The sequence below is a fragment of the Pseudomonas sp. P867 genome (assembly GCF_019891455.1).
GTDB lineage: Bacteria > Pseudomonadota > Gammaproteobacteria > Pseudomonadales > Pseudomonadaceae > Aquipseudomonas > Aquipseudomonas synxantha_A.
The window spans coordinates 685,437-741,370 of sequence record NZ_JAFLXB010000001.1; the positions used below are offsets into that span (position 1 = coordinate 685,437).

Annotated in this window: 54 protein-coding genes (2 of these 54 cut by a window edge); 19 read left to right on the forward strand and 35 right to left on the reverse strand. The window is 60.6% G+C overall.

Annotated elements, in window-relative coordinates; genetic code table 11:
• The 4 genes from surE to rpoS all read left to right on the forward strand — a co-directional run.
• On the forward strand, positions 1-589 hold the 3' portion of the coding sequence (gene surE, locus J1G33_RS03125; protein ID WP_005785760.1) for a 5'/3'-nucleotidase SurE. 161 nt of this gene lie to the left of the window's left edge; only the last 589 of its 750 coding nucleotides appear in the window; its start codon lies beyond the left edge, outside the window; the stop codon is at positions 587-589.
• A gap of 41 nt (positions 590-630) precedes the next feature.
• Positions 631-1,266 carry a protein-L-isoaspartate(D-aspartate) O-methyltransferase gene (locus J1G33_RS03130; RefSeq protein WP_010176736.1) on the forward strand — a complete coding sequence of 212 codons (636 nt, stop codon included), beginning with the start codon at positions 631-633 and terminating at the stop codon, positions 1,264-1,266.
• A 209-nt stretch (positions 1,267-1,475) separates the two neighbouring features.
• Positions 1,476-2,312 (forward strand): peptidoglycan DD-metalloendopeptidase family protein, encoded by an 837-nt coding sequence (locus J1G33_RS03135; protein WP_032877360.1) that lies wholly within the window; start codon positions 1,476-1,478, stop codon positions 2,310-2,312.
• 106 nt (positions 2,313-2,418) lie between these two features.
• The gene (gene rpoS, locus J1G33_RS03140; RefSeq protein ID WP_032877359.1) at positions 2,419-3,426 is read left to right on the forward strand and encodes an RNA polymerase sigma factor RpoS; all 1,008 of its coding nucleotides are present in this window, start codon (positions 2,419-2,421) and stop codon (positions 3,424-3,426) included.
• 148 nt (positions 3,427-3,574) lie between these two features.
• On the opposite strand, the gene J1G33_RS03145 is transcribed toward rpoS, so the two are convergent.
• The gene (locus tag J1G33_RS03145; RefSeq protein ID WP_002554837.1) at positions 3,575-3,784 is read right to left on the reverse strand and encodes a cold-shock protein; all 210 of its coding nucleotides are present in this window, start codon (positions 3,782-3,784) and stop codon (positions 3,575-3,577) included.
• A gap of 387 nt (positions 3,785-4,171) precedes the next feature.
• On the opposite strand from J1G33_RS03145, the gene dcd reads away from it, so the two are divergent.
• Positions 4,172-4,738, forward strand: coding sequence for a dCTP deaminase (gene dcd, locus J1G33_RS03150; protein WP_003189215.1), 567 nt, complete (start codon positions 4,172-4,174; stop codon positions 4,736-4,738).
• A gap of 108 nt (positions 4,739-4,846) precedes the next feature.
• The gene (locus J1G33_RS03155) at positions 4,847-5,044 is read left to right on the forward strand and encodes a hypothetical protein (RefSeq protein WP_005785769.1); all 198 of its coding nucleotides are present in this window, start codon (positions 4,847-4,849) and stop codon (positions 5,042-5,044) included.
• A gap of 19 nt (positions 5,045-5,063) precedes the next feature.
• Here J1G33_RS03155 and pdeM read toward each other — a convergent pair whose 3' ends face one another.
• The 14 genes from pdeM to J1G33_RS03225 all read right to left on the reverse strand — a co-directional run bounded on the left by pdeM (position 5,064) and on the right by J1G33_RS03225 (position 19,791).
• Positions 5,064-5,717 carry a ligase-associated DNA damage response endonuclease PdeM gene (gene pdeM / locus J1G33_RS03160; protein WP_223017674.1) on the reverse strand — a complete coding sequence of 218 codons (654 nt, stop codon included), beginning with the start codon at positions 5,715-5,717 and terminating at the stop codon, positions 5,064-5,066.
• A complete protein-coding gene (locus tag J1G33_RS03165) occupies positions 5,717-8,197 on the reverse strand; it encodes a ligase-associated DNA damage response DEXH box helicase (RefSeq protein WP_103733458.1) in 2,481 nt (826 codons plus the stop codon). The genes pdeM and J1G33_RS03165 overlap by 1 nt, the downstream gene beginning before the upstream one ends.
• Before the next feature lie 57 nt (positions 8,198-8,254).
• Entirely contained in the window at positions 8,255-9,019 is a 765-nt protein-coding gene (locus tag J1G33_RS03170) for an ATP-binding cassette domain-containing protein (RefSeq protein WP_005785775.1), read from the reverse strand.
• A gap of 13 nt (positions 9,020-9,032) precedes the next feature.
• On the reverse strand, positions 9,033-10,151 hold the full coding sequence (locus J1G33_RS03175) for a succinylglutamate desuccinylase/aspartoacylase family protein (RefSeq protein ID WP_032877355.1): 1,119 nt from the start codon (positions 10,149-10,151) through the stop codon (positions 9,033-9,035).
• A gap of 9 nt (positions 10,152-10,160) precedes the next feature.
• Positions 10,161-10,871 (reverse strand): ABC transporter permease, encoded by a 711-nt coding sequence (locus J1G33_RS03180; RefSeq protein ID WP_005785779.1) that lies wholly within the window; start codon positions 10,869-10,871, stop codon positions 10,161-10,163.
• Positions 10,868-11,596, reverse strand: a complete 729-nt coding sequence (locus J1G33_RS03185) for an ABC transporter permease (RefSeq protein ID WP_005785781.1) — start codon at positions 11,594-11,596, stop codon at positions 10,868-10,870. Before J1G33_RS03185 ends, J1G33_RS03180 begins: the two co-directional genes overlap by 4 nt.
• A 56-nt stretch (positions 11,597-11,652) precedes the next feature.
• Positions 11,653-12,432 (reverse strand): transporter substrate-binding domain-containing protein, encoded by a 780-nt coding sequence (locus J1G33_RS03190; protein ID WP_005785784.1) that lies wholly within the window; start codon positions 12,430-12,432, stop codon positions 11,653-11,655.
• 246 nt (positions 12,433-12,678) lie between these two features.
• The gene (locus J1G33_RS03195; protein ID WP_223017675.1) at positions 12,679-14,313 is read right to left on the reverse strand and encodes an ATP-dependent DNA ligase; all 1,635 of its coding nucleotides are present in this window, start codon (positions 14,311-14,313) and stop codon (positions 12,679-12,681) included.
• A complete protein-coding gene (locus J1G33_RS03200; protein ID WP_032877352.1) occupies positions 14,310-15,314 on the reverse strand; it encodes a ligase-associated DNA damage response exonuclease in 1,005 nt (334 codons plus the stop codon). Before J1G33_RS03200 ends, J1G33_RS03195 begins: the two co-directional genes overlap by 4 nt.
• Positions 15,315-15,513: 199 nt before the next feature.
• The gene (locus J1G33_RS03205; protein ID WP_223017676.1) at positions 15,514-17,955 is read right to left on the reverse strand and encodes a penicillin acylase family protein; all 2,442 of its coding nucleotides are present in this window, start codon (positions 17,953-17,955) and stop codon (positions 15,514-15,516) included.
• Between the two features lie 162 nt (positions 17,956-18,117).
• Positions 18,118-18,318: an SEC-C metal-binding domain-containing protein gene (locus J1G33_RS03210; protein ID WP_003189235.1), complete on the reverse strand. Its 201-nt coding sequence runs from the start codon at positions 18,316-18,318 to the stop codon at positions 18,118-18,120.
• Positions 18,315-18,797: an LEA type 2 family protein gene (locus J1G33_RS03215; RefSeq protein WP_005785795.1), complete on the reverse strand. Its 483-nt coding sequence runs from the start codon at positions 18,795-18,797 to the stop codon at positions 18,315-18,317. The genes J1G33_RS03210 and J1G33_RS03215 overlap by 4 nt, the downstream gene beginning before the upstream one ends.
• Positions 18,798-18,818: 21 nt before the next feature.
• Entirely contained in the window at positions 18,819-19,289 is a 471-nt protein-coding gene (locus tag J1G33_RS03220) for a YchJ family protein (protein ID WP_032877350.1), read from the reverse strand.
• A gap of 4 nt (positions 19,290-19,293) precedes the next feature.
• Positions 19,294-19,791, reverse strand: a complete 498-nt coding sequence (locus J1G33_RS03225; protein WP_032877349.1) for a DUF6231 family protein — start codon at positions 19,789-19,791, stop codon at positions 19,294-19,296.
• 188 nt (positions 19,792-19,979) lie between these two features.
• Between J1G33_RS03225 and J1G33_RS03230 the strand changes: the two genes are divergently transcribed.
• Positions 19,980-20,738, forward strand: a complete 759-nt coding sequence (locus J1G33_RS03230; protein ID WP_032877348.1) for a collagen-like protein — start codon at positions 19,980-19,982, stop codon at positions 20,736-20,738.
• 467 nt (positions 20,739-21,205) lie between these two features.
• Here the strand turns inward: J1G33_RS03230 and J1G33_RS03235 are convergent, their stop codons facing one another.
• Positions 21,206-21,670, reverse strand: a complete 465-nt coding sequence (locus J1G33_RS03235; RefSeq protein ID WP_032877347.1) for a CopD family protein — start codon at positions 21,668-21,670, stop codon at positions 21,206-21,208.
• Positions 21,671-21,769: 99 nt separating this feature from the next.
• On the opposite strand from J1G33_RS03235, the gene dinG reads away from it, so the two are divergent.
• The 6 genes from dinG (at position 21,770) to J1G33_RS03265 (ending at position 30,221) form a co-directional block, all read left to right on the forward strand.
• Positions 21,770-23,914 carry an ATP-dependent DNA helicase DinG gene (dinG, locus tag J1G33_RS03240; protein WP_005785803.1) on the forward strand — a complete coding sequence of 715 codons (2,145 nt, stop codon included), beginning with the start codon at positions 21,770-21,772 and terminating at the stop codon, positions 23,912-23,914.
• A gap of 88 nt (positions 23,915-24,002) precedes the next feature.
• Positions 24,003-26,300 (forward strand): beta-galactosidase, encoded by a 2,298-nt coding sequence (locus tag J1G33_RS03245; RefSeq protein ID WP_223017677.1) that lies wholly within the window; start codon positions 24,003-24,005, stop codon positions 26,298-26,300.
• 83 nt (positions 26,301-26,383) lie between these two features.
• The gene (locus J1G33_RS03250) at positions 26,384-27,529 is read left to right on the forward strand and encodes an EstA family serine hydrolase (RefSeq protein ID WP_032881067.1); all 1,146 of its coding nucleotides are present in this window, start codon (positions 26,384-26,386) and stop codon (positions 27,527-27,529) included.
• Positions 27,530-27,671: 142 nt separating this feature from the next.
• Positions 27,672-28,817 carry an OmpA family protein gene (locus J1G33_RS03255; RefSeq protein WP_005785808.1) on the forward strand — a complete coding sequence of 382 codons (1,146 nt, stop codon included), beginning with the start codon at positions 27,672-27,674 and terminating at the stop codon, positions 28,815-28,817.
• A gap of 27 nt (positions 28,818-28,844) precedes the next feature.
• Positions 28,845-29,492 (forward strand): pyridoxamine 5'-phosphate oxidase, encoded by a 648-nt coding sequence (gene pdxH / locus J1G33_RS03260; protein WP_032877344.1) that lies wholly within the window; start codon positions 28,845-28,847, stop codon positions 29,490-29,492.
• Positions 29,493-29,756: 264 nt separating this feature from the next.
• Positions 29,757-30,221, forward strand: coding sequence for a glycine zipper 2TM domain-containing protein (locus J1G33_RS03265; protein WP_003189251.1), 465 nt, complete (start codon positions 29,757-29,759; stop codon positions 30,219-30,221).
• A 75-nt stretch (positions 30,222-30,296) separates the two neighbouring features.
• Here J1G33_RS03265 and nhaA read toward each other — a convergent pair whose 3' ends face one another.
• Positions 30,297-31,472: a Na+/H+ antiporter NhaA gene (gene nhaA / locus J1G33_RS03270; protein WP_005785813.1), complete on the reverse strand. Its 1,176-nt coding sequence runs from the start codon at positions 31,470-31,472 to the stop codon at positions 30,297-30,299.
• A 215-nt stretch (positions 31,473-31,687) separates the two neighbouring features.
• Between nhaA and J1G33_RS03275 the strand changes: the two genes are divergently transcribed.
• On the forward strand, positions 31,688-32,782 hold the full coding sequence (locus J1G33_RS03275) for a PLP-dependent cysteine synthase family protein (protein ID WP_223017678.1): 1,095 nt from the start codon (positions 31,688-31,690) through the stop codon (positions 32,780-32,782).
• Positions 32,783-32,844: 62 nt separating this feature from the next.
• Here J1G33_RS03275 and J1G33_RS03280 read toward each other — a convergent pair whose 3' ends face one another.
• Both J1G33_RS03280 and J1G33_RS03285 read right to left on the reverse strand, forming a co-directional pair.
• Entirely contained in the window at positions 32,845-34,458 is a 1,614-nt protein-coding gene (locus J1G33_RS03280) for an NAD(P)/FAD-dependent oxidoreductase (RefSeq protein WP_223017679.1), read from the reverse strand.
• Positions 34,459-34,564: 106 nt separating this feature from the next.
• The gene (locus tag J1G33_RS03285; RefSeq protein ID WP_005785817.1) at positions 34,565-35,236 is read right to left on the reverse strand and encodes a hypothetical protein; all 672 of its coding nucleotides are present in this window, start codon (positions 35,234-35,236) and stop codon (positions 34,565-34,567) included.
• Between the two features lie 136 nt (positions 35,237-35,372).
• Between J1G33_RS03285 and J1G33_RS03290 the strand changes: the two genes are divergently transcribed.
• Positions 35,373-35,762 carry a hypothetical protein gene (locus J1G33_RS03290; protein WP_223017680.1) on the forward strand — a complete coding sequence of 130 codons (390 nt, stop codon included), beginning with the start codon at positions 35,373-35,375 and terminating at the stop codon, positions 35,760-35,762.
• 33 nt (positions 35,763-35,795) lie between these two features.
• On the opposite strand, the gene J1G33_RS03295 is transcribed toward J1G33_RS03290, so the two are convergent.
• Positions 35,796-36,395, reverse strand: coding sequence for a short chain dehydrogenase (locus J1G33_RS03295; protein WP_078820490.1), 600 nt, complete (start codon positions 36,393-36,395; stop codon positions 35,796-35,798).
• A 105-nt stretch (positions 36,396-36,500) separates the two neighbouring features.
• Here J1G33_RS03295 and J1G33_RS03300 point away from each other — a divergent pair, with 105 nt between their 5' ends.
• Entirely contained in the window at positions 36,501-37,409 is a 909-nt protein-coding gene (locus J1G33_RS03300; RefSeq protein ID WP_005785822.1) for a LysR family transcriptional regulator, read from the forward strand.
• On the opposite strand, the gene J1G33_RS03305 is transcribed toward J1G33_RS03300, so the two are convergent.
• The 9 genes from J1G33_RS03305 to J1G33_RS03345 all read right to left on the reverse strand — a co-directional run bounded on the left by J1G33_RS03305 (position 37,406) and on the right by J1G33_RS03345 (position 45,094).
• Positions 37,406-37,891, reverse strand: coding sequence for a DoxX family protein (locus J1G33_RS03305; protein ID WP_103733465.1), 486 nt, complete (start codon positions 37,889-37,891; stop codon positions 37,406-37,408). The two genes, J1G33_RS03300 and J1G33_RS03305, sit on opposite strands and share 4 nt — an antisense overlap.
• Positions 37,888-38,664, reverse strand: coding sequence for a DNA-binding domain-containing protein (locus J1G33_RS03310; RefSeq protein ID WP_223017681.1), 777 nt, complete (start codon positions 38,662-38,664; stop codon positions 37,888-37,890). The genes J1G33_RS03305 and J1G33_RS03310 overlap by 4 nt, the downstream gene beginning before the upstream one ends.
• The gene (locus J1G33_RS03315) at positions 38,661-39,539 is read right to left on the reverse strand and encodes a DUF692 domain-containing protein (protein ID WP_223017682.1); all 879 of its coding nucleotides are present in this window, start codon (positions 39,537-39,539) and stop codon (positions 38,661-38,663) included. The genes J1G33_RS03310 and J1G33_RS03315 overlap by 4 nt, the downstream gene beginning before the upstream one ends.
• A gap of 23 nt (positions 39,540-39,562) precedes the next feature.
• On the reverse strand, positions 39,563-39,859 hold the full coding sequence (locus J1G33_RS03320; RefSeq protein WP_032877335.1) for a DUF2282 domain-containing protein: 297 nt from the start codon (positions 39,857-39,859) through the stop codon (positions 39,563-39,565).
• A gap of 239 nt (positions 39,860-40,098) precedes the next feature.
• Positions 40,099-40,800 (reverse strand): ABC transporter ATP-binding protein, encoded by a 702-nt coding sequence (locus tag J1G33_RS03325; protein WP_005785830.1) that lies wholly within the window; start codon positions 40,798-40,800, stop codon positions 40,099-40,101.
• Position 40,801: 1 nt separating this feature from the next.
• The gene (gene livG, locus J1G33_RS03330) at positions 40,802-41,569 is read right to left on the reverse strand and encodes a high-affinity branched-chain amino acid ABC transporter ATP-binding protein LivG (protein ID WP_005785832.1); all 768 of its coding nucleotides are present in this window, start codon (positions 41,567-41,569) and stop codon (positions 40,802-40,804) included.
• Positions 41,566-42,819: a high-affinity branched-chain amino acid ABC transporter permease LivM gene (locus tag J1G33_RS03335; RefSeq protein ID WP_032877334.1), complete on the reverse strand. Its 1,254-nt coding sequence runs from the start codon at positions 42,817-42,819 to the stop codon at positions 41,566-41,568. The genes livG and J1G33_RS03335 overlap by 4 nt, the downstream gene beginning before the upstream one ends.
• A complete protein-coding gene (gene livH, locus J1G33_RS03340; protein WP_003193535.1) occupies positions 42,816-43,739 on the reverse strand; it encodes a high-affinity branched-chain amino acid ABC transporter permease LivH in 924 nt (307 codons plus the stop codon). Before livH ends, J1G33_RS03335 begins: the two co-directional genes overlap by 4 nt.
• 227 nt (positions 43,740-43,966) lie before the next feature.
• Positions 43,967-45,094, reverse strand: a complete 1,128-nt coding sequence (locus J1G33_RS03345; RefSeq protein ID WP_032877333.1) for a branched-chain amino acid ABC transporter substrate-binding protein — start codon at positions 45,092-45,094, stop codon at positions 43,967-43,969.
• A gap of 341 nt (positions 45,095-45,435) precedes the next feature.
• Here J1G33_RS03345 and J1G33_RS03350 point away from each other — a divergent pair, with 341 nt between their 5' ends.
• A complete protein-coding gene (locus J1G33_RS03350) occupies positions 45,436-45,738 on the forward strand; it encodes a DUF2288 domain-containing protein (protein WP_017735930.1) in 303 nt (100 codons plus the stop codon).
• 228 nt (positions 45,739-45,966) lie between these two features.
• On the opposite strand, the gene J1G33_RS03355 is transcribed toward J1G33_RS03350, so the two are convergent.
• On the reverse strand, positions 45,967-48,231 hold the full coding sequence (locus J1G33_RS03355; protein ID WP_223017699.1) for a bifunctional diguanylate cyclase/phosphodiesterase: 2,265 nt from the start codon (positions 48,229-48,231) through the stop codon (positions 45,967-45,969).
• A 138-nt stretch (positions 48,232-48,369) separates the two neighbouring features.
• Positions 48,370-48,738 (reverse strand): YkgJ family cysteine cluster protein, encoded by a 369-nt coding sequence (locus J1G33_RS03360; RefSeq protein WP_032803342.1) that lies wholly within the window; start codon positions 48,736-48,738, stop codon positions 48,370-48,372.
• Between the two features lie 252 nt (positions 48,739-48,990).
• Here J1G33_RS03360 and J1G33_RS03365 point away from each other — a divergent pair, with 252 nt between their 5' ends.
• Entirely contained in the window at positions 48,991-50,337 is a 1,347-nt protein-coding gene (locus tag J1G33_RS03365; RefSeq protein WP_223017683.1) for an MFS transporter, read from the forward strand.
• A 158-nt stretch (positions 50,338-50,495) separates the two neighbouring features.
• Here the strand turns inward: J1G33_RS03365 and rapA are convergent, their stop codons facing one another.
• Positions 50,496-53,342, reverse strand: a complete 2,847-nt coding sequence (gene rapA / locus J1G33_RS03370) for an RNA polymerase-associated protein RapA (RefSeq protein ID WP_032877330.1) — start codon at positions 53,340-53,342, stop codon at positions 50,496-50,498.
• Positions 53,343-53,561: 219 nt separating this feature from the next.
• Here rapA and J1G33_RS03375 point away from each other — a divergent pair, with 219 nt between their 5' ends.
• Positions 53,562-53,903, forward strand: coding sequence for a hypothetical protein (locus J1G33_RS03375; RefSeq protein ID WP_032877329.1), 342 nt, complete (start codon positions 53,562-53,564; stop codon positions 53,901-53,903).
• On the opposite strand, the gene J1G33_RS03380 is transcribed toward J1G33_RS03375, so the two are convergent.
• The 3 genes from J1G33_RS03380 to J1G33_RS03390 form a co-directional block, all read right to left on the reverse strand.
• Complete coding sequence (locus J1G33_RS03380) at positions 53,900-55,081, reverse strand: aminotransferase class V-fold PLP-dependent enzyme (RefSeq protein ID WP_223017684.1); 1,182 nt, start codon at positions 55,079-55,081, stop codon at positions 53,900-53,902. The two genes, J1G33_RS03375 and J1G33_RS03380, sit on opposite strands and share 4 nt — an antisense overlap.
• Complete coding sequence (locus tag J1G33_RS03385; RefSeq protein WP_216090850.1) at positions 55,078-55,548, reverse strand: RidA family protein; 471 nt, start codon at positions 55,546-55,548, stop codon at positions 55,078-55,080. Before J1G33_RS03385 ends, J1G33_RS03380 begins: the two co-directional genes overlap by 4 nt.
• Before the next feature lie 91 nt (positions 55,549-55,639).
• On the reverse strand, positions 55,640-55,934 hold the 3' portion of the coding sequence (locus tag J1G33_RS03390; RefSeq protein ID WP_223017685.1) for a LysR substrate-binding domain-containing protein. It continues 578 nt past the right edge of the window; 295 of the gene's 873 nt are visible here — the last part of the coding sequence; its start codon lies off the right edge, out of view — the gene reads right to left on this strand; the stop codon is at positions 55,640-55,642.

Sequence of the window (55,934 nt, forward strand, 5' to 3'; positions counted from 1 at the left end):
GGTTCTGGCCAATGGCTTTATCAGCGTAAACGGCACCCCCACCGACTGCGTGCACCTGGCAATCAACAGTTTGCTGGAGCATGAGCCGGACCTGGTGGTGTCGGGAATCAACCTGGGCGCCAACCTGGGTGATGACGTGCTGTATTCCGGCACCGTGGCGGCGGCCCTTGAAGGGCGCTTCCTGGGGCGCACCGCGTTCGCCTTTTCCTTTGCTTCGCGGCAACTGGATAACCTGGCGACCGCGGCGTATTTCGCGCGCAAGCTGGTGCAGGCCCATGAGTCTCTGGACCTGCCGCCGCGTACGGTACTCAACGTGAATATTCCCAATCTGCCCCTCGACCGTATCCGCGGTATCCAGCTGACGCGCCTGGGCCATCGCGCGCGCGCGGCGGCGCCCCTGAAGGTGGTCGACCCGCGTGGCAAGGAAGGCTATTGGATCGCCGCGGCCGGTGATGCCGAGGATGGCGGGGAAGGCACGGATTTTCATGCGGTGATGCAAGGCTATGTGTCAATTACCCCGTTGCAATTGGATCGCACCTTCAGTGATGCCTTCAGTGGCCTCGATGGCTGGCTGGAGGGACTGCGTTGATGGCTCGTGAACAAGACGACTTGTTGCGCCGTGGCATCGGGATGACTTCCCAGCGCACCCGGGAGCGGTTGATCCAGCGTCTGTACGAAGAAGGCTTGTCCAACGCCCAGGTGCTGGAAGTGATTCGGCGTACGCCGCGGCACCTGTTTGTCGATGAGGCCCTGGCGCACCGCGCCTATGAAGACACGGCGTTGCCTATCGGCCACAACCAGACCATCTCCCAGCCCTACATGGTTGCGCGCATGAGCGAGCTGTTGCTGGCGGCCGGGCCCCTGGACAAGGTGCTGGAGATCGGCACCGGCTCCGGTTACCAGACAGCTGTGCTGTCACAGTTGGTAGAGCGAGTGTTTTCGGTAGAGCGCATCAAGGTGCTGCAGGACCGTGCCAAGGAGCGCCTGGTAGAACTGAACCTGCGCAACGTGGTGTTTCGCTGGGGCGATGGCTGGGAAGGCTGGCCGGCGCTGGCGCCGTACAACGGCATTATTGTCACCGCCGTGGCCACCGATGTGCCTCAAGCTCTGTTGGATCAGTTGGCGCCGGGCGGGCGGCTGGTCATCCCGGTGGGCTCCGGCGAAGTGCAACAGTTGATGCTTATTATCCGCGAGGAAGAAGGTTTTTCCCGGCACGTGCTGGGCGCGGTGCGCTTCGTGCCGCTGTTGAATGGCCCCTTGGCCTGAGCATTTATTCCCTGGCAGTGAATTCTGCTGGCGAGGATGTGTCTTACGCCGGGGTCTATTGAATCAACAGGCTTGGCAGCCGCAATTGAACAAGATGAATTTTTCGTTTCAGTCGGGTGCCAGTAAAAAGCCAATGCCCAGTTATACTTGCGTCATATTTCAAGCCTGATCCAGGCGTTAACGTTCAGCCACCACAAAGGGAGCGGCGGGTGAGTCTCACAGGTCCTGCGCAGCGAATGAGTAAAACAAGCTTTCAGCGACTGGTGCTTGGCCTTGTCTTGAGTTCCTTATTGGCCGCCTGCTCGAGCACGCCATCGGGCGGTGCGCGTGTCGTTGACCGCACCAACGCAGCACCGCAGCGGCCCACGGTGACCACGGGCCAGTATGTGGTGCGCAAAGGCGACACACTGTTCTCCATTGCCTTCCGTTATGGCTGGGACTACAAGGCGCTGGCCGCTCGTAACAACATTCCCGTGCCCTACACCATTCATCCAGGGCAGACCATTCGTTTCGATGGCCGCACAGGTTCGGCTGCTACGGCAGTTGTGACAAAGTCGGGATCTTCGCCATCGTCTTCGAGCAAAACCACCGTCATCACCCGGCCTGCAGGCAGTGCTTCGCCTAGCGTTGCAAGCAAGCCCGCACCCGCGCCGTTGCCACCTGCAGGGCCGGCGCCGACCGGCTGGGGATGGCCTTCAAATGGCGTACTGATTGGAAAATTCTCTTCAAACGGTAGTTTGAATAAAGGCATTGATATCGCCGGGGATTTGGGACAGCCTGTTTTAGCTGCGTCTGATGGGACAGTGGTGTACGCCGGGAGTGGTCTACGGGGCTACGGCGAGCTGGTCATCATCAAACACAGCGATACCTACGTCAGTGCCTACGGTCATAACCGCAGGCTGTTGGTTCGGGAGGGGCAGCAGGTCAAAGTCGGACAGACAATTGCCGAAATGGGTTCAACGGGCACAGACCGGGTGAAACTGCACTTTGAGATTCGCCGCCAAGGGAAGCCTGTAGATCCGCTGCAATTCCTGCCCCGTCGTTGATGTGTTGCACAGCCTGTTCCCTCACGTAGAAGGAACAGGCTCCAGCGTTGCCAAGGATAAAGGCGTCGCTTGAGCTTGAGGTCGAACTCACCAAAGGACTATAACAATGGCTCTCAGTAAAGAAGCGCCGGAGTTTGACATCGACGATGAGGTTCTCCTTATGGAGGCCGGCATCGATACGGATCCGATGTCAGATAATGAAGGAGCGGCACCACCTTCAGTTCGTACCAAATCCAGGAACGCCTCCGCGTTAAAGCAACACAAGTACATTGACTACACTCGGGCGCTCGATGCGACTCAGTTGTACCTCAATGAAATCGGCTTTTCCCCTCTGCTCACTCCCGAAGAAGAAGTCCATTTTGCGCGCTTGTCGCAGAAGGGCGATCCGGCTGGGCGCAAACGCATGATTGAAAGCAACCTGCGCCTGGTGGTGAAAATCGCCCGACGCTACGTCAATCGTGGGCTGTCGCTGCTGGACTTGATCGAAGAGGGCAACCTGGGCTTGATTCGGGCGGTGGAGAAGTTCGACCCCGAGCGGGGCTTCCGCTTCTCGACGTATGCCACCTGGTGGATTCGCCAGACCATCGAACGGGCGATCATGAATCAGACCCGCACGATCCGGCTGCCGATCCATGTGGTCAAGGAGCTCAACGTCTACCTGCGGGCGGCGCGTGAGCTGACGCAAAAACTCGATCATGAACCTTCGCCTGAAGAGATCGCCAACCTGCTGGAAAAACCGGTAGGGGAGGTCAAGCGCATGCTGGGCCTTAACGAGCGTGTATCGTCGGTCGATGTCTCGCTGGGGCCGGATTCGGATAAAACCCTGCTGGACACCCTGACGGATGATCGCCCGACCGATCCCTGCGAGCTGTTGCAGGACGATGATCTTTCCCAAAGTATTGACCAGTGGCTGTCAGAGCTTACGGACAAGCAGCGTGAGGTGGTGATTCGCCGCTTCGGCCTGCGTGGTCACGAGAGCAGCACCCTGGAAGATGTAGGCCTGGAGATTGGCCTGACCCGTGAGCGGGTGCGGCAGATCCAGGTGGAGGGCCTCAAGCGCTTGCGTGAGATCCTTGAGAAGAATGGCTTGTCGAGTGAGTCGTTGTTCCAGTAAGCGACGCCGCTTGAAAGCTTGGATGTGGGAGGGGGTACGCCCCCTCCCACATTTTTTATGCCCGGCTTTTGTTCAGGCCTCTCTCAAAATCCAGGCATAAAAAAACCCCGCTTTTAAGGGCGGGGTTTTTCGACTGAGTCAGTACAAGTTAGATAACTTGAACTTCTTCAGCTTGCATGCCTTTCTGACCGCGGGTAGCGATGAAAGAAACCTGTTGGCCTTCTTTCAGGCTTTTGAAGCCGTCGGATTGGATAGCTTTGAAGTGAACGAACAGGTCGTCACCGGATTGTGGAGTGATGAAGCCGAAGCCTTTTTCATCGTTGAACCACTTAACGGTACCAGTTTGGCGATTAGACATGGTGTAACTCCTTGGACAAAGTTAACTGCGACTCAGGAAAAGCCCTGGCCGAGACTGAGTGCAAAGAGCAGGAAAAATTCTTGGAGATGGTTGGATCGAAATTCAACATATCGTGTAGAGATTCTCAGTGACACAAGCAGCACAGTGGCGCCACCTTAACCCTTTTTCCGGAACGTGCCAATGGTATTTCCGAAGGTTTCTCTATTTTCGTGACTGGCGGTGGTATTTACAGCCATCCCTGACGGCAATCCCGGCCCCGGCCGCGTTGGCTGAGGCTTATAGCGGGCAGGGCTTTGATCAAGAAAACCCTTGCGGCCTTTGAACCCCAAGGCTGGCCCCGGTAAGATGGCCCACAGATTTTTCCACCTCGCTATTCAGGACACCGCCATGAGCATCAAATCGGACAAGTGGATTCGCCGCATGGCGCAGGAACACGGCATGATCGAGCCGTTCGTCGAGCGCCAGATTCGTGGCGAAGGTGATGAGCGGGTGATTTCGTACGGGGTCTCCAGCTATGGCTATGACGTGCGTTGCGCCGATGAATTCAAGGTGTTCACCAACATCAATTCGGCGATTGTCGATCCGAAGAACTTCGATGAAAAAAGCTTCGTCGACGTCAAGAGCGACGTGTGCATCATCCCGCCCAACTCCTTCGCCCTGGCGCGTACCGTGGAATTCTTCCGCATTCCCCGCGACGTATTGACCATCTGCCTGGGTAAAAGCACTTACGCTCGTTGCGGCATTATCGTCAACGTCACCCCGCTTGAGCCGGAGTGGGAAGGTCATGTGACCCTGGAGTTCTCCAACACCACCACCTTGCCGGCAAAGATCTATGCCAATGAGGGCGTGGCACAGATGCTGTTCCTGCAGTCCGACGAGGCTTGTGAAGTGTCCTACAAAGACCGCGCCGGCAAGTACCAGGGCCAACGTGGCGTCACTCTCCCACGCGCTTGATCGAAAGCTCCTACGGTTAAAGGGAATTAGTCTGCACAAAGTGACTCTATTCAGGTGTACTGCCTCGGCGCGTGCAAAACGCGTCGGGCCACGCTTGAGGAGTACCTTATGAAGATCGACCCGCGAATCAGCGCAGAACTCGCCCGGCTTGAACCCAACCAGATTGGTGTTCTGGCCTGGTCCCTGATGGCTAACCCTGCCCATGCGGGCGGCATTCCAGGCCAGCCCGAGCCCGATTACCCCCAGCCTACCGAGCCCGGTGAGCCGACCCTGCCAGACGAGCCACCACCCGCGCCTGTCGCCTGATACCTGGACGGCCAATCAGTCACTTACTGATGGGCCAAATCTTGTGTTCGCCGATGACAAAGATTCGGTGCTCATCACCCTGCTGCACGGCATAGCCCCCGGTAAAGGCGCCAAACGCCGGCAGCAGGCTGACCCGTTCGCCGATCTGGAAGCACGGCAAGCGCAAGCGCTCGCGGCCCTTGCCGCGCAAGTGGTACACCGGATGCACATGCCCCGCCAATACGTGGTGGCTGGCATGGGCGTCAGGCTCATGTTGCAGGGCGAAAGGGCCCATCAGCAGTGGCTCTGGCACCACCTCGATCCTCAGGTCAGCAGGCGGGTCGCCTGCCCGTTTATCGTGATTGCCGCGAATCAGGGTTATCGCTAGGGCACCGTTACGTTCACGCCAGGCCCGGATCGCGCCGAGGGTGCCGCTGGCGTGAGAGCCTGGGCCATGGAGGAAGTCACCGAGAAAGATGACCTGCGTGCAAGGCACGGCCGAGAGCAACTTGTCCAGGCGATCCAGGTTGGCCGATGTGGTGCCCTGCGGCACCGGTTGCCCGAGGCTGCGATAGGCTGACGCCTTGCCGAAATGCGCATCGGCAATAAGCAGGCACTGACGAGCGGGCCAGTACACGGCCTTGTCCGCCAATAACCACAGTTCTTCGCCTGCAAGCGTCAGTGCACAATGCATCAAGCTTTTCCTTTGTCGGCGACTTTTTCCAGGTCCTTGACCATCCGGGCGATGCGCTCCGACAACTTCTCCGAACTCATGCTTTCGCGCATTCGTTCCACCAACAGCGGGAAGGCCAGGGGCGTGGGCCGCTGAATCGTATGCACGTCCAGTTTCAGTGCCGATAGATGACTTAATGTCTCTTCCAGCCGACGAATATCCAACTCATCGCGCAAGACTTCTTCCCCTGCCTGGGCCAGCAGCAGGTTCTGCGGGTCATATTGCTTGAACACTTCAAAGAATAATCCGCTGGAAGCCTGCACCTGCCGCGTGCTTTTCGGCGCACCGGGATACCCGGCGAACACCAGCCCGGCGATCCGCGCGATTTCGCGAAAGCGGCGCAGGGCCAGTTCTCCTGCGTTAAGGCTGGCGGCCACATCCTCCAGCAAGCGCTGTGGGCTCAGCAACGCCGTATTCAACAACAACGACCAGTTCACTGGCGTGGCGCTCAACAGTTCCAGGCCATAATCATTCACGGCTATGGAGAAGGTCACCGGCTGCTGCTGACTGACCCGCCACGCCAATAAGCTCGCCAAGCCCAGGTGTACCTGACGGCCGGCGAAGGGGTACAGAAACAGGTGCCAGCCTTCTCGTGATTGCAGGGTTTCGGCGAGCAGGTTGTCGCGCGTCGGCAGGCCAGACCAGCGCAGTTGGGTGTGCAACAACGGTTGTACCGCCTGCATCTCCGGGCCGTCGAAGTGCCCATGCGCCGCCGCATCAAAACGTTCGACCACCGCCTGGGCCAGTTCATTGGAAAGCGGCATACGCCCGCCATTCCAGCGTGGCACCGCGGCTTTTTTCGCGCTGCTGCGGCGCACGTAGGCGGTCATGTTTTCCACGCGCACCAATTCCAGCAAACGCCCGGCGAACAGAAACCCATCCCCCGGCTTGAGCCGCGCAATAAAGCCCTCTTCGACACTGCCCAGGTTCTTGCCGCCGCCACCCTTGCTCCAGAATTTCAACTGGATACTGGCATCACTGACGATGGTACCGACGCTCATGCGGTGACGGCGTGCCAGGCGGGCATCCGGGACACGCCAGATGCCATGCTCATCGGGCTCCACACGGCGGTAATCCGGATAGGCGGTAAGTGACAGGCCACCATGGCGTACAAACCCCAGGGCCCAGGCCCAATCCGCTTCGGTGAGATCGCGATAGGCCCAGGCGCCGCGCACTTCCGCCAGCAGCGCATCCGGGGTAAACCCACCCCCCAGGGCCATGCTGACCAAGTGTTGCACGAGCACATCCAGCGGCTTGTGTGGCGATTCCCGCGCTTCGATGCGCCGCTGCGCAATTGCATCCTGGGCGGCAGCCGCCTCCACCAGCTCCAGGCTATGGGTCGGCACCAGCGTCACCCGTGACGGCCGACCCGGTGCATGGCCGGAGCGCCCGGCGCGTTGCATCAGCCGCGCCACACCTTTCGCGGAGCCGATCTGCAACACTCGCTCCACCGGCAGGAAGTCCACACCCAAGTCGAGGCTGGAGGTGCACACCACCGCCTTGAGCTGCCCATCTTTCAATGCTCGCTCCACCCAATCCCGGGTCTCCCGCGATAACGAGCCGTGGTGCAGGGCAATCAATCCGGCCCAGTCCGGGCGGGCATCGAGAATCGCCTGATACCAGATCTCCGATTGCGCCCGGGTGTTGGTAAAGACCAGGCAACTGCTGCTGGCCTCTACCTCTGCGACCACTTGCGGCAACATCTTCAAGCCGATATGCCCGGCCCAGGGAAAGCGCTCGGTGACGGGCGGCAGCAAGGTGTCGACCTGCAGTGCCTTGGCCGTCTGCCCCTGTACATTGATCCCACCGCCCTGTGGGACCAGAACCTCCAAAGCGTGGGCCTGATTACCCAGCGTCGCGGAAATGCCCCACACCATCAACTCAGGATGCCAGCGCCGCAAGCGCGCCAGCGCCAGTTGCAACTGCACGCCACGCTTATTGCCGATCAACTCGTGCCATTCATCCACGATCACCATGCGCAGGTGCGCCAGGCTCGTCTCACTGTCGGCCCGTGCGAGCATCAGCGTCAGGCTTTCCGGGGTGGTGACCAGAGCGGTGGGTTGGCGGCGGGTCTGGCGTGCGCGCTCGCTGCTGCTGGTGTCGCCGGTACGCAGGCCCACGCTCCAGGGAATTTGCAGGGCGTCCAAGGGTGCCTGCAGGGCACGTGCGGAATCGGCAGCCAAGGCACGCATCGGCGTGATCCACAGCACCGTCAATGGTTCAGCGGGTGGCTTGCGCTTGCCGGTAGCGGGCGGGCGGGTGATGGCGAAACGGTTGAGGGCGGCGAACCACAAGGCATAGGTTTTACCTGCACCGGTACTGGCATGCAGCAGCCCTGACTGGCCAGCCTTGACCGCTGCCCATACATGTTTCTGAAAGGCGAACGGTTTCCAACCTTTGGCGGCAAACCATTGTTTGGCGAAATCGGGGTTTTTTGCCATGCGGCAGCGGACGCTCTGGAGGCTCTATTGCAGAGACCCTCCAGGCGTCACAAAGGTTTACTTCAAATTGCCACTTAGAAACTGCTGCAGGCGCTCGCTTTTCGGATTGCCCAGCACATCCTCGGGGGTGCCTTGCTCTTCCACCAGGCCCTTGTGCAGGAACAGCACCTGGCTTGAGACCTTGCGCGCAAAGCTCATCTCGTGAGTCACCATGATCATGGTGCGGCCTTCCTCGGCCAGGCCCTGGATCACCTTCAACACTTCACCCACCAGTTCCGGGTCGAGGGCCGAGGTGGGTTCATCGAACAGCATCACCTCAGGCTCCATCGCCAGGGCGCGGGCGATGGCTACCCGCTGTTGCTGGCCGCCAGACAGGAACGCCGGGTACTGATCGGCTACACGTGCCGGCAGCCCGACCTTGTCCAGATAGCGGCGGGCGCGGTCTTCGGCGTCTTTCTTGCTGCACCCCAGCACGCGGCGCGGGGCCATGGTGATGTTTTCCAGCACGCTCATATGGCTCCACAGGTTGAAGTGCTGGAACACCATCGCCAGCCGTGTGCGCAAGCGTTGCAGCTCGGCGTCGTCGGCCACGCGCATACCGTGGCGGTCGCTGACCATGCGGATCGCCTGGCCGTCCAGGGTCATGGCGCCATCGTTGGGGGTTTCCAGGAAGTTGATACAGCGCAGGAACGTGCTCTTGCCGGAGCCGCTGGCGCCGATCAGGCTGATCACGTCACCGGTCCTGGCCTTGAGCGAAACACCTTTGAGCACTTCATTGTCGCCATAGCTTTTATGCAGGCCTTCAACGGTCAGTTTGTACATGGGGCGTGCATCCTCAAGGCGAAAGTAGATAGCCGCTGCGGTAGGCCTGCGTGCCGGCGATATGGCCGATGACCATCCCGGCAGTGGCCATGCGTCGCAGCGAACGGGCGTACAGCAGGCCGGCGTGCTCGCAGCGCACCGGCGTTACGCGGTCGGTAATGGGATCGATGATTTCGGCGAGCAGTTGCCCGGCCTCCAGGTATTGACCCGGCAAGGCACTGAACACCAGCAAGCCGCCGACCGGGCTGGTGACGGGCTCCACACCCGCCAATGGCGTGGCCGGGTAAGCCAAGGCGGGCAGGGGCGTCACATCGCCGGTAATGGCGCCGAAGTGGATCAGGTAATCGATGATGGCCTGGCAGTCCAGCGCGGCAAGGCCATGGTTTACATCGCCCTGGCCGCGCAGTTCGACGGTCACCGAAAAACTGCCCATGGGAATCGGGAAGCGCTCGCCGAAACGTTGCTGCAACTGCCACCACACCAGGGTGAAACACTCATCAAAGGACTGCCCGCCGGAGTCGGTGGCCAGCAGGTTGGCCTCGGAGCCGAGGTACCGCGCCAATGGCTCTACCTGTGGCCAGGCTTCAGGTGTGGTGTACAGGTGCGCCACGGCTTCGAAGTCGCAATGCAGGTCGAGCACCATGTCGGCATCACAGGCCAGGCGTTGCAGTACCAGGCGTTGGGATTGCAGTTGGGTCTGGGCGGTGTGCGCGGCCAGGGCGCTGGACAATGCGCTGCGGATCAAGCGGGCATTGTGCTGGGGATCATCGCCTAGCAGCTCTTCGACCTGGTTGCCGACCTCTTCGCCAAGGTCGACGAACAGGCGATTGAAGTTCTGCCCGCTTTCCAGTTCATAGCGGCCCAAGGGGATGTCCATCAACACTTGTTCGAGGCCCACCGGGTTGGCGACCGGCACCAGCACGATTTCGCTACGCAAGCGCCCGGCCGCGGCCAACTCGGCCAGGCGTACTTTCAAATGCCAGGCCACCAACATGCCCGGCAATTCATCGGCGTGCAGCGACGACTGGATGTAGACCTTGCCTGCGGCCTGCTGCGGGCCGAAGTGAAAACTGTGGATCTGCCGCGCCGTGCCGGGCACCGGCGCGATCAGGTCATGTCGCTGATGGCGCATGAAGGCTCCTTAGTGGCTCGGCCCGAGAAAGGCCAGCCAGCGGCGCTCCGCCAGGCGGAACAGGCCGACCAGGGCAAAGGTCACCGCCAGGTAGATCAACGCGGCGATGCCAAATGATTGAAAGGTCATGAAGGTGGCGGAGTTGGCGTCCCGTGCCACTTTGAGGATGTCCGGGATCGTTGCGGTAAACGCCACCGTGGTCGAGTGCAGCATCAGGATCACTTCGTTGCTGTAGTAGGGCAACGCACGGCGCAGCGCTGACGGCATGATCACGTAGGCGTACAACTTCCAGCCGCTGAGGCCGTAAGCCTTGGCCGCCTCGACTTCGCCATGCGCCATGCTGCGGATCGCCCCGGCGAAAATCTCCGTGGTGTAGGCGCAAGTGTTGAGCGCGAAGGCCAGGATGGTGCAGTTCATCGCGTCGCGAAAAAACGCATCCAGCAGCGGTTGTTCGCGTACGGCGGCAATGCTGTAGATACCGGTGTAGCAGATCAGCAACTGGATATAGAGCGGCGTACCGCGAAACAGGTAGGTGTAGAACTGCACCGGCCAACGTACCAGGCGCTTGCGCGAGACGCGGGCGATGGACAGCGGGATCGACACCAGAAAGCCGATGACCAGTGCAGCCGTCAGCAACCACATCGTCATGGCAAGGCCGGTGACGTGCTGGCCGTCGCTATAAAGGAAGGGGCGCCAGTATTCCTGCAATAGCTCGATCATCGCACTGCCTCCCGGGCGCCGGCGGAGTAGCGACGTTCCAGACGGCGCAAGACAAAGTTGGAGGCGCTGGTGATCAACAGGTAGATCAGCGCGGCGAGTACCAGGAAGTAGAACAGTTGATAGGTACTTTTGCCCGCATCCTGGGCGGCTTTCACCAGGTCTGCCAGGCCGATGATGGATACCAGCGCGGTGGCCTTGAGCATCACCATCCAGTTATTGCCTATGCCCGGCAGGGCGAAGCGCATCATCTGCGGGAAGGTCACGTAGCGAAACCGCTGCCCGCGCTTGAGCCCGTAAGCAGTGGCGGCTTCCAGTTGGCCGCGGGGCACGGCGAGGATAGCGCCGCGAAACGTTTCGGTGAAATAGGCGCCGTAGATAAAGCCCAGGGTGATCACCCCGGCGCTGAACGGGTCGATCTCGATGTATTCCCATTCCATGAAGTCGGTAAAGCTGCTGAGCCAGGTTTGCAGGCTGTAGAAAATCAGCAGCATCAGCACCAGGTCGGGCACCCCGCGAATCAGCGTGGTGTAGAGCTGGGCGGGGATACGCAGGAACGGCAGGCTGGACAGTTTGGCGCTGGCGCCGAGCAGGCCCAGCAGTACGCTGACGGCCAGGGACAGCACCGACAACTTGATGGTCATCCAGGTGCCTTGCAGCAACAGCGGGCCGAAACCCTTCAAGCTGAGCGCGCTCAACCCGAGGGTTTGCAACAGTTCTTCGAACATAAATCAGGACCTATGGCGATAGAAAAGCGCCCCTGCAGGGAGGGGCGCTCCAGGCATTATTTGCCGCTGTACAGGTTCAAATCGCCAAAGTGTTTCTTCTGGATGGTGGCGTAGGTGCCATCATCGTGTAACGCTTTGATACCTTTATCCAAAAGCGCCTTCAGTTCAGTGTTACCTTTTTTGATACCGACAGCGGTTTTCGACGGCAGCAACGGGTCGTCGATGGCGGCGCTGACTTCATAACCGGCGCCAGCCGGCGACTTGAGAAAGCCCAGTTCGGCTTGCAGCATGTCCTGCACCGACGCGTCGAGGCGGCCGGAGGTCAGGTCGGCATACACCTGATCCTGGTTGGCGTAGGCCTTGGTGGTTACCCCGGCTTTGTCCAGCACGGCCTTGGCGTAGGCTTCCTGGATGGTGCCTTGCTCGTAGCCCACAGACTTGCCCTTGAGGGACTCAGGTGTCGAGTAGCCAGCCCCTTTCTTGAACACCAGCGACGTGGGGCCGGAGAACAGCTCGGTGGAGAAGTCGATTGCCTTTTCGCGCACCGGCGTTACGGTCATGGACGAAATCACGCCATCGAACTTGTTGGCCTTGAGGCCTGGGATCATGCCGTCGAAGTCACTTTCAACCCACTTGCACTTGACCTTCAGCTCCGCGCAGATCGCATTGCCCAGGTCGATATCGAAGCCCACCAGGCTGCCGTCGGCGGCTTTGGATTCGAACGGTGCGTAGGACGGGTCGACACCAAAACGCAATTCCTTGTATTCCTTGGCGGTAGCGACACCAGCGGCCATGCACAGAGCCAGTGCAGAAAGGGTCAGCAATGCTTTTTTCATTATGTATTCCCTGGAAACCAAGATAAGCGCTTGTGGCGCGTTTAGGACTGTTACTGAACGGTGTCAGACGCAGCACAAGTAGCAATTTCTGCACCATAGTTCCGGACGGGCTTTTTAAAAGGTGGGATAAGGCAAGGCTGAGTGTAGGAGATGCCCGAAAATGGGCATCTGAAAGTGAGTGCACCATTGCAGGTCTGTGGGGATCCCAATGTGGGAGGGAGCAAGCCCCTCCCACAGGGATTTATGTCAAGTCAGTAGGTCTTGCAGTGTGGCGAGGTTGTCAGCCTCTTCCACCGTCTTGTCCTGACGCCAGCGCAACATGCGCGGAAACCGCACCGCAATCCCGCTCTTATGCCGCTTGGACAGGGCGATACCCTCAAACCCCAATTCAAACACCATGCTTGGCGTCACGCTGCTGACCGGGCCGAACTTCTCCACGGTGGTTTTGCGCACAATCGCATCGACCTTGCGCATTTCCTCGTCGGTCAGCCCGGAATAGGCCTTGGCGAACGGCACCAACGTGCGCTCGCTGCCCGGCGGGCCGTCCCATACCGCGAAGGTGTAGTCGCTGTACAGGCTGGCGCGCCGGCCATGGCCGCGCTGGGCGTAGATCAACACGGCGTCGACGCTGAAGGGGTCGACCTTCCATTTGAACCACAGGCCCATGTCCTTGGTGCGGCCCACACCGTAAAGGCCCTTGCGATCCTTGAGCATCATGCCTTCAACACCAAGGCTGCGAGAGGCTTCGCGTTGGGTCGCCAGCGCTGCCCAGGTTGGCCCCTCGATCAGCGGCGAAGGCAACAGCACCGGTTGGTTGCACACAGCGATCACCTGTTCCAATTGCGTGCGGCGCTCGGCCTGGATGTGGTTGCGCCAGTCGTCGCCCTGATACTCCAGCAGGTCGTAAGCGAGCACGGCGACGGGCGCATCCTCAAGCACCTTTTTACTCAGGGTTTTGCGACCGATCCGCTGTTGCAGCAGCGCAAAGGGTTGCACCGCGTCTTTCCACACCACGATTTCGCCATCGATCACCGTGCCGTCGGGCAGGCCACTGACCAGGCTGTGAAGCTCGGGGAAACGCTCGGTCACCAACTCTTCGCCTCGTGACCAGATCCACAGGCGCCCCTCGCGCTTGACCAACTGCGCACGGATGCCATCGAACTTCCATTCCACCTGCCAGTCGGCGAGGGGGCCGAGCAGGCTGTCGAATTGCTCGACGGGTTGCGCCAGCCCGTGGGCGAGAAAAAACGGATACGGCTGCCCGCCACGTTGTGCATGTTCATCGGATGATTCGGCAGCGATCAGCTTGAGATAACCCTCGGCTGTAGGACGGTTGGACAGGTCGGTATAGCCCACCAACCGCTGCGCCACGCGCTTGCTATCCAGATTGGCCATGGCGGCAAGGGCGCGGGTAACCAGCAGTTTGGAGACGCCGACGCGAAAGCTGCCGGTGATCAACTTGATGCACACCATCAGGCTCGGTTGATCCAGTTGCGCCCATAGCGCCGGCAGGCGCGCGGCAAGGTCCATGGGCGATAGACCGCGCAGCGGCAGCAGTTTTTCTTCCAGCCACACGGCAAGCCCGTCTTCAGAGCTGTAGGTCGATTCGGGGAGCAGCAGGGAGATGGTTTCGGCCAGGTCGCCTACGGACTGGTAGCTTTCTTCGAACAACCACGGCTCGATGCTCGCCGCCTCAGTCGCCATATCCCTGAGCAAGCGTGTGGGCACCAGTTGCCGTGGTCGCCCTCCGGAGAGGAAGTACACCGCCCATGCCGCATCTTCCGGCGGCGCTTGCAGAAAGTAGGCTTGCAGGGCTGCGAGCTTGGCATTGCTGGAGGTGGTGGCGTCAAGGTTGGCGTACAGCTCGGCGAAGGCTTTCATGCCGTGGCCTCTTCTTCGTCATCACCGTATTCGGTGCTGAAGCCCTGGGCGTCCAGGCCCTTTTCTCGCAGGTGGCGTACCAGCACGCCGACCGAACCGTGGGTAACCATCACCCGTTCGGCGCCGGTTTGTTCGATGGCCCACAACAGCCCGGGCCAATCGGCATGGTCTGACAGTACAAAGCCGCGATCCACCCCACGCCGGCGCCGTGTACCGCGCAGGCGCATCCAGCCGCTGGCGAAGGCGTCGCTGTAGTCGCCAAAACGGCGCATCCAGGTGCTGCCGCCGGCGGAGGGCGGGGCGATGATCAAGGCTTGGCGCAGCAACGGGTCGGTCTTCTTGAAATCCCCGGCATACAGGGTTTCGGGAATGTAGATGCCGGCCTCGCGGTAGACCCGGTTCAACGGCTCGACGGCGCCATGGCTGAGGATCGGACCGATGCTGGCGTCGAGGCCATGCAGAATGCGCTGGGCCTTGCCGAAGGAATAGCAGAACAGCACGCTGGCCTTGCCCGTGGCGATATTGGCCTGCCACCAGTCATTGATCCCGGCAAAGATCTGCGCTTGGGGCTGCCATCGGTAGATCGGCAGGCCAAAAGTGGATTCGGTGATAAAGGTGTGGCAACGCACCGGCTCGAAAGGCGCGCAGGTGCCATCGGGTTCGACCTTATAGTCGCCGGACGCGACCCAGACTTCACCCTGATATTCCAGGCGCACTTGAGCCGAACCGAGCACGTGACCGGCTGGATGGAAACTCAAGGTAACACCGTGATGCACCAACTGCTCGCCATAGGCCAGGGTTTGCAGGTTGATGTCCTGGCCCAGGCGCCAGCGCAGGATACCTTCGCCGGGGGCGGCGGCCAGGTAGTGTTGGTTGCCGGTGCGGGCGTGGTCGCCGTGGGCGTGGGTGATGACCGCACGTTCCACTGGGCGCCAGGGGTCGATATAGAAATCACCCGCAGGGCAATAGAGGCCTTCGGGGCGGGCGATGACGAGGTCCATGGGGTGACCGGGGAGATGGGCTTGTTAGTTATGAGGCGGGGCTGGGTGTAGAAGTTCTATCTGAATGCATGGGATCCAAATGTGGGAGGGGGCTTGCTCCCGATAGCAGAGTTCAGTCAACGAATGTGTTGACTGTCACACCGCTATCGGGAGCAAGCCCCCTCCCACATTTGGATTCGGTTTCTGCTGGGAAACCGGGTTACTTGCCGGGCGTCAGGGTCAACCTGATCTTGCCATACACCTTTTCAAAGTTCTGCGGCTGCATCGGGAAGCTCAGGTATTGCGCCTTGAGCGCCGGGTCGATGCCGTTGGCATAGTTCGGACTGGCCGGGTTGCCGGACTGGCCGATACCGCCCTGGCCCAGCATGGGTTCGGCCAGGCCGAAGTCGATGATCATGCGCAGCGCCGATACCTGGGTGGTGTTGAAATCCTCACCCCAGTTATACGGCGCCGGGTTCAAGGTGTTGTGGTCGCCACCACTGGCGAAGGGACCGCGAATCACCTGGCCACTGGTGTTTTTCCAGGTGGTGCTGTGCAGCTTGCCCCACTGCCAGGCTTTGTGATCGGCACCCAGTTGGCTGTCACCGGCAGAGATAGCGGCGGCAAGCGTGCGGGCCAGGATTGCGGGTTTGTCTTCTTTTTGCGGTGTACGCGTGTCATCCCAGAATGGGCTGTCTTCACGGCCCAGCAGGTGGTCGGCGATGGCCGAGTAGGACAGGCTGGCGTTGCTGACAAAGGCTTTCCAGCTGGCGCTGCCTTGCGGGCCGAGTTTGTCGAGGAAAATCTGCCTGGCGCTTTCCTGCAGGAACAGCTCGTAGATCGCCGCGTCAGCTGAGGTTGGCGCAAGGCGACCATCGAAGGCCATCAGGCGCTCCAGTGCTTCGTGGGCCTGGGCACGCTCCGCTGCCGGTAGGGCGTCGATTGCCTGCTTGAGCGGCTGGGCCATGCCCGGGGCCTGGAACATGCTCTTGAGCTTGGCGGCGAAGGTCGTGGTCTGGTCGTATTGCATGGCAATCAGGCTGCGGCTGTCATGCTTGCCGGCACCGGCCAATTGCGCCAGACGTTCGCTGCGCTCCGGTGCGCCCCAGGAGTTGGACAACTGCATCCCGTAGCCACGCGGTGCGGTGCGCTGGTTGGCCGTGCCGATCCAGCCCTGGGCCGGGTCCTGGTCGTAGGGGTGCAGCATCGCATCGGCATAACCGTCCCAGTCAAAGCGCGTGTCCCAACCCGGCGATGGCAACAGGCCCTCGCCCTCGCGGCGGTTGGGGAAGCGACCGGTGACTTGCCAGCCGATATTGCTGGCGTCGGCAAAGATCATGTTCAACGCGATGGCGCGAATCTCGCGAGTGGCGTCCGAGGCCTTGCCGGCGTTTTGCGCACGGGACAGGTCGAAGAACGCGTCCAGGCTCTTGTCTTCCTTGAAGTCGGCAGTCTGCAGGGCCAGGCCAAGACCGCTGGTGAGGGCCTGGCTACTATTGAGCAGCGCGCCGTGACGGGTTTCGTACACCGTTTCGCGAATCGAGCGCTGGCCCTTGATAAAGAAGGTTTCGTTGCGCACGCCAGCCGGCAGCCATTTGCCGTTGTTCTCGTAGTACAACGCGTTGCCCTGGCGCTTGACCTTCTCCAGGAACAGGTCCTGGGTGTCGCCCTTGACCGCGCTCATGCTCCACGCCACCTTGCCGTTGAAACCGGATAGCAGGGTCGGCAGGCCAGCGATCGAAGCACCCACGGCCTGATATTTAGGCGCGCGAATCTGCACGTAGCTCCATGGCGACGGGGCTTGTGGCGTGGCGGCGATATCGTTGGCCAGGAGGCTTTTGCCGCTGCGGCTGCGTTGCGGGGCGATGGCCCAGTTGCTTGAGGTGGTGACCCCGAGCGTGTTGAGGCCGCTCAACTGCTGGCTTACCGTGTCCAGGGCGGCGAGGCCGCTGATCTGCCCCAGGTTCACGCCCTTGAGCTTGTCGGCCTCGGCCAGCGGCACGGCTTCGTCCGGCGCGCTTGGGATGAGCCAGGCGAGTTTGTCGACGCCGACCTTTTGCGCCAGCACCAAGGACGAAATCTCTTCCTGCAGGTTGCTCGACTCGCTGAAATTGAGCAGGCAGAACAGCAGCGCCGAGTCTTCCGGCTTCCAGTATTCGGGTGTGTAACCGCTTTGGGCCAGGTCCGCCGGCAGCTTGTCGCGATAGCGGAACAGGTAGGCATTGACGCCCCGGGCATACACTTCAAAGAAGCGCTTGAGGCGCGGCGACGAGGCGTTGTACAGCTCGCCCGCGCTTTTCTTGAGGTTGACCGCACGCATGAAACGGTCGACATCCAGCACTTGCGGCCCGGACATTTCCGCCAGGCGGCCCTGTGCCAGCAGGCGCAAGGTGACCATCTGGGTAATGCGGTCGCTGGCGTGCACATAACCAAGGCTGAACAGCGCGTCGTGGAAGGTGTTGCTTTCGATCAGCGGCATGCCTTGGGCATTGCGGCGTATCGATACATTCTGTGCCAGGCCCTTGATTGGCTGTACGCCAGCCACGGGTGGCAGGGTGTCCTGGGTGTTCTGGAGCTGGCAACCCGCCAGGCCCAAGGCACTGGCCACTGCCGCGGCAACGCCGAACCGGGGAAGAAAGTGTAAGAGGGCTGGCGAGGCCATGGCAAAGCTCCTGCGGGGGGTAGCGTCAGTAAAGGCGCTACGTTAGTGAGCGCGGCGAAACGACGCAAGCGGGAGTTGTGTAATTGCGTGAGTGCTCAAGCTATGTGCAAATCAATGTAGGAGGGAGAAAGCCCCCTCCCACATTTTGATCATCAGTGCGGCTTATGCGCCATGGCACTTCTTGAATTTCTTCTCGCTGCCGCACGGGCAAGGATCGTTGCGGCCAACATCCTTCAAGGCGTTGCGCACCGGTTCCTGGTGAGCGTGGCCGCAGTTCGGCCCGTGGACATGGCCGTGGTCGTGATCATGGTGATCGTGATCGTGGTTGCAGTCAGGACCATGGACATGGGGTTGCTGAGTCATCGATGTTGCTCCGGAATAAAATCGCCGGGGATTATCTCGCCATTGTGAGCCACCTGCACGTCATTACCGATGAATAATCCGGTTTTCAGCTCGCCCTCCAGACGATAGGGCACGGGGCGCTCGGGATTTTTCAGCATCTGCACCACATCGCGTACGCGCGGCCAGAGGTTGGTGCGTACCGAGACCCGGAAGACTTTATGACCGCGCGGCGGCACGGTCAGCCATTCATTGGATTCGCCTTCGGTCAACACCAGATCGCCAAGGGTGACCTTGTAGATCAGGCCGCGCACGGTCAGGTCGGCATCGTCGCGGTTGTCCACGCGAAAGTAGAGTTTGAATTTCTGCTCCAGCAGCTTGGCGCGCACGACTTCGACCTTCACCAGCGATACGTGAGGCGGCGGCGAGTCATCTTCGAACCACGAGGCGCAGCCGGTCAGGCCCAGGGTTAACGCCAGCATCAAGCTATAAATCCGAAGCATGGCGTTATCCCTGTGAGTGAATTAAAGGTAGCTGGAACAGCACTTCTTGAACTTCTGCCCACTGCCGCACAGGCACGGGTCATTACGCCCGGCCTTCAGTTCCACCGTCGGGTCTATGAAGTACCAGCGCCCCTCATTCTGTACGAAAGAAGACTGCTCGCGGTGGCTATGTTCGCCGGTGCTGTCATGCCAGCGCGCAGTAAAGGTGACGAATGCGTGTTCCGGCTGGCCGCCGAAGACCTCGGAGCTTTCCACCTCAAGGCCCAGCCAGGTGCTCTGCGCACTCCAGGCGGCGATGGCGTCGCGGTCCAGACCGGCCTGTTGCGCGGGCAGGGTGGTGGCCACCAGGTAATCGACCAGGCCCATCACATAGGCGCTGTAGCGCGAGCGCATCAACGCACTGGCACAGGGCGCCGGGTGGCCGGCGTGATAATGGCCGCAGCAGGCATCCAGCAGATTGCCGCTGCCGCACGGGCAAATGGATGTACTCATCGGGTTACCACCAATACTTTCCAAAATTCTCCGGGTTGGCCCAGAAGCGTGCGTTGAGCCAGTCGGGCACTTGTTTATAGTCAAGCAGATCATAGGTAAACAGCGTCAGAACTTGCTCATCGCGCTGGAATCGCTCGCCGGCTTGCAGGGCCAGGGAAAAGAAGTCGGTGTCCTTCCATTCGCAGGCGCGCAGGTCGACCAGCACCGCGATCCGGCTGGCATTGAGGTTTCGAATGCCGCCCAGAAGCGTCAGACCTTGAGGCTTGGGCAAGTGTTCAAGGCAATCGACTACCAGCGCCAAATCAAAACGCTGCGCTGCCAGTTCGGCAGGCAGTGGCCCAGGTGCGGCGACACAGACGTTCACATCCGGGTGCGCGGTTTTAAACGCCTCCAGCGCCGGAAACTGGCTGGCGCCCAATAACAGCAGGCGTTTGGGCTGGTGCAACTCAAGCAGGGCAGCCAGGGCTTGCTGGGGTGTACGGGAAGAAATTCCAGCGGTCATTGCAGATCCTCACATCAGGACGGTAGAGACTAGCGCGGCTGGGCGTGCGAGCCTAGGACATTGCGGTCAAGGCCACGGCGGCTTGTACCGTACCTGCGGAAGTTTTTTGATCCTTCACTGGCAAATCGCCGGTAGAAGTCGTTACTGTGCGCTCAAAGAAAAATTTGAAAGTACTCAGGAGCCCCATGATGCGTAAGGTTTTTCTGTTGGCCCTGTTGGTCAGCCCCATTGCCCTGGCCCAGAGCGTCAGTGTCGAAACCAACTCGTTGATGCGCCTGCCCAGCAGTACCAGCGTGTTGCAGCTTGAGCGCCTGGACGTGGCGGACTATGGCACTTTGCTGATTCCGGCCACTATCAGTCAGGTCACTGTGGATGAGTTGCACCTGGGGCGTGACGCACGCATCACCATTGTTCCCGGCGCTAGCGCGCTGCAAATGCAAGTGCGCCAGGCGCAACTGGAGCAGGGTAGCCAGATCACGTCCCGCGGCGCCCCCGGCACCCATGAAAAACCTGCCAAGGCTGGGCGTGACCTGACCTTGCGGATCAATTCCCTCACTGCTGAAGTGTTGTCGGTAGACGCCCGCGGCGGTGCCGGTGCCCAAGGGTACGCGGGCCTGGACGGCGCCAACGGCGTGGACCCAGGCTGCACCTGGGGTTCGGCCGGGCGCGGGTTTAACGGTGACAACGGCGGTGACGGCCTGCCGGGTGCGGCGGGTGCGCAGGTACGCCTGGAGTTGCCGCAGGACTTCCCGATTGAGCAAATCAAGGTCTGGGTGGACGGCGGTGCCGGTGGGTTGCCTGGCGTGGCGGGTAAACCTGGCAAGGGTGGGCAGTCCAAGGGCTGCCTGGTGTACCGCGCCGATGGTGGCGACAAGGGCCGGCCTGGGCTTGAAGGGCAGCCGGGGCCGGCTGGGCCTGCGGGGGCGGTGACTATTCAGCGGCTCTGAGTCGACTGTTCCGACTTGCCCCCGATGGCGGCCTTAGGGCCGACCAGGATGCTGGATCAGACCGAGTACATATCCGTTGTTTGGGTAACGGCTGCTATTGGTTCCGCCCTTACGGCGGGTCACTTTCGAAAAGCCGGAATGCCGGCCCAGGCGAAAGTAACCAAAGCGCTCTTGCCCCACCACTCGGCACCTCGCCTGGGCTCGGTGTGCCCGTAATCCGCCATGGATTTGGGGGGCCGCCGCCACGCGCCATCCATGGCGCGGGGCGGCTAAACCGGCATCCCTGCCGGTTTACCCCCCAAATCCCTGTCGAATTCCGGCCAGCGTGGTTTGACGGGGCGCCTGAGATCAAAAGCAGAGCAAGATCAAGGTCAAGAGCGGCTCGCTTCGCATCGTGGTTACCGTTGGGTGCTGCGAACTGCAGTTGTGTAGATATCCACACCCCGATGGCAGTGCAAGCCTCGCCTTCAAAACATCGGCCGGGCCGAAGCAATCGCCACCACCACCAACCCCACAATCAAATTAACCCCCACCAACTTGCGAATCTGCCCCAACGCAGCCGCGCCCGCCGGCCAATCCTCAGCCGCCACCGCGGCCTTCAGTTCAGGAAACTTCAACGCCTGGATGCGGATAAACAGCGCGGTCATCACCAGATACAACCCCATCATCACCTGCACATAGCGCGGCGCGGTTTCAAAACCGTTGAAGCGCAGTTGCAGCAAACCAACGCCGCTGATCGGCAAAATCACGACCGCGACCCACACCCACACAAAAAAACGTTGAAACACATTTGCCCACAACTTGAGCCGGGCAGGGCCCTCAAGGGCCGCCATGGCGGCGGGTCGCAGGATCATCCAGGCGAAAAACATACCGCCGACCCAAATCAGGGCGGCCAGTACATGCAGGGTGTAAGCGAGGCTAAACGCGGTCATTGTGGTACTCCGTTCTGCGCGGGATTAATTAGCGGGGTATGATAGCGGCCGATCCGAACCACTGAAAATTTATCCAGCGTTTTTTGCGCCCGACTATCCATGATCAGCACTGAACTCAAAACCACGATCCAGGGCGCCTATTCGCGTTTTCTCGAAGCCAAGAGCTTGAAACCGCGCTACGGCCAACGCCTGATGATCGCCGAAGTGGCGAAAGTCCTCGGGGATATCGACACCGACGACGAAGGTCGCCGCGAGGGCGAACCTGCGGTCGTGGCCGTCGAGGCCGGCACCGGTACTGGCAAGACTGTGGCCTACAGCCTGGCCGCGATCCCCACCGCCAAGGCCGCCGGCAAGCGCCTGGTAATCGCCACCGCCACCGTCGCCCTGCAAGAGCAGATTGTCTACAAAGACTTGCCCGACCTGATGCGCAACAGCGGCTTGAGCTTTACCTTCGCCCTGGCCAAGGGCCGTGGCCGCTACATGTGCCTGTCCAAGCTCGACGTGTTGCTGCAGGAAGGCCATGCGCAAACCGCCACCGCGTCGCTGTTCGAAGAAGAAGGCTTCAAGATCGAGGTCGACGAGGCCAGCCAGAAGCTGTTTACCAGCATGATCGAGAAACTGGCCGGCAACAAATGGGACGGCGACCGCGACAGCTGGCCCACCGCCCTGGAAGACTCCGACTGGGCGCGCCTGACCACCGACCACAGCCAGTGCACCAATCGCCATTGCCCCAATTTCGGCCAGTGCGCCTTCTACAAGGCCCGCGAAGGCATGGGCAAGGTGGATGTCATCGTCACCAACCACGACATGGTGCTGGCCGACCTGGCACTGGGCGGCGGCGCGGTGCTGCCCGACCCACGCGACACGCTTTATGTGTTCGACGAAGGTCACCACCTGCCGGACAAAGCCATCGGCCACTTCGCCCATTACACGCGCCTGCGTTCCACTGCCGACTGGCTGGAAACCACTGCCAAGAACCTCACCAAGTTGCTGGCCCAGCATCCGCTGCCCGGCGACCTGGGCAAGCTGATCGAACAGGTGCCGGAACTGGCGCGGGAGATCAAGACCCAACAGCAATTCATGTTCAGCGCCTGCGAACAGGTGGCCGACTTCAAACCCGGCGAAGATGTCGAGGGCCGTGAGCGCCCGCGCCACCGTTTTGTCGGCGGCATGATCCCCGAGCACATGCGCGAAATGGGCATCGAGCTGAAGAAAGGCTTTTCACGCCTGACCGACTTGTTCACCCGCCTTACGGATTTGCTCAAGGAAGGCATGGATGGCGAGGTTAATATCGGTATCGCCAGCAACCAGGCCGAGGAGTGGTACCCGCTGTTCGGCAGCCTGTTGTCCCGCTCCCAGGGCAACTGGGAGCTGTGGACCGCGTTCACCGTGGAAGATCCGGAAGACAACCCGCCCATGGCCCGTTGGCTTACCCTGTCGGAAAGCGGTGCGCTGTTTGATATCGAGGTCAACGCCAGCCCGATCCTGGCCGCTGAAATGCTGCGCCGCAACCTGTGGAACGTGGCCTACGGCTGCCTGGTAACGTCGGCCACGCTGACCGCCCTGGGCACCTTTGATCGCTTCCGTATGCGCGCCGGCCTGCCGAAAAAGGCCGTTACCGCTGTGGTACCGAGCCCGTTTCATCATGCCGATGCCGGTGTGCTGCGCGTACCGGACCTCAAGGCTGACCCTCGGGATGCGGCGGCCCACACGGCGGCGATCATTCGCGATCTGCCGTCACTGGTGGAAGGTTCGCGCGGCACCCTGGTGCTGTTCTCGTCGCGCAAACAGATGCAGGACGTGTTCGATGGCCTCGATCGCGACTGGCGCAAACAGGTGTTTATCCAGGGCAACCTGTCCAAGCAGGAAACCCTGAACAAGCACAAGGCGCGGGTCGACGGCGGTGATTCCAGCGTATTGTTCGGCCTGGCAAGTTTTGCCGAGGGCGTGGACTTGCCTGGCGCTTATTGCGAACACGTGGTGATCGCCAAGATCCCGTTCTCGGTGCCCGATGATCCGGTCGAGGCCGCACTGGCCGAATGGATCGAAGCCCGTGGCGGCAACCCGTTCATGGAAATCTCGGTGCCGGATGCCTCATTGAAGCTGGTGCAGGCCTGCGGGCGCTTGCTGCGCACCGAGCAAGACCGCGGCACCATCACCTTGCTTGACCGCCGCCTGGTCACCCAACGCTATGGCAAAGCTATCCTCAATGCGTTGCCGCCGTTCAGGCGCGAAATTTCTTAAACCCCCGTGGGCGAATTCGCCCACTTTGTGGTCTATCTCATCACTATCACCAGGCCATTCACCGGCCGTTTGGGAGAACCTTGTTCGTATGATTCGCACGCTGCCCGCTCTTTTTGCCTTGCTGTTCGCTGCGCCGTTGATGGCCGCGCCTGCCGGGCAACAAACGCTGTTCAACTTCGTCCGGCCTGCCGATGTGGTCAAGGTGGCGACTCAGGACGCCAGCCTGCCCCAATACAACGCCGAACAAACTCCCGAAGGCGAGGTGCTGCGCCGTATCACCTTCAACCCGGCGGCCGAGCCAAGCCTGGTGCTCAGCCCGCAATCCGGTGTGTGGGACTGGTCGCAATCGAGCGCCATGAGCCTGCGTATCCAGAGCGCGATGAACTGGGCACTGACCCTCTACGTCAAGGTGCAGAGCGCCGACGGCAAGACCCTGGTCAGCCGCATCGACCTGCCGGCCGGGCCTGCGCAGACCCTGCTGGTACCATTGCAAGCCAACTCGCCACTGAGCCAGGGCATGAAGGCTGGCCCGCCGATGCCGATGACCGTGGATGGTCAGCGCGTATTGCTGGCCGGCAGTGCCGGCGAAATCGACCGCAGCCAGGTAGTGTCGGTGACCCTGTCGATGATCAAGCCCAATGCCGCCCAAAGCATCCTGCTGGAGCGCTTTGGCGTGCAGGACAGCGAGCCGGTAATGACGGCCGCCTACAGCGAATTGGTCGATGCTTTTGGCCAATCCACCCGGGCGCGCTGGCCGGAAAAGGTCAGCAGCGACGAGCAGCTCAAGGCGTCGGCTGCCAAAGAGCAGCAGCAGCTCAAAACCTGGTTGGCTGAGCGAGACAAATCCTCCCTGGACCAATACGGCGGCTGGAACAAAGGCCCGGCGTTCGATTCCAGCGGCTTTTTCCGCACAGAGAAGCGCGACGGCCGCTGGTATCTGGTGACGCCTGAAGGTCATCCGTTCTATTCACTGGGGGTCAACACCGTGGCTGCGGATAACAGCCAGACCTACGTGGCAGGGCGTGAGTGGATGTTCGCGGCGTTGCCCAAGGCCGGCGAACCCTTCGACAAGTATTACGGCAGCAGCGATAACCGCACCGGCAACGGTGCCGGCGAAGGTCGCGGCTTTGGTTCGGGGCGTTGGTATGACTTTTATGGCGCCAACCTGCAGCGCACTTACGGCGGCGAGGGTTTGGACCAGAAGCGCTGGGTGACGCACACCCTGGACCGTCTGCAAGCCTGGGGTTTCAATACCGTGGGCAACTGGAGCGACGAGGACCTGGCCACTGCCGACCGCGTGCCTTATACCCTGCCGCTGTCGATTGTGGGTGACTACGCGAGCATCAGCACCGGCACCGACTGGTGGGGCGGTATGCCCGATCCGTTCGATCCACGTTTTGCCATGGCCACCGAACGCGCCGTGGCCATCGCCGCTCGTGATCACCGCGACGATCCGTGGTTGATCGGCTTTTTTGCCGACAACGAACTGGCCTGGGCCGGTCCTGGCGACGATGCAAAATCCCGCTACGCCTTGGCTTACGGCACCCTGCGCATGACCACCGATGTTCCGGCCAAGCGCGCTTTCCTCAAGCAGCTGCGTGACAAATATCGCAACGAAGAAGGTCTGTCCAAAGCCTGGGGCATTCAACTGGCGGGTTGGGAACTGATGGAAGACCCAGGCTTCGAACCACCGATGCCCAGCCCTGAACACCCGGAAATCGAAGCTGACTTCAAGTACTTCCAGAAGACCTTCGCCGACGCTTACTTCAAGACCATTTCCGACTCGCTGAAGTGGCACGCGCCGAATCAACTGTTGCTGGGCGGCCGTTTTGCCGTGAGCACCCCGGAAGCAGTGGCGTCGTGCGCGCAGTATTGCGATGTGTTGAGCTTCAACATGTACACCCTAAAACCCCAGGACGGTTATGACTTCGCCGCCCTGCGTGCGTTGGACAAACCTGTGTTGATCACCGAATTCAACTTCGGCTCGGCCGACCGTGGCCCGTTCTGGGGCGGCGTGACGCAATTGGCCCGCGAAGAAGATCGCGGTACGGCGTACGCCACGTTCCTCAAGCAGGCCATGGCCGAGCCGTCGATTGTTGGCGTGCACTGGTTCCAGTACCTGGACCAGCCGGTCACCGGGCGTCTGCTGGATGGCGAAAACGGCCATTTCGGCCTTGTCGGCATCACCGATGTACCTTTCCAGGGCTTCGTTGACAGTGTGCGCAAGAGCAACCTGGCGGCGGTCGACCAGTTGGGCCGTGAGGCGCAAAAAGCCAAGGCGACCCGCACGGCGCGTGAAAGTGAAGGCGCCAAGCAGGGGCAGGGCGGCAAAGGCGCAGGGCAGGGCGCTGGACATGCCGGTGGGCACTCCGGCAACGGTCATTGATTCGTCGTTGACGGGTTCACAAAACCCACAATGGCTGAAAGAATGGCGGCCACTTTTTCATGGTGCTTTGCGAGGGGAATCAGGTGCAGATTCAGGGTCATTACGAGCTGCAGTTCGAAGCGGTACGCGAAGCCTTTGCCGCATTGTTCGATGATCCCCAGGAGCGTGGTGCCGGGCTGTGCATCCAGGTAGGCGGGCAAACCGTCGTCGATCTGTGGGCCGGTACTGCCGACAAGGACGGAGCCGAAGCCTGGCACAGTGATACCATCGTCAACCTGTTCTCCTGCACCAAGACCTTCACGGCTGTCACTGCCTTGCAACTGGTGGCCGAGGGCAAGCTCAAGCTTGATGCACCGGTGGCTGACTACTGGCCGGAATTCGCGGCGGCGGGCAAGGAGGCGATCACATTGCGCCAGTTGCTCTGCCACCAGGCCGGGCTGCCGGCCATCCGCGAAATGCTGCCTACCGAAGCCCTGTATGACTGGCAACTGATGGTCGACACCCTGGCGGCCGAGGCGCCGTGGTGGACACCAGGCGAGGGTCATGGCTACGAGGCGATTACCTACGGCTGGCTGGTCGGCGAACTGTTGCGCCGCGCCGATGGGCGCGGGCCGGGTGAGTCGATCGTGGCACGGGTCGCACGGCCGCTGGGGCTGGACTTCCACGTTGGCCTGGCGGATGCAGAGTTTTATCGGGTGGCCCATATAGCGCGCAGCAAGGGCAATATGGGGGATGAGGCCGCGCAACGGTTACTTCAAGTAATGATGCGCGAACCGGCGGCGATGACCACACGGGCATTTGCCAATCCACCGTCTATTCTGACCAGTACTAATAAGCCCGAATGGCGACGCATGCAGCAGCCCGCGGCAAATGGTCACGGTAATGCGCGCAGCCTGGCCGGGTTTTATAGCGGTTTGTTGGACGGTAGTTTGCTGGAAAGCGACATGCTCGAACAATTGACCCGTGAACACAGTATTGGGCCGGATAAAACCTTATTGACCCAAACCCGTTTCGGCCTGGGCTGCATGTTGGATCAACCGCAGCTGCCCAATGCCACGTTCGGCCTCGGGCCACGTGCTTTCGGGCATCCCGGCGCAGGGGGCTCAGTGGGTTTTGCCGACCCTGAACATGATGTAGCGTTCGGTTTTGTGACTAATACCCTGGGCCCTTACGTACTTATGGACCCGCGTGCGCAGAAGTTGGTCGGAATATTGGCCGGTTGTCTATAAACCCCTTGCTGTTTCACAATTTTTTGTTACAAAGGCAAGTATAAAAAGATGCTGAACGACATGTTGTAACTTGAATGTTCTTTAAGCGTCTGTTTAACGGGTCATCAGGCCCCCTGGTTTTTTCTCATTTTGTGGATATCTCATGTTATCGAACAAGTCCTTGGCACTGGCGCTGTGCCTCACTATTACAGGTTGCGCACAAACTCCACAAAATGATGCCGAAGGTGGGCATTGGTGGTCATTTGGATCGGACAAGGCTGCGACCAAGGACGCAGTGACCCAAACCGACGCCAAGCCGGATGCCAAACCAGCTGCTGGCGCCAAGCCTGTTGAACCTGTCGCCGCTGCTGCTGCACCTGCTTCGCCCGCCAAGGCTGATACCGGCTACAGCTGGTGGCCGTTCTCCACCAAGAGTGCCGAAGAAAAAGCCGCCGATGCCAAGGCCGACCTGAAAGCCGACCTGAAGGCCGCAACCCCGACTTCCGACGCGGCACCTGTCGTCGCCAAGACCGACGCCGAACCCCGCTGGTGGTGGCCGTTCGAAAGCAAGCCAAAGCCGTTGGCCAAGGTCGACGTGACCAATGTGCCAATGCCTGACCCGAAAATCACCCAAGCCTGGCTGGACGACTACGAGCCACGCCTGCGCGAGGCCATCAAGGGTAGTTCGCTGCAACTGGAGCGTCGCGACAACGTGCTGGTCGTGATTGCCCCGGTAGACGGTTCCTACAACCCGAAGCGTCCGGCGATGCTGCTGCCGGTGACTTTGGGCCCGTTCACTCGTGTGGCCAAGGCCGTTGAGGCTGATCCCAAGACCGCCGTACTGGTTCTGGGCCACGTCGATGCCACCGGCAGCGCTCCTGCGAGCCAGGCGTTGAGCAAGGAGCGTGCGCAGTCGATTGCTTCGATCTTCAGCCTCAGTGGTTTGAAGCAGGACCGCTTGATGCTGCGTGGCATGGGCGACCTTATGCCGCGTGCCGCCAACGACAGCAACCAGGGGCGTGCGCTGAATCGTCGCATGGAAATCATGTTCACTCAGCGTACAACGATGCTTGCACTGCTGAGCCAGTACAATTCGGGCAAGACGCCACCGGTTGCTGAAATGGTTGCCGTGCAGAATGCTCCAGCCCCGGCACCAGCGGCAAAAGCACCAGCCAAGAAGGCTCCGGCCAAGAAAGCGGCCGCCAAGCCAGCGGCTAAAAAGGCCGCGGCCAAACCTGCTGCGAAGAAGCCGGCTGCAACCAAAGCCAAGGCTGCTGCACCCGCTTCGAACGACCAGGCGAAAAACTGAGCCGTTGAACCATAAGGATAAAGCCGCATGACCCAGGCACTGGCTGATATGCGCCGTGACTACACACGGGACGGTTTGAGCGAGGCCCAGGCCCCCGGCGAGCCGTTTGCGTTGTTCCACCAATGGTTTGGCGACGCGGTGAAAACCGAACAGCCGCCGGTGGAGGCCAATGCCATGACCCTGGCGACGGTCGACCAGGACGGTCGCCCGCACTGTCGCATCCTGTTGCTCAAGGGCCTGGATGCACAGGGCTTTACCTTCTTCACCAACTACCAGAGCGCCAAGGGTGAGCAACTTGCGGCGCGGCCGTTTGCGGCCATGACGTTCTTCTGGCCGACCCTGGAACGCCAGGTGCGTATTGAAGGGCGCGTGGTCAAGGTCACCCCTGAAGAGTCGGATGCCTATTACCAGGTGCGCCCGTTGGGCAGCCGCCTCGGCGCCTGGGCATCCCCGCAGAGCAGGGTCATTCGTGACCGTGAAGAGCTGCACGATCTGCTCAAGGCCACCGAACAGCGTTTCAGCGATACCCAGCCCGATTGCCCCGAGCATTGGGGTGGGTACCGTTTGCTGCCCGAGCGCATCGAGTTCTGGCAGGGCCGCGCCAGCCGCCTGCATGATCGTCTCAACTATCGTGTACAAGACGCTCAATGGATCCGCGAGCGTCTGGCGCCCTGAGCGTCACCTTTCGTCATTGCGCCTGAATCATGCCCATTGCGCCGACGTCTCTATTCAGGAGACTTCGGCGCTTTTGATTGTGCGGCTACAATGATCAAGCAGCTGATGGCACCGTTGCGCACCACAGTTAGGCTACCGTTGGTCGTGTTTTCTGGTGCTGGCAGTCTGTACTCAGGCTGAATGAAAGCAATTTTCTGCCCGGCTTGCCGTGACAGGCGCCAAGCCACAGCGTTTAATGAATACCTGTCCTTTGGAGTTGATGCTATGCGTAAGTCCGTTTTACTAGTTGCCTGCTTTACCACCCTGTCATTGCTGTTGGGTGGCTGCGCCTCGAGTCTGACCGGCGACTCGTACTCCCGTGATGAGGCGCGTCGCGTTCAGACCGTGCGCATGGGTACCATCGAATCCCTGCGTCCGGTGAAAATCGAAGGCACCAAGACCCCAATCGGCGGCGCTGCTGGCGCAGTCATCGGTGGTGTTGGCGGCAGCGCCATCGGTGGCGGCCGTGGCAGCATCGTCACCGCTGTAATCGGCGCGGTCGCGGGCGGCCTGCTGGGCTCGGCCACCGAAGAAGGCCTGACCCGCACCCAGGGCGTGGAAATCACCGTGCGCGAAGACGACGGCAGCATGCGCGCCTACGTACAAGCCGTGCAGGAAAATGAAATCTTCCGCATCGGTGACCGCGTACGCATCATGACCGTTGACGGTACCAGCCGCGTTACTCGCTAAGCGGTAAGTAATCGGGCAAAGAAAACCCCAACCGGGTGACCGGTTGGGGTTTTTTTATGCTGCTTTCCCAGGGGCTCAGGCTTTTTTGCGACTCGCCATCGCCGTCACCGCATACCCGATAAAGGCTGCCAAGATCGATCCGGTCAGAATCCCCATGCGGTCTTCACCGGCAAACTCGCTGGCACCCGGCACAAACGCCAGGGAGCCGACAAACAGGCTCATGGTGAAGCCGATACCGCACAGAACAGCCACGCCAAGAACCTGACCCCAGTTGGCGCCGCTGGGCAGGGACGCGATACCAGTCTTGATCGCCAGCCAAGTGAGGCCGAACACACCGATGGTCTTGCCGATCAACAGGCCGGCGGCGATGCCCATGGGCACGGAATGGGTGAAGCTCTCCAGGCTCACGCCGGTGAGGGAAACCCCGGCATTGGCGAACGCGAACAACGGCAGGATGGCGTAGGCCACCCACGGGTGCAGGGCGTGCTCCAGGGTCAGCAGCGGTGAGGTTTCGGCATTCCGGGTGCGCAGTGGAATGCAGAATGCCAGGGTCACACCGGCCAGTGTGGCATGCACACCGCTCTTGAGTACGCACACCCACAGGATCAGGCCGATGATCAGGTAAGGCCCAAGCTTGATCACGCCCAGGCGATTCATCGCAATCAAGGCAATCAAGCAAGCCCCCGCGCCCGCCAGGGACGCGCCGGACAAGTCAGCGGAATAGAACAGCGCGATGACGATGATGGCGCCGAGGTCATCAATGATTGCCAGGGTCATCAGGAACAACTTCAGCGACACCGGTACGCGCTTGCCCAGCAGTGCCAGCACGCCCAGAGCGAACGCGATATCCGTGGCCATCGGGATCGCCCAGCCGGCGAGGGCGGCCGGGTTGTCCTTGTTCAGCGCCCAGTAGATCAGCGCCGGCACCACCATGCCGCCGATGGCCGCTGCGCCGGGCAGCACAACCTGGGAAGGCTTGGAGAGGTGACCATCGAGCAGTTCGCGTTTGACCTCCAGGCCGATCAGCAGGAAAAACAGAGCCATCAGGCCGTCGTTTATCCACAGCAGTGCCGGCTTGGCGATTTTCAACGCGCCGACCTGGGCAACCACAGGTGTATCGAGAAACGCGTTGTACAGGTGCGACAACGGTGAGTTGTTGATGATCAGCGCCAAAGCGGCAGCGGCGATCAACAACAGACCACTGGCGGCTTCCAGCTGGAAGAAACGAGTAAAAGTGCTACGCAGAGGCAAGGGATGCTCTCCATTTGAGGTTCAATAGGTGGGTACCCTAACCCGTACAGTTAGTTGTTAAAACAAAAGTTATATTCTTATTTGTTATAAGAGATGAGTCGGGTTGTAGATGCGTAAAAGACTAGCAGTTGTGTGTCAAATTGAGTCGGTACTGTATCTGTGTGAGGTGTACGAAACATCTTAAGATTCAGGCTGAAAACCTTAGAGAGTCCACCATGAGCGACCACCGTACCTGGGCCCGCGAAGCCATTCGCATCATTGAAGCGGACTTCCAGCGGAGCGCCGACACCCACCTGATCCCGTTGCCGTTACCTGGGTTGCCCGGCATCGAGTTGTACTTCAAGGACGAATCCAGCCACCCCACAGGCAGCCTGAAACACCGGCTGGCTCGCTCGCTGTTTTTGTACGCGCTGTGCAATGGATGGCTCAAGCCGGGCGCCCCGGTGATCGAAGCGTCCAGCGGTTCCACAGCCATCTCTGAAGCCTACTTCGCTCGCCTGTTGGGGTTGCCGTTCATTGCCGTCATGCCGGCCACCACCTCCCAGGAAAAGATCGCCCAGATCGCCTTCTACGGTGGCAAGAGCCATCTGGTTCAGGACCCGACGCAGATCTACGCCGAATCCGAACGCCTGGCCCAGGAAAGTGGTGGTCACTTCATGGACCAGTTCACCTACGCCGAGCGTGCTACCGACTGGCGCGCAAACAACAACATTGCCGAATCGATCTTCCAGCAGATGCGCTTCGAGCAGCACCCGGAGCCCAGTTGGTTGATTTCCAGCCCCGGCACTGGCGGCACCACCGCGACACTGGGCCGCTACGTACGTTATCGCCAGCATTGCACCCGCGTGCTGTGTGCCGATGCCGAGCGCTCGGTGTTTTTCGACTTCTACCAGAGCGGCGACGCCAGCCTGCGCCTGGAGTGTGGTTCGCGAATCGAAGGGATTGGTCGCCCGCGTGTCGAGGCGTCGTTTCTGCCGGCGGTGATTGATGCGATGGTCAAGGTGCCAGACGCCTTGTCATTGGCGGCCATGCATTACCTGGCTGGGCGTTTGGGACGACGGGTCGGCGGTTCCAGCGGGACCAACCTGATCGGCGCGTTGGTAGCAGCGCACCAGATGAAAGCGGCGGGAGAATCGGGCTCGATCGTAGCGATCTTGTGTGATGGCGGCGAGCGTTATGCCACGACCTATTACGATCAGGCGTGGTTGGCGGGGCAGGGGTATGAGTTGGATGGGTTGGTTGCGGCGGTGGCTGCGAGCGTAGAGCAGGGCGAGTCTCTACCGACCAGCATCCTGCGCGCCAATATCTGACCGGGCGCAAATCAAAATGTGGGAGGGAGCAAGCCCCTCCCACATTTTTTACTACAGTGTTCTCAGGCTTCGATGCCCAACATATCCCGCGCCAACGCCTCGGCAATCCGAATCCCGTCAACACCCGCCGACAGAATCCCGCCGGCATAACCGGCGCCTTCCCCGGCTGGGAACAGGCCTTTGACGTTCAGGCTCTGCATCGACTCATCGCGGGTAATGCGCAAGGGTGACGAAGTGCGAGTCTCGATGCCGGTCAACACTGCATCGTGCAGCGAATAGCCTTTGATCTGCTTTTCGAACGCCGGCAACGCTTCGCGGATGGCTTCGATGGCGAAGTCCGGCAAGGCCAGGGCCAGGTCGCCCATTGACACGCCGGGCTTGTAGGACGGCTCCACACTGCCGATGGCAGTGGACGGTTTGCCGGCGATAAAGTCCCCCACCAGTTGCGCCGGTGCCTCGTAGTTGCTGCCGCCGAGGATATAGGCGTGGGACTCCAGGCGCTCCTGCAATTCGATACCGGCCAGCGGGCCGCCCGGGTAATCCACCTCGGGGGTGATGCCGACCACGATGCCGGAGTTGGCGTTGCGTTCATTACGCGAATACTGACTCATGCCGTTTGTCACGACGCGGTTCGGTTCTGAGGTCGCAGCCACCACGGTACCGCCAGGGCACATGCAGAAACTGTAGACCGAGCGACCATTCTTGGCGTGGTGCACCAGCTTGTAGTCCGCTGCGCCCAGTTTCGGATGGCCTGCGTATTTGCCCAGGCGTGCGGCGTCGATCAGCGACTGCGGGTGTTCGATACGGAAACCCACCGAGAACGGCTTGGCTTCCATGTACACGCCGCGATCATGGAGCATACGGAAGGTGTCACGGGCACTGTGGCCCAGGGCAAGAATCACGTGCCTGGAAAGGATCTGCTCGCCGCCGTCGATGACCACGCCGTTCAACTGTCCGTCTTCGATCAACACATCCGTGACCCGTTGTTCAAAGCGCACTTCACCGCCCAGGGCGATGATTTGCTCGCGCATGTTCTCTACCACGCCGGTCAGGCGGAAAGTGCCGATATGCGGCTTGCTGACATAGAGGATCTCTTGCGGTGCACCGGCCTTGACGAACTCGTGCAGCACTTTGCGGCCGTGGAATTTCGGGTCCTTGATCTGGCTGTACAGCTTGCCGTCGGAGAAGGTCCCGGCACCGCCTTCACCGAACTGCACGTTGGACTCGGGGTTGAGCACGCTTTTACGCCACAGGCCCCAGGTGTCCTTGGTGCGTTGGCGCACTTCCTTGCCGCGTTCGAGGATGATCGGCTTGAAGCCCATCTGCGCCAGCAGAAGCCCGGCGAAGATCCCGCAGGGGCCAAAACCCACCACGATCGGCCGTTCAACCAAGCCTGCCGGCGCCTGGCCCACGACCTTGTAGCTGACATCCGGCGCGGGATTGACGTTGCGGTCATCGGCAAACTTGAGCAGCAGGGCGGCTTCGCCCTTGACGTTCAGGTCGACGGTGTAGATGAAGCACAGCTCCGACGACTTTTTACGGGCGTCGTAGCTGCGTTTGAACAGGGTGAAATCGAGCAGGTCATCACTGGCGATGCCCAGGCGCTGCACGATGGCAGGCCGCAGGTCTTCTTCGGGATGGTCGATGGGCAGCTTGAGTTCGGTGATTCGTAACATGACAGGATCCGGTAGGCGGCGGGCAAGGAGGCCGGCTGTTTTGCAAACCGGCGATTATAAGCCCCAAAGGTGGTTTTCCGTCAGGTTAAAACAGCCCAAGGCACAATCAGTCGTCCCGGGAGCCGCCAAACGCCGCGCAGCCACGCTGCACCTGGCCGTTCACCCGCAACTCGGCGCTCATGTGTTGCAGGCTGCCGCTCACGCTGTCGACGCAGCGCTGGGGCGCCACCCACAGTTCGATGTGCTGGTTATTGGCTTCGGTCATCAGGTTGAAGCGCCCATCGCCCAGTTGTTCTTCGACGTAGGGCACCGCCAGCGGTGGCTGGCCTTCGCGTTCCAGCACCATGCCCTTGGCTGTGACATTCATTGCCCAGGCCGGCTTATGGCCGTTGGCGCGCAGGATCATGCGCTTGAAGTCCGGATCGTCGCAGGCTGAGGTCGAGCGCTCTACGCGATAGAGTTGTTGCAGGTCGAGCGAACCCTGGGTGCCGCTGGCAACCCCGGAAAACTTGCCGCGCAGGTCGGCAAACAACGCGCCTTGCTGGCCGGCCAGGGACGCGGCTTCCTGCAGGATGCTGGTGCCGCCGGTGTCGTTGACCACATAGTTGCGTTTGTCGCCGCACGGTTGGAACAACAATTTGCCCTCCACAGCGGTCAACTCACCCTGCATACGGGTCAGCCCGGCAGTAGACGGTTTGGCCGGCTCGCTCTCGAACATCTGGCAAGCGGTGAACAGGGGCAGCAGGGCAAGCAGTGCAAGAGTACGGGCGGCGCGCATTGATCGGGTCTCCAAAACAAGTGCCGCCACGTTACGCAGCCTCGCGTCGCACCACAAGTCTGTAAACAGCTCGAAACCAATACCTGCGGCATACGTCAGCCTTTAAGCCTTTACTGATGCAAGGACGGGGGGCGGTATGCAAGGGTTGATGACTTTGCCTGGGAGAGTTGCGATGACAAATAAATGGAGCGCATATGGACTGCTGTTTGTCAGCGTTTCGGTGTTTGCTGAGGACGCCGCGAGGTTGGAGTATTGGTCGGCTAATGACTTCACCGAGATCTCGCTTGAACTCAAGAGTATCCACAATCTGAATGCGGATACCGTATCGGCCAGCATTACGTTAAGCGAAGAGGCCAAGGCGCGTACCACAGCCATTACCACGCTGACCTACGGAAAGCAGATGACGCTTTATATCGATGGTCGCCGTTTATACACCAGCCACGTTCAAGGGATTATGGGGGGCAGCTTCAGAGTAGCCGTGCCCAAAGACTTGGCTGCGGAATGGGCAACTCGGTACCTGCACTAAAGGTGGCAGGTACCGAGAACCTTCTTTGGCAGGTCAGCCCACGATAAAGGTCTGCCCTGTCTGCAAGCCTTCGACACTTTTCGAGTAGGCCAACGCCACATCTGCACCAGGCACCGGTTTGTACCCACGAAAGTATGGAGCGTAGCTGCCCATGGCTTCCAGCAGCACTGTCGGGCTCACCGAATTGACACGCAAGCCCCGTGGCAACTCGATCGCCGCGGCTTTGACAAAGGCATCCAGTGCGCCGTTGACCAGCGCGGCCGAGGCACCGGTACGGATCGGGTCGCGGTTGAGAATGCCGCTGGTGAACGTAAACGAGGCACCGTCATTGGCGTATTCGCGTCCGATCAGCAGCAGGTTGACCTGGCCCATCAGCTTGTCACGCAGGCCCAGTTCGAAATCGCTGTCGCTCATCTCTCCCAGTGCCACGAAGTTCACACTGCCTGCGGCGCAGATCAGGGCGTCGAACTTGCCGGTCTGCTCGAACAGCCTGCGTATCGAGGCGCTATCGCTGATGTCCACCTGGAAGTCGCCGCTGGTACGGCCGATGCTGATCACTTCGTGGCGTTGCGCCAACTCTGCCTTGACCGCTGAACCTATGGTGCCGCTGGCACCAATCAATAGGATTTTCATCGTGCTGTTCCTCCAGGGGGTTAACTGAAGGTCCAGTCTAGTGTGGCTTTTCAGGCGAATAAACGCGCTAATAGGCAACCTTTGGTTTTCAAATGGAAACAATCCATGAGCGAAATGGATGATCTGGCAGCCTTTGCTGTGCTGATCGAAGCGGGCAGTTTCACCGTGGCGGCCGAACAGCTGGGCTGCAGCAAAGGGCAGTTGTCCAAGCGCATCAGCCAGTTGGAAGCGCAGTTTGCCGTGGTGCTGTTGCACCGCACCACCCGCAAGCTCAGCCTCACCGCGGCCGGCGCGGCGTTGCTTCCCCAGGCACAAGCGCTGGTGGTACAGGTAGAACGCGCGCGGCAGGCGTTGGCGCGGCTCAAGGATGATTTGGCCGGCCCTGTGCGTATGACCGTGCCGGTGTCGCTGGGCGAAACCTTCTTCGATGGCTTGTTGCTGGAGTTTTCCCGGCAATATCCGCAGGTGCAGATCGAGCTGGAGCTTAACAACAGCTACCGAGACTTGGCGCGCGATGGCTTTGACTTGGGCGTGCGCGCGGCTGCCATCGAAAATGAACGCCTGGTCGCCAAGCCTCTGCTGGCCTGGCACGAGGTGACCTGCGCCAGCCCGGCGTATCTGGAGCAGCATGGCGAACCGCTGACCCCGGCGGACCTGTCGACGCACAGCTGCTTGCTCAACAGTCACTACAGCGGTCGTGAGGAGTGGTTGTATCACCAGCAGCATGAATTACTGCGAGTGCGGGTGAGCGGCACGTTTGCCTCCAACCATTACAACCTGCTGAAAAAAGCCGCCCTGGTGGGCGCCGGTATCGCCCGCCTGCCGTCCTACGTGTTGCCGACGGAGTTGGCCGAGGGGCGATTGCGCTGGATCCTGCGCGACTATCAGACACGCCGAATGCCGATGTACCTGGTTCATCCCTACCAGGGTGGCCTGCCGAGACGCACCCAGGTGCTGGCCGATTACCTGGTGGATTGGTTCCGGCGCAGCGGCGAGGCGCTGGATCGGCTTTAACGCAAGCGACGGGCCATCAGGTGGTCGATGGACAAGCGGCCTGGCCCCTTGGCGAGCAACAGCAACAACAGCGCGAGCCAGGTGCCGTGCGTGGGGTAGGCGTCAGGGTAGACGAACAACTGAATGGTCAAGGTCATGCCGATCAGGGCCAGGGCCGAGAAGCGTGTGGCAAACCCCAGCAGGATCAATACCGGGAAAAAGTGCTCGGCAAAGGTTGCCAGGTACGCGGCCACCTCCGGCGGCACCAGGGGCAACTGATATTCGCTGCGAAACAACCAGAGTGTCGAGGCGGCGAGCTTGGGTTCACCGACTTGGAATGTGCCGCTGATCACGTCAATGGCAAAGCCTTCGACCTTGGTCTGCCCGGATTTCCAGAACACTGCGGCAATGGAGAAGCGCGCAATAAACGCGATCAGGCTGTAGGGGATTTTTTCAAACAGTGCGACGGTTCGCTTTATCAGGCACGGAGCGGGAGTGTTCATGGCGATACCTTGGGTGGCAGATGCAAATGAGTAATGGCGTCGTGGCTGATCAGCAGCGTGAGACATTGGTGCAAGTCGAATTCGGCTGAGGCTTCAAGGGCGTCAGCGATGGCCAACTCCAGCCCGGCGCCTTGGTTGAGGCGGCTGATAAACGTCACCGAGCCGCTGTCGATGGCGAACACCTTGACCGCCAACCCGTGGCGCAGGACCAGCGCGCCTTGGGCGTACCATGGGTTCAAGGTGGCGATAACCCCGTCGGTCTGGTGCGCAGCCCAAACCGACACGATCGCGTAGGGAGATTCCAATGTTTCGAGGGATGGATGCAGTCGCACCCGCAATTGCCCCAGCTGCGCGCAGCCTTGCAGTTGTTGGAGCACGCTGTGCTGATCCAGTGCCTGGCGATCCGCCGCGTGATAAGCCCGAACCCGCAGGCGCTCCAGCCGAGCGATATCTGCCAGGTATGGCACGCTTGAGGCCGGTTCGAAGCGCTGGATAAACGCTGCCAACGTGCTGCCGTATTCGCTGATCAAAGGGCTGGTGGGCGGGTGAGCCTGGACATACAGGCTGGCCATGGCGTGGAAAAACTCATCGCCAACCAGTTGCCGCGTCACCGGATAGGCGGCGACGAGCGCATTTATCAACGCGCTGTGGACATTATTGCGATACACCGCGAAGCGACTCGCCGGGTCGGCCCCGTTCCTGCTGAACACCTCCTCGGGGCAGGTTGCGTCCGGCGTCAGCAGCGCGTGGGCGAATGCCTGTTGAAGGCTCATCGGGCCACCTGCGACAAATAGCTTTCAGCCTGCCGGGCTTCGGCCTGCAATATGCTGAAGGGCGGCACCTGGTTATCCCGCTCGATCAATGTAGCTACCGGACCGGTCCGCGCCAGCACGTGCTCGTACAGTTGCCACACGGCGTTATCGATAGGCGCGCCGTGGTCATCGATCAGCAGGCGGTCGCCCAGGCTGTCTGCGTCTTCGGCAAAGCCGGCCAGATGAATCTCTCCCACTGCGTGCAAGGGCAGGGCGTCGATGTAGGCCGATGGATCGCGCTGGTGATTGATGCAGGATACGTAGACGTTGTTGACGTCGAGCAGCAGGCCGCAACCGGTACGGCGGATGACCTCGCTGATGAAGTCGGTTTCATCCAGGGTAGAGCGCTGGAACTGCAGGTAGGTCGAGGGATTCTCCAGCAGCATCGGCCGCTTGAGTGTGCTCTGCACCTGGTCAACATGTGCGCACACTCGGCTCAGGGTGGTGGCGTCGTAAGCCAGCGGCAGCAAGTCGTTGAGAAACACCGGGCCGTGGCTGGACCAGGCCAGGTGTTCGGAAAAAGACTGGGGTTGATAGCGCTCGATCAACGTCGCCAAGCGTGCCAAGTGTTCGCGATCCAGGGCACCTTCGCCGCCGATGGACAGGCCCACGCCGTGCAACGACAGCGGGTACTGCTCACGGATCAATCCCAGGTAGTGATGAAACGGGCCACCGGCCACCATGTAGTTTTCGGCGTGTACTTCAAAAAAACCGATATCGGGGCCGGTCTCAAGCACTTGGGTGAAGTGCTCGGTCTTCAACCCCAGCCCGGCCCGCAAGGGCAGGCCGGGCACCTGAGTCGGTGAGACCGTGTAAGGGGATGTAGGCGTCATCATCAGTACTCAGGCTGCACAAGGTTTCAGGATTTGGCAGTGAATTCGGTTTCCTGGCCGAAGCCGGTCGGCGAGGTGGTGCTTGGGGTCTTGGTGCAGGTACCGGCGGGGACCAGCTTCCAGGCATTGGCCTGGTCCTTGGTTTTGGAGGTGCCGGCGCAAGAGGTGCCGGCGCCTGCGGCGCAATCGTTCTTGCCGGCTTCAGCCACGCCGAAGCATTTCTGCATGTCATCGGCTGCGTGGGCAGTGGTGCTCAGGGCGGACAGGCTCAGGGCCGAACCCAGGGCGAGGACGAGGGTGGCGGCGGACAGTTTGGTGGTCATGGTGTGTCTCCAGCAGTGGTCGAATGCGCAGGCTTGATTGCCTGCTTGCACCACTAGAGAGAGGGGGATTGAGTTCGTTACAAAACCAGTCGAATTTTTTTCAAGTTACGCAAAACAAAATGTGGGAGGGGGCTTGCTCCCGATGACAGTGTGTCAGGCACAGGACATGTGACTGATATACCGTTATCGGGGGCAAGCCCCCTCCCACATTTAGATCCAGTTTACTCAGTAACCGGGTCTTAACCTCCCAGATATGCTTCTCGCACCTTCGGGTCCGTCAGCAGTTGCTCGCCAGTGCCCTGCATCACCACCCGGCCGTTTTCCAGCACATAGGCCCGGTCAGCGATTTTCAATGCCTGGTTGGCGTTTTGCTCCACCAAAAACACCGTCACCCCGTCCTTGCGCAGCTGTTCGATGATATCGAAGATCTGCTGGATGATGATCGGTGCCAGGCCCAGGGAGGGCTCGTCCAGCAGCAACAGCTTGGGCTTGCTCATCAGCGCCCGGCCGATGGCGAGCATTTGCTGCTCGCCGCCCGACATGGTGCCGCCGCGCTGGCTGAAGCGTTCCTTGAGGCGGGGGAACAGGTGCAGCACCTTGTCCATCTGTTCCTGGTAGTCGCCCTTGTCGGTAAAGAACCCGCCCATGGCCAGGTTCTCTTCCACGGTCAGGCGCGAGAACACGCGGCGGCCTTCCGGTACCACGGCAATGCTCTTGCGCATGATTTCGGCGCAGTGCCTGCCCACCAGCTCTTCACCCATGTAGCGGATGCTGCCGCTGTAGGCTTGCGGCGAACCGCACAGGGTCATCAGCAAGGTGGATTTGCCGGCACCGTTGGCGCCGATCAGGGTGACGATCTCACCCTGGCGCACTTCGACATTGACGTCGTGCAGGGCCTGGATCTTGCCGTAGAACGTGGAAACGTTTTCGAACTGCAACATTTTACGCTTCCCCCAGATAGGCTTTGATCACTTCAGGATTGTCGCGGATCTGCTCCGGCGTGCCGTCGGCCAGCGGCGTGCCCTGGTTGATCACCACAATATGGTCGGAAATGCTCATGACCAGTTTCATGTCGTGTTCGATCAACAGCACCGTGGCGTTGTTTTCCTCACGCAGCACGCTGATCAGCGCCTTGAGGTCTTCGGTTTCCTTGGGGTTCAGGCCCGCGGCAGGTTCGTCGAGCATGAGGATCCGCGGGCGGGTCATCATGCAACGGGCGATTTCCAGGCGACGCTGCTGGCCGTAGGCGAGGGTGCCTGCCGGGCGGTTGGCAAACTCGGTCAGGTTGACCTTGTCCAGCCAGTACGCCGCGTATTCCATGGCCTCGCGCTCGCTCTTGCGGAACGCTGGGGTCTTGAACAGGCCAGCGAAGAAGTTGGTGTTCAAGTGACGATGCTGGGCGATCAACAGATTCTCGACTGCGGTCATGTCCTTGAACAACCGCACGTTCTGGAAGGTACGCACCACGCCCTTGCGAGCGATCTCGTGACCCGCCAGGCCCTGGATCGGTTGGCCGTCCAGCAGGATGCTGCCGCCGCTCGGCTTGTAGAAGCCGGTGAGGCAGTTGAACACCGTGGTCTTGCCGGCACCGTTGGGGCCGATCAGCGCCACGACCTGTTTCTCTTTCACGGTCAGGGCCACGCCATTGACCGCCAGCAAGCCGCCGAAGCGCATGCTCAGGTTTTCAACTTTGAGGATCTCGCGGCTCATTTGCGCAGCTCCATGTGTGGACGTTGCATGGGCAGCAGGCCTTGAGGGCGCCAGATCATCATCAGCACCATCATGGCGCCGAACATCAACATGCGGTATTCGCTGAACTCACGCATCATTTCCGGCAGCAGGATCATCACGATCGCCGCCAGGATCACGCCCAGTTGCGAGCCCATGCCACCCAATACCACGATGGCGAGAATGATCGCCGACTCGATAAAGGTGAACGACTCCGGGGTAACCAGGCCCTGGCGCGCAGCGAAGAAGCTGCCGGCGAAACCGGCGAACGCGGCGCCCAGGGTGAACGCGGAAAGCTTGATGATGGTCGGGTTCAGGCCCAGGGCACGGCAGGCGATTTCATCTTCGCGCAACGCTTCCCACGCACGGCCGATGGGCATGCGCAGCAAACGGTTGATCACGAACAGTGCCGCCAACGCCAATAGCAGCGCCACCAGGTACAGGAACACCACTTTGCTGACCGGGTTGTAGGCGATCCCGAAGTACTCGTGGAAGGTCTGCATACCTTCAGCGGCGGTGCGGTCGAACGACAGCCCGAAGAACGTTGGCTTGGGAATGCTGCTGATACCGTTGGGCCCACCGGTGATATCGGTTAGGTTACGCAGGAACAGGCGGATGATCTCACCGAAGCCCAGGGTCACGATGGCCAGGTAGTCACCGCGCAGGCGCAGCACCGGGAAGCCCAGCAGGAAGCCGAACGTAGCGGCCGCCATGCCGGCCAGCGGCAGGCAGATCCAGAAGCTCCAACCCAGGTAGTGCGAGAGCAGCGCGTAGGTGTAGGCACCCACGGCGTAAAAGCCCACGTAACCAAGGTCGAGCAGGCCGGCCAGGCCCACCACGATGTTCAGGCCCAGGCCCAGCAACACGTAGATCAGGATCAGCGTCGCAATGTCGACCGCACCGCGTGAGCCGAAGAACGGCCAGATCAGCGCGGCGATAATCAGGCCGATGATGATGTAGCGCTGGGTGCGCGGCAGGGTCAGGAATTGGCTGACCTTGGGCGACACCAACGGAGCACGGTTGCCCTTGAACAAGGCACCGACCTGCTGGGTGAACAGCACGCGCAGAAACATCAGCACCGAACACAAGGCGATGACGGTCAGGGTCACGGGCCCGGTGCCATGCACTTCCAGGTTGATGCCGACAATGCTCAGCTTGAGGCCGAGTACCGGAAAGGCCACGGCCCATACCAGCAAGGCGCTGAAAAACGCCGATTTAAGATATCTGCTCATACTTTCTCAACCTCCGGACGGCCCAGGATGCCGGTCGGACGGAACAACAGCACCAGAACCAACAGGCCGAACGCGACGACGTCCTTGTACTGGTCGCCGAATATATCGGCGCCAAAGGCTTCGGCCACACCCAGCACCAGCCCACCGAGCATGGCGCCCGGAATGCTGCCGATGCCGCCCAATACCGCTGCGGTAAAGGCCTTGAGGCCCACCAGGAAACCGGCGTTGGGGTTGATCACGCCGTATTGCATGCTCAGCAACACGGCCGCCACGGCCGCCAGCGCAGCACCAATGACGAAGGTCAGGGCGATGATGTTGTTGGTGTTGATGCCCAGCAGGTTGGCCATCTTGATGTCTTCGGCGCAGGCCCGGCAGGCGCGCCCCAGACGGGAGCGGGAAATGAACAGGGTCAGGCCCAGCATGGCCACCAGGGTGACCACGAAAACCAGAATCTGCATGTACGAAATCAGCACTTCTTGTGCGCCACCCGGGCCGAAGGAGATGCTCCCCGGGATCAGGTTGGGAATGGACTTGTCCTTGGAGTCCTGGGACAGCAATACGGTGTTCTGCAGGAAAATCGACATGCCGATGGCGGAAATCAGCGGGATCAAACGGTTGCTGCCACGCAAGGGACGGTAGGCAACCCGCTCGATACTGTAGCCATAGGCACTGGTCACGATGATCGATGCCAGGAACGCAGCGGTCATCAACAGCGGCAGGGAGTGGATCCCCATCATGGCCAGCCCGGCAAGGGCGATGAAGGCCACATAGGAACCAATCATGTATACCTCGCCATGGGCGAAGTTGATCATTCCAATGATGCCGTAAACCATTGTGTAGCCAATGGCTATCAAGGCATAGGTGCTGCCAATGGTCAGGCCATTAACCAGCTGTTGGAAAAAATGATAGATCTCAGGCATTACAGCGCTCCTAAAAACCCGATACGCATTTCACTGGTGGAGTCATTTCCGGCTCGGTGCCCTGTTCTGTGACCAGGTTGCACGAAGCGTTTGCCAGCGAACCGCTGGTGACGGTTTTAAGATTTTCAGGTGAGCCAGCGCCCGGATCGCGGGTGACATGGCCCATAAACCTCGTAAAACAAAGCCCACTGCTTGCACAGTGGGCTTGTTGACCAGTAACGCCTGGCTTACTGAGGGGAAACTTCGGTTTTTGGTTTACCGAAGTGCCATTCGTAGACCACGAACTTGAAGTCCTTCAGGTCGCCCTTGGCGTCGAAGCTCAGGTCGCCGGTAGGGGTCTTGAAGGTGCCGGCGTGGATGGCTTCAGCCACTTTGGCGGTGTCTTCGCTCTTCGCGGCAGCGATACCGCCGGCGATGACTTCAACCGCGGAGTACGCCGGGAACACGAACGGACCGGTTGGGTCCTGCTTGTTCTTGGTGAACTCTTCAACGATGGCTTTGTTGGCAGGGTCGGTGTCGAAGGATTTCGGCAGGGTCACCAGCAGGCCTTCGGAAGCGCCCTGGGCGATTTGCGAGATGGAGTCGTTGCCGACACCTTCTGGGCCCATGAACTTGGCGTTCAGGCCTTTTTCCTTGGCCTGGCGCAGGATCAGGCCCAGCTCAGGGTGGTAGCCGCCGTAGTAGACGAAGTCGACGTTGGCTTGCTTGAGTTTCTGGATGATCGAGGAGAAGTCCTTGTCGCCGGCGTTCAAGCCTTCGAAGACGGCAACCTTGGTGCCTTTTTCTTCGAGGGTCTTTTTCACGGCGGTAGCGATGCCTTCACCGTACTGCTGTTTGTCGTGCAGTACCGCAACGATTTTCGGTTTCACGTGGTCGGCGATGTAGTTGCCGGCTGCCGGGCCTTGTGCGCTGTCCAGACCAATGGTGCGGAAAATCAGCTTGTAGCCACGGGAAGTGATTTCAGGGCTGGTGGCAGCCGGGGTAATCATGATGACGCCTTCGTCTTCATAAATATCCGACGCTGGCTGAGTGGAGCTGGAGCAGAGGTGGCCGACTACGAACTTGACACCGTCATTGACCACTTTGTTGGCTACGGCGACCGCTTGTTTTGGATCGCAAGCGTCGTCGTATTCCTTGGCTTCAAGCATTTTGCCATCCACGCCGCCCTTGGCGTTGATGTCCTTGATGGCTTGCTTGGCACCCATGAATTGCATGTCGCCGTATTGCGTTACCGGACCGGTCTTGGGACCGGCGATGCCGATCTTGATGGTGTCGGCTGCGAACGAATGGCCGGCAACCCCAGCCAGGACCATAGCGGCAAACAGTTTGGAAATCTGCTTAGTAGCCTTATTCATAGTGCTCCACTCTTACTGTTGTATTTTTTATAGTTCTAGCGGCCTTGTGAGCTGCAGAACCGGATCAGATATCGCGGATATCCCCCCGGTATTGCCCTGGCAACTGTACCGGTACAGTGTAGAGCGCCGGTTGATCAATTGAAAAGCTGGCAACGGGGGGCAAAACCTGAGCGTGTCGCTTAAATGAAAGAAAAAGACAGAATTGCGGCGGGCTTACACCCGTTTTCAAGGTGTTCCCTGGCTTTCCCGGCCCTTTCAATCGCTACCTCATTTGCTACTGGGTTTTTCTGCCTGAGTCAGAAGGCTATGATTGCGCCGATTTTTTACTCAGGTGAACTCCCATGACGCAAGAACCTAGCACCCTCTATGCCAAGCTGCTCGGTGAAACCGCTGAAATTTCCTGGAAGGAGCTAGAGCCGTTCTTTGCCAAGGGTGCCCTATTGTGGGTCGATGCCGGACTGGATTTGATCGAAGCGGCCGAGGGAATGGCTGAAGACAACCGTGATAAAGTCGCCGCCTGGCTGGCTTCAGGGAGCCTTGGCGAAGTGTCTGCAACGCGGGCATTGGACTTGGTGGAGCGTGATCCAAGCCTGTGGGCGGTGGTGGTCTCGCCTTGGATTCTGATCCAGGAAAGGGCGGCGTAAGAATGGAGTGCGCGAAAAAGGTGCACCTTTTCTGTCCCCATAAGTGTGTAGCGGAGTAACCGCGTTGCCAGTGATGGCACCTTGCCGTAGAGAAAGGTCACAGCCTAGGGTGACGTAAACGTCACGGGAACAGTTCAGGCCGCCGGGAAACCGCTGAAGAATTGTTTCCATGTGTGCCATGGCACTGGCGATTGCAGTCGTCGCACCACCAGCATTCTGATTTGGGCTTCAGCGAATTGGCCTGACAATAGACGGCGGGCCGATTCGCGCTGGCGCAGGGTCTTTGGTGGGCGTGCTGTCTTTATTGCCTTCCACGCTGAAGGGGTAGAGCGGATTGCGCATCGCAATGCCTTGCATCACACCGATGATGTCGTTGAACGGCACCGCCGGGCTGAGCAGGTAACCCTGGATGAAGTCACAGTCGTGCTTGAGCAATAGCTCAAACTGCGCCTGGGTTTCCACGCCTTCGGTCACCACCTGCAAGTGCAGGGTGTGGGCCATGCCGATAATCGCCTGGACGATTTCGCTGTCTGCGGTGGATTTGGGGATGTCCTGGATAAACGAACGATCAATCTTCAAGGTGTTAAGCGGCAGGCGCTTGAGATAGGCCAGGGATGAGTAGCCGGTGCCGAAATCATCGATCGCCAGGGAGACCCCCAGGGCGCGGATTTGCCGCAACAGCGCCAGGGTGCTGCTGATATTGCCCATCAGCGCATTTTCGGTGACTTCCAGTTCCAGGCGGTTGGCCGCCACGCCGGCAAAGCGCAGGGCGTCTTCGATTTCATCGGCCAGCTCGTCCCGCGCCAGGTTCAGGGCCGAGCAGTTCACGGCCATGGTCAGCTCGGTGTAGCCCCGGTCAGACAACAGGCTCAGATCGTGACAGGCCTGGCGCAATACCCAGTGGTCCAACTCGGCGATCAGCCCATTGTTCTCGGCGATCCCGATAAACCGGTCCGGGGCCAGCAACCCATGCTGGGGATGTTCCCAGCGCACCAGTGCCTCAAGGCGCGTGACCTTGCCCAGTTTCATGTCGAAGATCGGTTGATAGAACAACACCAGTTCGGTGCGTGCGCGCAATGCGGCACGAAGCTCCTCTTCCAGTTGCAGTTCCAGGGAGGCGCGGGTTTTCAGGTTGGAACTGAAGAAGTTCAGGCTGTTGCGCCCGGTGTCCTTGGATTGGTACAGCGCCAGGTCGGCGGTCTTCAGCAGTTCTTCGCAGGTGTGGCCATCGTCGGGGAACAGGCTGATACCAATGCTGGTAGTCATCACCATGCGGCGGCCGGCCAGTTCGATGGGTTCTTTCATTTTCTGCATGATGCGCTGGGCCATGTGCCGCGCTTCGTCACGGTGATGGATATTGATCAGGATGCAGAACTCATCGCCGCCAAACCGTGCGACCACATCCTCACGGCTACGTATCGAGCCCTTGATATGCCCGGCCAGCACCGTGAGCAACTGGTCGCCAGCGTCATGGCCGAGGCTGTCATTGATGCGCTTGAAGTGGTCAATGTCGAGGAAAATCACCGCCATCATGCCTTGGCTTCGGGTTTTTTCTGCAACTTTCTCCGCGAAGATCTGATTGAAACCACGGCGGTTGAGCAAGTTGGTCAACGCGTCAAAATGGGCCACTTGTTGCAGTGAGGCGCGGGCCTGGTCGAGTTCGCTGAGCAGCGCATTGACCCGGCGCAGGTCACGCTCCTTGTGCTGCAGTTTTTTGTCTGCCAGAGCTGCGCTGACACCGCTGCCGATCACCAAGAGGGTAATCACCGCCACCGACAGGCCCAGTTGAATCGGATTGTTGTCCACCGGCAACGACAAGTCCGCGCCGCTGGGTACCAACATTTGCATGGCCGCCATGCCGGTGAAGTGCATGCTCAGGATCCCCGCGCCAAGAACCAGGCTGGCGGCGTACTTGAGCAGTTGGTGAAACACCCCGGCACCGTTGCGCAGGTAACTGGACAGCAGCAACGCCGCCAGGCTGGCAACGATGGCAATCGCCACCGAGGCCATGAACAACCGCGATTCAAAGTACACCTGCGCCTGGGAGCGCATCGCCGCCATGCCCACGTAATGCATCAGCGCGATGCCCAGCCCTATCCATACCGCAGCCAGCAGGTATTGGTGCAAACGCAGATGGGCATGACTGAGGGTTTTCATGGCGAACAGCGAGGCGATCAGGGCGATCAACAGCGAGGCAAACGTCGTGAGCAATTCGTAATGAATGGCGATTGGGGCCTGGAAGGCCAGCATACTGATGAAATGGGTCGACCAGATCCCGCCCGCCAGGCAGCCCGCTCCCAGCCAGCGCCAGTGGCGGCGGGCGGTGGGGTCTTCTACATGGCCGACGCGTTCGGCCATGTCCAGGGTGCCGAACCCCGCTGCGCAGGCAACCAGGTACGCCAGTAGCACCAGAAAGGGGTTATGACTGCAATTGAGCAATAAATGCCCGCTGTCTGGAAGGTCGGTGAAAAAATACTGGCCCAGCCATTCCATAGCGTATCCCGTCATAGAGCCACGTCACTGCCAGAGGCGATGACCTACCATGTCGAGTATAGAAGCCTCATGGGATTTGCCATGGGTAATGGCATTTTGATTTCAATTAATTTGTCATGCTGTGCATAGCGTTTGGTGCTAAGCGCTGATGGGCAGGTCCAGTTCAAACGGCGGAGCTTGCAAAGGGGCCAGACCGAAGGCAGCACGGGCAGCATCGCAATCAACGTTCTGCACACCCTGGCTCCAGGAAGCATCGAACTCGCGACACGGGCTCGAACGTTGTGCATAGATCGAGCAACTGGTGCTTTTGCCCACTTCGCCCTCAAGGCTGCAACAGCGCGCAGGTTTTTGATCGGTGCCGATCATTGCCACCCGGGTCGGGTTGATCTGCACCACCAGATCATCGGGCACCGTGCCCCCGGATGAGGCGCACTCACCCCAAAAGAAAGACACGCGAAAGTGTGAACAGCAGGCACCGCAATTCAGACACGGACTGGCTTCGGACATGGGCGTCATCAATAAGAAAGTAGGTTGGGGGTGTTACAGGAAGGCTCGCCATTCTATCCGTGCCATGGCCGTTGGGAAGGGGGGCGCGCACTTATATTTTTGTGGGACAAATCCCCGTGTTACCGGGTGAAATCATGCCCTATCAGCTTTACGAATCATTACAGACAACCCCGCCTCAGCTGACTATGTTGCAGGTACCGGGCAGGATGCATCGGGCATCGTAGCGCTCATAACAATAAAAGAGACGGACCCATGCAGAACTCGACCCAAGCGGCGAATGCCTGGCGCATTCTGTTCCTGCTGTTCCTGGCCAATCTGTTCAACTTCTTCGATCGCACCATCCCCGCGATCATCATCGAGCCGATCCGCATGGAATGGCACCTGAGCGACTTTCAGCTCGGTATCATCGGCACTGCCTTTACCATCGTCTACGCCCTTGCCGGGCTGCCGCTCGGGCGACTGGCCGACACCGGCTCGCGCAGCAAATTGATGGGCTGGGGCCTGTTCGCCTGGAGCGGGCTGACGGCGGTCAATGGCATGGTCGGGAGTTTCTGGACCTTCCTCCTGGTGCGCATGGGCATCGGCATCGGGGAAGCCAGCTATGCGCCGGCCGCCAATTCACTGATCGGCGACCTGTTCCCCGCCCACCGCCGCGCGCGGGCCATGGGGATTTTCATGCTTGGCCTGCCGTTGGGGCTGCTGCTGGCGTTTTTCACCATTGGCGCGATGGTCAAGGCGTTTGATAGCTGGCGTGCCCCATTCTTTATCGCCGCCGTGCCCGGAATGATCCTGGCGGTGTTCATGTTCTATATCAAAGAGCCTAAACGCGGCGCGGCGGAAACCGTGCAAGTGTCCCAGGAGCGTGTCGACCGCCCGATCCGCCGCGTACTGGCGGTGCCGACCTTCCTGTGGCTGGTGCTGGCCGGGTTGTGCTTTAACTTTGCCACGTATGCGTGCAACTCGTTCCTGGTGCCGATGCTGCAACGCTATTTCCTCCTGCCATTGCAGGACGCGGCCGTCGCCACCGGTGTGATCGTCGGCTTGACCGGTCTGGTGGGCTTGACCCTGGGTGGCTGGATTGCCGACAAGATCCATCAGCGGGTCGCCAACGGCCGTCTGCTGTTTGCCGCGTGCAGCTTGATCATCTCCACGGTGACTACCGCCTGGGCCTTGCATGCCGGGCGTATCGAAATTGGCGTGTTTGTCGCGCTGTTCAGTGTGGGCTGGCTGTTTGCCTACAATTTCTATACCTGCGTGTACACCGCGATCCAGGACGTGGTCGAACCGCGCCTGCGCGCTACGGCCATGGCGCTATTCTTTGCAGGCCTGTATTTGCTCGGCGGTGGCATGGGGCCGGTGGTGGTCGGGGCGCTGTCCGATCACTTTGCCCATTCGGCAATGTATGCGGCCGGGGCAGAGCAAATGACTGAGGCGTATAAAGCCGTGGGGTTGCATGACGCCATGTACCTGATTCCGGTGGCGCTGTTCTTGACCATGCTGTTTCTGTTTCAGGCGTCACGTAGTTTTGTGCGCGATGCCAAGCGCATGAAGGATGGGCTGAGTGGGGTTCAAGTGCCGGCTTCTGCGGTAACGGCATGAGACCGAGGTGACCCTATCGGGGGCAAGCCCCCTCCCACATTTGACCGAGTTGTCTGAACTCTACTCGGTCAGTGTGGGAGGGGGCTTGCCCCCGATGAGGCCCTCAAGACCAATAAAAAGGCCCGCATTAAGCGGGCCTCCTAATTGGCAGCGAATGATCAGCCTGCCACCAACACCCGAATCGCTTCCAGTCGCAGCGCCGCCTTGTCGAGCATGGCCAGGCCTTGCTCGCGTTGATTGCGCAAGGCAACCAGCTCGCTGTCACGCACGGTGGGGTTGACCGCTTGCAACGCGGTCAGGCGCGCCAGCTCTTCGTCGGTGTCTGCGGCCAGGCGGCGCTTGGCTTCGGCCACACGCTCGGCGTGACGCGGGGCGATTTTCTCTTCACCGGCATTGATGCGCGGCGTGAGCTGATCGCGCTGGGCCTGCACGAACTTGTTGGCACTGGCCCGTGGCACGCTTTCGAGCTGGTCATTCAAGGTCACGAACGACACCCGACCGGACAGGTCATTGCCATTGGCGTCCAGCAGGCAACGCAAAGCCGCTGGTGGCAGGTAACGGCCCAGTTGCAGCGAGCGCGGGGCAACCACTTCGCTGACATAGAGCAGTTCCAGCAGCACAGTGCCCGGCTTGAGCGCCTTGTTCTTGATCAGCGCCACGGCGGTGTTGCCCATGGAACCGGACAGCACCAGGTCCATGCCGCCTTGCACCATCGGGTGTTCCCAGGTGATGAACTGCATGTCTTCACGCGACAGCGCCTGGTTACGGTCGTAGGTGATGGTTACACCTTCGTCGTCACCCAGGGGGAAGCTGGCGTCGAGCATTTTTTCGCTGGGTTTCAAGATCAGCGCGTTTTCCGAATGGTCTTCGCTGTCGATACCGAAGGCGTCGAACAGGGTTTCCATATAGATCGGCAGGGCGAACTGGTCGTCTTGCTCAAGGATGTCCTCGACCAGCGCATCGCCTTCACCGGCGCCGCCGGAGTTGAGTTCCAGCAAGCGGTCACGACCGGTGTGCAGCTCCTGCTCCAGGCGTTCGCGCTCGGCACGGGCTTCGTCGATCAAGGCTTGCCACTCGCCGTCGTCGGCGGCTTCGAGCAATGGCAGCAGGCGCGGGCCGAACTGATGCTGCAAGGCGTTGCCGGTCGGGCAGGTGTTGAGGAAGGCGTTGAGCGCTTCGTGGTACCACTGGAACAGGCGCTGTTGCGGGCTGGTTTCCAGGTACGGTACGTGCAGTTCGATCACGTGTTTCTGGCCGATCCGGTCCAGACGACCGATACGCTGTTCCAGCAGGTCGGGGTGGGACGGCAGGTCGAACAGCACCAGGTGGTGGGAGAATTGGAAGTTGCGGCCTTCACTGCCGATTTCCGAACAGATCAGCACTTGGGCGCCGAACTCTTCATCGGCAAAGTAGGCGGCGGCGCGGTCACGCTCGAGGATGTTCATGCCCTCGTGGAACACCGTGGCCGGGATGCCGGAGCGCACGCGCAAGGCGTCTTCCAGGTCCATGGCGGTTTCGGCGTGGGCGCAGATCACCAGGACCTTGGTGCGCTTGAGCATTTTCAGCTGATCGATCAGCCACTCGACACGCGGGTCGAAACGCCACCAGCGGTTTTCTTCCTCGATATCCGGCTGCGCCTGGAAACTGACTTCCGGGTACAGCTCGGCGTGTTCGCCCAACGGCAGTTCGAGGTACTCATCCGGGTTCGGCAGCGGGTAGGCGTGCAGCTTGCGCTCGGGGAAGCCTTGCACGGCAGCGCGGGTGTTGCGGAACAGCACGCGGCCGGTGCCGTGGCGGTCGAGCAGTTCACGCACCAGGCGCGCACTGGCTTCGCTGTCGCCATCGTTGACGGCGCTGAGCAGGGCTTCGCCTTCGTTACCGAGGAAACCCTGGATGGTCTTGTGCGCGGCCGGAGACAGGCGGCCCTTGTCGAGCAGCTCCTGCACGGCTTCGGCCACCGGGCGATAGTTTTCGCTCTCGGCGCGGAAGGCTTGCAGGTCGTGGAAACGGTTCGGGTCCAGCAGGCGCAGGCGCGCAAAGTGGCTGTCCTGGCCCAGTTGTTCCGGGGTGGCGGTGAGCAGCAGCACGCCTGGGATCACTTCAGCCAGTTGTTCGACCAGCGAGTATTCGGCGCTGGCCTTGTCTTCATGCCACACCAGGTGGTGCGCTTCGTCGACCACCAGCAAATCCCAGCCAGCGGCGAACAACGCGTCCTGGGCTTTCTCGTCGTCCACCAGCCATTCCAGCGCAACGAGTGCAAGCTGGGTGTCTTCGAACGGGTTGGTGGCATCGCTTTCGATAAAGCGTTCTTCGTCGAACAGCGCGACCTGCAGGTTGAAGCGGCGGCGCATTTCCACCAGCCACTGGTGCTGCAGGTTTTCCGGGACCAGGATCAGCACACGGCTGGCGCGGCCCGAGAGCAGTTGGCGATGGATCACAAGGCCCGCTTCGATGGTCTTGCCCAGGCCCACTTCGTCAGCCAGCAAGACCCGCGGCGCGATACGGTCAGCGACTTCACGGGCGATGTGCAGTTGGTGCGCAATAGGTTGTGCACGCACGCCACCCAGGCCCCACAACGAGGACTGCAACTGGCGGCTGGTGTGTTCCAGCGTGTGGTAGCGCAGCGAGAACCACGCCAGCGGGTCGATCTGCCCGGCGAACAGACGGTCGCTGGCCAGGCGGAACTGGATGAAGTTGGACAGTTGGGTTTCCGGCAGGGTGACCTGCTCGTTCTGCCCATTGAGGCCGTGGTAGACCAGCAGGCCGTCGACGTCGTCGACTTCCTGTACGGTCATTTTCCAGCCTTCGAAATGGGTGATGGTGTCACCCGGCGAAAACCTCACGCGAGTGAGGGGCGCATTCCGTAGCGCATACTGGCGGGTGTCGCCAGTGGCCGGATAGAGCACGGTCAACAAGCGCCCGTCCTGTGCCAGAACGGTGCCTAACCCCAGCTCTGCTTCGCTGTCACTAATCCAGCGTTGCCCCGGTTGATACTGCTGCGCCATGCTGCCTGACTCCCGCCGTGAAAAAGCCGACTATCTTAACGGAACAAGCCCTTGCGCCCAAGGACTCTGACAAAAACTACTCCGTTTGGCCGGCGGGCAGAGTGCTGAATCGACGGGTGGCGGGCACTTGCGAGTGTCGACTGAGTCACAGCTTGGCGAGCCTGCGCTCAAGTCGCCCTGCAACCCGCCGACAGCCTGTTGATCAGGAGAATAACTATCATGCTGCCACCCATGCTGCCCGTCAGTGTTGTGCCGGTCACGTCGCAACTCGATCCGGCACGCCAGAAGCCGGATATTCCGCCGGTGGTGCCCGTTCAACCGGGCTCCAGCGAGAGCACGATCGACCTGAAAAAAGGCGATGCCGAGCAATCGACCTTTCTGTTGCGCGAAGAGCAGCGTCGTCAGCAGGAGCAGCACAAGCGTCGGCGCGAAGCCGACGATGACGCCGAGCAGCATTTGCCTATCCCCGGTGACTTGCTCAATGCTGACAACACGGTGCCCGTGGCGCCGCTGATCGAAGACGCGCCGCGCCAGGGCTTGTGGGTGGACATCGAGGTTTAAGCGTTCAATTCATGCAGGGCCTTGATCAACAGTTCGATATCGTCATCGGTGTTGAGTGGGCTGACGGAGAGGCGCGCAATACTGCGCAACCCACGTGCTTGCATATCCAGCGGCGTATAGGCCACGCCGTTGGCACCGATGTTGATGCGCTTTAACCCCAAGCGCCGCTTGAGTTCAAAGCTATCCCAGCCGGCCAGGTTGAAAGCGATCAAGCCCGAATGTTTACTGCCCAGGTCATGCAGGCTAATCCCAGGTATCTGATGCAGCGCTTCGCGGATTCGGGCGCTGGTCTGCGAGATCCTTTCCCACACCCGCTCGATCCCCAGTCGATTGATCTCTTGCAATGCATTGCCCAAGCCCGCCAGCAGGGCGACGGACACTTCGCTGGTTTCGAAGCGCCGGGCGTCGTTGCGCAGGTCGAAGCCGTCGGTGGTCCAGGGCGCCGAAAACACGTCGCGTTGGGCCGGGTTCAGTTGCCCAAGAAAGTCCGGCCTGACATACAGCAGTGCAGTACCGCGCGGGCCGCGCAGGTGTTTGCGGCCGGCGGATTTGAGCACGTCACACTGCAACGCTTGCACATCCACCGGTAATTGGCCGACGGCTTGGCCTGCGTCGATAAAGTAGGGGATGGCGTGACGACGAGCCACTTCGCCGATGGCCTGGGCCGGGTTGATCAGGCCGCCGTTGGCCGGCAGCCAGGCAAGGTCGATCAGCTTCACGTGGGCGTCGAGCATCGCTTCCAGTGCTACCGGGCAAACCGCGCCGGTGGCATCACAGGGGATAACTTCCACGCGCGCGCCCGCTTGCACGGCCAACTCCATGCTCGCCAGGTTGCCGCCCCATTCATGGCGCCCCACCAGGATGCGGTCGCCCGGCCGCCAAGGCCCCAGGGCCTGGAACGCCATGCTCCAGGCCGTTGAGCCACTGCTGGCGAAGGCAATCGAGGAGGGCGGTGCATTGAGCAGTTGCCCGGCGGCGCGGCGGGCATTTTCCACCAGCACGGCGCCCTGTTCGCCGGCTTCCATCGGGCCGTTGCGGGCTTCGTGTTGCAACTGTTCGATGATGGCGTCCAGCGTCGCCTGGCTGGGCAAGGACGCCCCGGCATGGTTGAAGTGCACAAGGCCCGACTGGCAACCGGGCGTGGCCTCCCGCAGTTGTTGGACGTCCAGCGGGCTCATGGCTGCAGCTCGAAAATGGCATCCACCTCCACGGCGACGCCAGCCGGCAAGCTGCTGACGCCTACGGCGGTGCGTACGTGCCGGCCTTTGTCACCGAGGGCGTTGACCAGCAGGTTCGAGGCGCCATTGGCGACCACGCTCTGGCGCTGGAAATCAGCGCTGCTGGCGATGAAGACGCCCAGACGCAGGATGCGCACCACGCGCGACAGGTCATCGCCCAGCGCATCGCTCAATTGCCCCAGCAGGCCCAGCGCCGCCAGTTCCGCCGCCTGGGCGCCTTCTTCATCGCTGAGGGAATCGCCTAGCCGGCCTATATAGGCAGGTTTGCCATCGAGTATGGGAATTTGCCCGGAAATGAACAGCTGGTGTTGGCTGACGACATGGTTGATGTAATTGGCAGCTGGTTGATTGGGTGTGGGCAGTGTCAGGCCGAGTGTGTGTACGCGTTGGCGAATGGAATCGGTCATGCTGAAAACCTCTGGGTTCAGGAGGTTTGAGCATGTTGGCTGTTGCGATGGACGACAAACGGATAGATCTCAATCGACGTATCGAAAAAACTCACCCATCCGCACACAGGTGCTTCAACCACTGGCTGAAGCATTCGGCTGCTTCGCCGAGTGGGCTCTGGGGAGCGATCAGCCAATAGCCGATTTCGCTGTGATAGGGCGGCCAGTCAAAGGCTTCCACCAGGCTGCCGTCCTGGAGCCTGCGTTCGATCAGGCGATGGCGGCCCATGGCGATACCTTGGCCGGCCACGGTAGCCTCGACCACGATGTTGTAGTCATGCAGCATCACCCTGGGGTGGTGATCGAGGTTGACCTGGTAATGGGCGGCCCAATCCGTCCACTCGAAA

Excerpts from the sequence above, each read along its gene's own strand:
- J1G33_RS03130 (WP_010176736.1), top strand. The coding sequence starts at position 631 with ATGACTTCCCAGCGCACCCGGGAGCGGTTGATCCAGCGTCTGTACGAA.
- rpoS (WP_032877359.1), top strand. The coding sequence starts at position 2,419 with ATGGCTCTCAGTAAAGAAGCGCCGGAGTTTGACATCGACGATGAGGTT.
- J1G33_RS03145 (WP_002554837.1), bottom strand. The coding sequence starts at position 3,784 with ATGTCTAATCGCCAAACTGGTACCGTTAAGTGGTTCAACGATGAAAAA.
- dcd (WP_003189215.1), top strand. The coding sequence starts at position 4,172 with ATGAGCATCAAATCGGACAAGTGGATTCGCCGCATGGCGCAGGAACAC.
- J1G33_RS03155 (WP_005785769.1), top strand. The coding sequence starts at position 4,847 with ATGAAGATCGACCCGCGAATCAGCGCAGAACTCGCCCGGCTTGAACCC.
- pdeM (WP_223017674.1), bottom strand. The coding sequence starts at position 5,717 with ATGCATTGTGCACTGACGCTTGCAGGCGAAGAACTGTGGTTATTGGCG.
- J1G33_RS03165 (WP_103733458.1), bottom strand. The coding sequence starts at position 8,197 with ATGGCAAAAAACCCCGATTTCGCCAAACAATGGTTTGCCGCCAAAGGT.
- J1G33_RS03170 (WP_005785775.1), bottom strand. The coding sequence starts at position 9,019 with ATGTACAAACTGACCGTTGAAGGCCTGCATAAAAGCTATGGCGACAAT.
- J1G33_RS03175 (WP_032877355.1), bottom strand. The coding sequence starts at position 10,151 with ATGCGCCATCAGCGACATGACCTGATCGCGCCGGTGCCCGGCACGGCG.
- J1G33_RS03180 (WP_005785779.1), bottom strand. The coding sequence starts at position 10,871 with ATGATCGAGCTATTGCAGGAATACTGGCGCCCCTTCCTTTATAGCGAC.
- J1G33_RS03185 (WP_005785781.1), bottom strand. The coding sequence starts at position 11,596 with ATGTTCGAAGAACTGTTGCAAACCCTCGGGTTGAGCGCGCTCAGCTTG.
- J1G33_RS03190 (WP_005785784.1), bottom strand. The coding sequence starts at position 12,432 with ATGAAAAAAGCATTGCTGACCCTTTCTGCACTGGCTCTGTGCATGGCC.
- J1G33_RS03195 (WP_223017675.1), bottom strand. The coding sequence starts at position 14,313 with ATGAAAGCCTTCGCCGAGCTGTACGCCAACCTTGACGCCACCACCTCC.
- J1G33_RS03200 (WP_032877352.1), bottom strand. The coding sequence starts at position 15,314 with ATGGACCTCGTCATCGCCCGCCCCGAAGGCCTCTATTGCCCTGCGGGT.
- J1G33_RS03205 (WP_223017676.1), bottom strand. The coding sequence starts at position 17,955 with ATGGCCTCGCCAGCCCTCTTACACTTTCTTCCCCGGTTCGGCGTTGCC.
- J1G33_RS03210 (WP_003189235.1), bottom strand. The coding sequence starts at position 18,318 with ATGACTCAGCAACCCCATGTCCATGGTCCTGACTGCAACCACGATCAC.
- J1G33_RS03215 (WP_005785795.1), bottom strand. The coding sequence starts at position 18,797 with ATGCTTCGGATTTATAGCTTGATGCTGGCGTTAACCCTGGGCCTGACC.
- J1G33_RS03220 (WP_032877350.1), bottom strand. The coding sequence starts at position 19,289 with ATGAGTACATCCATTTGCCCGTGCGGCAGCGGCAATCTGCTGGATGCC.
- J1G33_RS03225 (WP_032877349.1), bottom strand. The coding sequence starts at position 19,791 with ATGACCGCTGGAATTTCTTCCCGTACACCCCAGCAAGCCCTGGCTGCC.
- J1G33_RS03230 (WP_032877348.1), top strand. The coding sequence starts at position 19,980 with ATGCGTAAGGTTTTTCTGTTGGCCCTGTTGGTCAGCCCCATTGCCCTG.
- J1G33_RS03235 (WP_032877347.1), bottom strand. The coding sequence starts at position 21,670 with ATGACCGCGTTTAGCCTCGCTTACACCCTGCATGTACTGGCCGCCCTG.
- dinG (WP_005785803.1), top strand. The coding sequence starts at position 21,770 with ATGATCAGCACTGAACTCAAAACCACGATCCAGGGCGCCTATTCGCGT.
- J1G33_RS03245 (WP_223017677.1), top strand. The coding sequence starts at position 24,003 with ATGATTCGCACGCTGCCCGCTCTTTTTGCCTTGCTGTTCGCTGCGCCG.
- J1G33_RS03255 (WP_005785808.1), top strand. The coding sequence starts at position 27,672 with ATGTTATCGAACAAGTCCTTGGCACTGGCGCTGTGCCTCACTATTACA.
- pdxH (WP_032877344.1), top strand. The coding sequence starts at position 28,845 with ATGACCCAGGCACTGGCTGATATGCGCCGTGACTACACACGGGACGGT.
- J1G33_RS03265 (WP_003189251.1), top strand. The coding sequence starts at position 29,757 with ATGCGTAAGTCCGTTTTACTAGTTGCCTGCTTTACCACCCTGTCATTG.
- J1G33_RS03275 (WP_223017678.1), top strand. The coding sequence starts at position 31,688 with ATGAGCGACCACCGTACCTGGGCCCGCGAAGCCATTCGCATCATTGAA.
- J1G33_RS03280 (WP_223017679.1), bottom strand. The coding sequence starts at position 34,458 with ATGTTACGAATCACCGAACTCAAGCTGCCCATCGACCATCCCGAAGAA.
- J1G33_RS03285 (WP_005785817.1), bottom strand. The coding sequence starts at position 35,236 with ATGCGCGCCGCCCGTACTCTTGCACTGCTTGCCCTGCTGCCCCTGTTC.
- J1G33_RS03290 (WP_223017680.1), top strand. The coding sequence starts at position 35,373 with ATGCAAGGGTTGATGACTTTGCCTGGGAGAGTTGCGATGACAAATAAA.
- J1G33_RS03295 (WP_078820490.1), bottom strand. The coding sequence starts at position 36,395 with ATGAAAATCCTATTGATTGGTGCCAGCGGCACCATAGGTTCAGCGGTC.
- J1G33_RS03300 (WP_005785822.1), top strand. The coding sequence starts at position 36,501 with ATGAGCGAAATGGATGATCTGGCAGCCTTTGCTGTGCTGATCGAAGCG.
- J1G33_RS03305 (WP_103733465.1), bottom strand. The coding sequence starts at position 37,891 with ATGAACACTCCCGCTCCGTGCCTGATAAAGCGAACCGTCGCACTGTTT.
- J1G33_RS03310 (WP_223017681.1), bottom strand. The coding sequence starts at position 38,664 with ATGAGCCTTCAACAGGCATTCGCCCACGCGCTGCTGACGCCGGACGCA.
- J1G33_RS03315 (WP_223017682.1), bottom strand. The coding sequence starts at position 39,539 with ATGATGACGCCTACATCCCCTTACACGGTCTCACCGACTCAGGTGCCC.
- J1G33_RS03320 (WP_032877335.1), bottom strand. The coding sequence starts at position 39,859 with ATGACCACCAAACTGTCCGCCGCCACCCTCGTCCTCGCCCTGGGTTCG.
- J1G33_RS03325 (WP_005785830.1), bottom strand. The coding sequence starts at position 40,800 with ATGTTGCAGTTCGAAAACGTTTCCACGTTCTACGGCAAGATCCAGGCC.
- livG (WP_005785832.1), bottom strand. The coding sequence starts at position 41,569 with ATGAGCCGCGAGATCCTCAAAGTTGAAAACCTGAGCATGCGCTTCGGC.
- J1G33_RS03335 (WP_032877334.1), bottom strand. The coding sequence starts at position 42,819 with ATGAGCAGATATCTTAAATCGGCGTTTTTCAGCGCCTTGCTGGTATGG.
- livH (WP_003193535.1), bottom strand. The coding sequence starts at position 43,739 with ATGCCTGAGATCTATCATTTTTTCCAACAGCTGGTTAATGGCCTGACC.
- J1G33_RS03345 (WP_032877333.1), bottom strand. The coding sequence starts at position 45,094 with ATGAATAAGGCTACTAAGCAGATTTCCAAACTGTTTGCCGCTATGGTC.
- J1G33_RS03350 (WP_017735930.1), top strand. The coding sequence starts at position 45,436 with ATGACGCAAGAACCTAGCACCCTCTATGCCAAGCTGCTCGGTGAAACC.
- J1G33_RS03355 (WP_223017699.1), bottom strand. The coding sequence starts at position 48,231 with ATGGAATGGCTGGGCCAGTATTTTTTCACCGACCTTCCAGACAGCGGG.
- J1G33_RS03360 (WP_032803342.1), bottom strand. The coding sequence starts at position 48,738 with ATGTCCGAAGCCAGTCCGTGTCTGAATTGCGGTGCCTGCTGTTCACAC.
- J1G33_RS03365 (WP_223017683.1), top strand. The coding sequence starts at position 48,991 with ATGCAGAACTCGACCCAAGCGGCGAATGCCTGGCGCATTCTGTTCCTG.
- rapA (WP_032877330.1), bottom strand. The coding sequence starts at position 53,342 with ATGGCGCAGCAGTATCAACCGGGGCAACGCTGGATTAGTGACAGCGAA.
- J1G33_RS03375 (WP_032877329.1), top strand. The coding sequence starts at position 53,562 with ATGCTGCCACCCATGCTGCCCGTCAGTGTTGTGCCGGTCACGTCGCAA.
- J1G33_RS03380 (WP_223017684.1), bottom strand. The coding sequence starts at position 55,081 with ATGAGCCCGCTGGACGTCCAACAACTGCGGGAGGCCACGCCCGGTTGC.
- J1G33_RS03385 (WP_216090850.1), bottom strand. The coding sequence starts at position 55,548 with ATGACCGATTCCATTCGCCAACGCGTACACACACTCGGCCTGACACTG.